The 57,032-nt window shown below is 65.3% G+C and carries 48 protein-coding genes (1 of these 48 only partly in view); 20 read left to right on the top strand and 28 right to left on the bottom strand.

All coding sequences use genetic code 11. The features are described 5' to 3' along the window. From HSDC_RS02420 to acnB, 3 genes are all read right to left on the bottom strand, one after another. Positions 1-803: the start of a glycerophosphodiester phosphodiesterase family protein gene (locus tag HSDC_RS02420; protein WP_064698319.1), read on the bottom strand. The gene continues 1,072 nt to the left of window position 1, outside the view; only the first 803 of its 1,875 coding nucleotides appear in the window; the start codon lies at positions 801-803; its stop codon lies off the left edge, out of view. A gap of 54 nt (positions 804-857) precedes the next feature. Beyond that, positions 858-1,343 (bottom strand): ribonuclease E activity regulator RraA, encoded by a 486-nt coding sequence (gene rraA, locus HSDC_RS02425; protein WP_064698320.1) that lies wholly within the window; start codon positions 1,341-1,343, stop codon positions 858-860. 317 nt (positions 1,344-1,660) lie between these two features. Next, a complete protein-coding gene (acnB, locus tag HSDC_RS02430) occupies positions 1,661-4,264 on the bottom strand; it encodes a bifunctional aconitate hydratase 2/2-methylisocitrate dehydratase (RefSeq protein WP_064698321.1) in 2,604 nt (867 codons plus the stop codon). A gap of 253 nt (positions 4,265-4,517) precedes the next feature. Here acnB and HSDC_RS02435 point away from each other — a divergent pair, with 253 nt between their 5' ends. From HSDC_RS02435 to HSDC_RS02445, 3 genes are read left to right on the top strand one after another with little or no spacing between them, the layout of a single operon-like run. After that, positions 4,518-4,958 (top strand): DUF1289 domain-containing protein, encoded by a 441-nt coding sequence (locus tag HSDC_RS02435; protein ID WP_064698322.1) that lies wholly within the window; start codon positions 4,518-4,520, stop codon positions 4,956-4,958. A 22-nt stretch (positions 4,959-4,980) separates the two neighbouring features. After that, the gene (locus HSDC_RS02440) at positions 4,981-5,607 is read left to right on the top strand and encodes a MiaE family protein (protein WP_064698323.1); all 627 of its coding nucleotides are present in this window, start codon (positions 4,981-4,983) and stop codon (positions 5,605-5,607) included. 34 nt (positions 5,608-5,641) lie between these two features. Further along, on the top strand, positions 5,642-9,547 hold the full coding sequence (locus HSDC_RS02445) for an ATP-binding protein (protein ID WP_064698324.1): 3,906 nt from the start codon (positions 5,642-5,644) through the stop codon (positions 9,545-9,547). A gap of 49 nt (positions 9,548-9,596) precedes the next feature. On the opposite strand, the gene HSDC_RS02450 is transcribed toward HSDC_RS02445, so the two are convergent. From HSDC_RS02450 to queC, 4 genes are read right to left on the bottom strand one after another with little or no spacing between them, the layout of a single operon-like run. Beyond that, complete coding sequence (locus HSDC_RS02450; RefSeq protein WP_073292047.1) at positions 9,597-9,869, bottom strand: YkgJ family cysteine cluster protein; 273 nt, start codon at positions 9,867-9,869, stop codon at positions 9,597-9,599. Further along, complete coding sequence (locus HSDC_RS02455) at positions 9,866-10,711, bottom strand: 6-carboxytetrahydropterin synthase (RefSeq protein ID WP_064698325.1); 846 nt, start codon at positions 10,709-10,711, stop codon at positions 9,866-9,868. The genes HSDC_RS02450 and HSDC_RS02455 overlap by 4 nt, the downstream gene beginning before the upstream one ends. Continuing rightward, on the bottom strand, positions 10,711-11,355 hold the full coding sequence (gene queE, locus HSDC_RS02460) for a 7-carboxy-7-deazaguanine synthase (protein WP_064698326.1): 645 nt from the start codon (positions 11,353-11,355) through the stop codon (positions 10,711-10,713). The genes HSDC_RS02455 and queE overlap by 1 nt, the downstream gene beginning before the upstream one ends. Continuing rightward, entirely contained in the window at positions 11,348-12,073 is a 726-nt protein-coding gene (queC, locus tag HSDC_RS02465; protein WP_064698327.1) for a 7-cyano-7-deazaguanine synthase QueC, read from the bottom strand. The genes queE and queC overlap by 8 nt, the downstream gene beginning before the upstream one ends. A 172-nt stretch (positions 12,074-12,245) precedes the next feature. Between queC and trhP the strand changes: the two genes are divergently transcribed. Beyond that, positions 12,246-13,658 carry a prephenate-dependent tRNA uridine(34) hydroxylase TrhP gene (trhP, locus tag HSDC_RS02470; RefSeq protein ID WP_064698632.1) on the top strand — a complete coding sequence of 471 codons (1,413 nt, stop codon included), beginning with the start codon at positions 12,246-12,248 and terminating at the stop codon, positions 13,656-13,658. A gap of 41 nt (positions 13,659-13,699) precedes the next feature. Then, positions 13,700-14,122 (top strand): SRPBCC family protein, encoded by a 423-nt coding sequence (locus HSDC_RS02475; RefSeq protein WP_064698328.1) that lies wholly within the window; start codon positions 13,700-13,702, stop codon positions 14,120-14,122. A 21-nt stretch (positions 14,123-14,143) separates the two neighbouring features. Here the strand turns inward: HSDC_RS02475 and HSDC_RS02480 are convergent, their stop codons facing one another. From HSDC_RS02480 to HSDC_RS02515, 8 genes are all read right to left on the bottom strand, one after another. Further along, positions 14,144-14,383: a DUF2789 domain-containing protein gene (locus HSDC_RS02480; protein WP_064698329.1), complete on the bottom strand. Its 240-nt coding sequence runs from the start codon at positions 14,381-14,383 to the stop codon at positions 14,144-14,146. Between the two features lie 71 nt (positions 14,384-14,454). Beyond that, positions 14,455-15,519 (bottom strand): asparaginase, encoded by a 1,065-nt coding sequence (locus HSDC_RS02485; protein ID WP_064698330.1) that lies wholly within the window; start codon positions 15,517-15,519, stop codon positions 14,455-14,457. Between the two features lie 38 nt (positions 15,520-15,557). After that, entirely contained in the window at positions 15,558-16,727 is a 1,170-nt protein-coding gene (locus HSDC_RS02490) for an MFS transporter (RefSeq protein WP_064698633.1), read from the bottom strand. A gap of 70 nt (positions 16,728-16,797) precedes the next feature. After that, positions 16,798-17,298: a hypothetical protein gene (locus HSDC_RS02495; protein ID WP_064698331.1), complete on the bottom strand. Its 501-nt coding sequence runs from the start codon at positions 17,296-17,298 to the stop codon at positions 16,798-16,800. Between the two features lie 84 nt (positions 17,299-17,382). Further along, positions 17,383-18,669 carry a DEAD/DEAH box helicase gene (locus HSDC_RS02500; protein ID WP_064698332.1) on the bottom strand — a complete coding sequence of 429 codons (1,287 nt, stop codon included), beginning with the start codon at positions 18,667-18,669 and terminating at the stop codon, positions 17,383-17,385. A 143-nt stretch (positions 18,670-18,812) separates the two neighbouring features. Beyond that, entirely contained in the window at positions 18,813-19,412 is a 600-nt protein-coding gene (locus HSDC_RS02505; protein ID WP_244534400.1) for a PqiC family protein, read from the bottom strand. Further along, the gene (gene pqiB / locus HSDC_RS02510) at positions 19,409-21,091 is read right to left on the bottom strand and encodes an intermembrane transport protein PqiB (protein WP_064698333.1); all 1,683 of its coding nucleotides are present in this window, start codon (positions 21,089-21,091) and stop codon (positions 19,409-19,411) included. Before pqiB ends, HSDC_RS02505 begins: the two co-directional genes overlap by 4 nt. Before the next feature lie 16 nt (positions 21,092-21,107). Next, entirely contained in the window at positions 21,108-22,421 is a 1,314-nt protein-coding gene (locus tag HSDC_RS02515; protein WP_064698334.1) for a paraquat-inducible protein A, read from the bottom strand. Positions 22,422-22,555: 134 nt separating this feature from the next. Here HSDC_RS02515 and HSDC_RS02520 point away from each other — a divergent pair, with 134 nt between their 5' ends. From HSDC_RS02520 to HSDC_RS02545, 6 genes are all read left to right on the top strand, one after another. After that, the gene (locus HSDC_RS02520; RefSeq protein ID WP_064698335.1) at positions 22,556-23,539 is read left to right on the top strand and encodes a calcium/sodium antiporter; all 984 of its coding nucleotides are present in this window, start codon (positions 22,556-22,558) and stop codon (positions 23,537-23,539) included. Positions 23,540-23,733: 194 nt separating this feature from the next. Continuing rightward, positions 23,734-25,143 carry a cytochrome ubiquinol oxidase subunit I gene (locus HSDC_RS02525; RefSeq protein WP_064698336.1) on the top strand — a complete coding sequence of 470 codons (1,410 nt, stop codon included), beginning with the start codon at positions 23,734-23,736 and terminating at the stop codon, positions 25,141-25,143. Positions 25,144-25,146: 3 nt separating this feature from the next. Continuing rightward, a complete protein-coding gene (gene cydB, locus HSDC_RS02530; protein ID WP_064698337.1) occupies positions 25,147-26,148 on the top strand; it encodes a cytochrome d ubiquinol oxidase subunit II in 1,002 nt (333 codons plus the stop codon). A gap of 13 nt (positions 26,149-26,161) precedes the next feature. Further along, positions 26,162-27,841, top strand: a complete 1,680-nt coding sequence (gene cydD, locus HSDC_RS02535) for a thiol reductant ABC exporter subunit CydD (protein WP_064698338.1) — start codon at positions 26,162-26,164, stop codon at positions 27,839-27,841. Further along, on the top strand, positions 27,834-29,579 hold the full coding sequence (cydC, locus tag HSDC_RS02540) for a thiol reductant ABC exporter subunit CydC (RefSeq protein WP_064698339.1): 1,746 nt from the start codon (positions 27,834-27,836) through the stop codon (positions 29,577-29,579). Before cydD ends, cydC begins: the two co-directional genes overlap by 8 nt. 25 nt (positions 29,580-29,604) lie before the next feature. Next, positions 29,605-30,600: an adenosine deaminase gene (locus HSDC_RS02545; RefSeq protein ID WP_064698340.1), complete on the top strand. Its 996-nt coding sequence runs from the start codon at positions 29,605-29,607 to the stop codon at positions 30,598-30,600. 56 nt (positions 30,601-30,656) lie between these two features. Here the strand turns inward: HSDC_RS02545 and HSDC_RS02550 are convergent, their stop codons facing one another. The 5 genes from HSDC_RS02550 to xdhA all read right to left on the bottom strand — a co-directional run bounded on the left by HSDC_RS02550 (position 30,657) and on the right by xdhA (position 37,982). Then, complete coding sequence (locus HSDC_RS02550) at positions 30,657-31,499, bottom strand: EamA family transporter (protein ID WP_064698341.1); 843 nt, start codon at positions 31,497-31,499, stop codon at positions 30,657-30,659. Between the two features lie 202 nt (positions 31,500-31,701). Beyond that, the gene (gene guaD, locus HSDC_RS02555) at positions 31,702-33,054 is read right to left on the bottom strand and encodes a guanine deaminase (RefSeq protein ID WP_064698342.1); all 1,353 of its coding nucleotides are present in this window, start codon (positions 33,052-33,054) and stop codon (positions 31,702-31,704) included. Between the two features lie 156 nt (positions 33,055-33,210). Next, the gene (xdhC, locus tag HSDC_RS02560; protein WP_064698343.1) at positions 33,211-34,092 is read right to left on the bottom strand and encodes a xanthine dehydrogenase accessory protein XdhC; all 882 of its coding nucleotides are present in this window, start codon (positions 34,090-34,092) and stop codon (positions 33,211-33,213) included. Beyond that, positions 34,079-36,505 (bottom strand): xanthine dehydrogenase molybdopterin binding subunit, encoded by a 2,427-nt coding sequence (gene xdhB / locus HSDC_RS02565; protein ID WP_064698344.1) that lies wholly within the window; start codon positions 36,503-36,505, stop codon positions 34,079-34,081. Before xdhB ends, xdhC begins: the two co-directional genes overlap by 14 nt. Beyond that, entirely contained in the window at positions 36,489-37,982 is a 1,494-nt protein-coding gene (gene xdhA, locus HSDC_RS02570) for a xanthine dehydrogenase small subunit (RefSeq protein WP_064698345.1), read from the bottom strand. The genes xdhB and xdhA overlap by 17 nt, the downstream gene beginning before the upstream one ends. 197 nt (positions 37,983-38,179) lie before the next feature. Between xdhA and HSDC_RS02575 the strand changes: the two genes are divergently transcribed. Further along, positions 38,180-38,839 carry a TetR/AcrR family transcriptional regulator gene (locus HSDC_RS02575; protein WP_064698346.1) on the top strand — a complete coding sequence of 220 codons (660 nt, stop codon included), beginning with the start codon at positions 38,180-38,182 and terminating at the stop codon, positions 38,837-38,839. A gap of 18 nt (positions 38,840-38,857) precedes the next feature. Here HSDC_RS02575 and HSDC_RS02580 read toward each other — a convergent pair whose 3' ends face one another. Next, complete coding sequence (locus HSDC_RS02580) at positions 38,858-40,231, bottom strand: NCS2 family permease (RefSeq protein ID WP_064698347.1); 1,374 nt, start codon at positions 40,229-40,231, stop codon at positions 38,858-38,860. A gap of 164 nt (positions 40,232-40,395) precedes the next feature. Between HSDC_RS02580 and hrpB the strand changes: the two genes are divergently transcribed. After that, positions 40,396-42,852 carry an ATP-dependent helicase HrpB gene (gene hrpB, locus HSDC_RS02585; protein WP_064698348.1) on the top strand — a complete coding sequence of 819 codons (2,457 nt, stop codon included), beginning with the start codon at positions 40,396-40,398 and terminating at the stop codon, positions 42,850-42,852. Positions 42,853-43,102: 250 nt separating this feature from the next. Here the strand turns inward: hrpB and HSDC_RS02590 are convergent, their stop codons facing one another. Continuing rightward, positions 43,103-43,468 carry a MerR family transcriptional regulator gene (locus HSDC_RS02590; protein ID WP_064698349.1) on the bottom strand — a complete coding sequence of 122 codons (366 nt, stop codon included), beginning with the start codon at positions 43,466-43,468 and terminating at the stop codon, positions 43,103-43,105. Positions 43,469-43,568: 100 nt separating this feature from the next. On the opposite strand from HSDC_RS02590, the gene HSDC_RS02595 reads away from it, so the two are divergent. The 5 genes from HSDC_RS02595 to HSDC_RS02615 all read left to right on the top strand — a co-directional run bounded on the left by HSDC_RS02595 (position 43,569) and on the right by HSDC_RS02615 (position 46,692). Next, complete coding sequence (locus HSDC_RS02595) at positions 43,569-44,342, top strand: SDR family NAD(P)-dependent oxidoreductase (protein ID WP_064698350.1); 774 nt, start codon at positions 43,569-43,571, stop codon at positions 44,340-44,342. Between the two features lie 204 nt (positions 44,343-44,546). Continuing rightward, a complete protein-coding gene (locus tag HSDC_RS02600) occupies positions 44,547-44,999 on the top strand; it encodes a YchJ family protein (protein ID WP_064698351.1) in 453 nt (150 codons plus the stop codon). A 13-nt stretch (positions 45,000-45,012) separates the two neighbouring features. Beyond that, entirely contained in the window at positions 45,013-45,405 is a 393-nt protein-coding gene (locus tag HSDC_RS02605; RefSeq protein ID WP_244534402.1) for a hypothetical protein, read from the top strand. Between the two features lie 213 nt (positions 45,406-45,618). Beyond that, positions 45,619-46,086 (top strand): copper chaperone PCu(A)C, encoded by a 468-nt coding sequence (locus HSDC_RS02610; protein ID WP_064698352.1) that lies wholly within the window; start codon positions 45,619-45,621, stop codon positions 46,084-46,086. A gap of 27 nt (positions 46,087-46,113) precedes the next feature. Continuing rightward, positions 46,114-46,692, top strand: a complete 579-nt coding sequence (locus HSDC_RS02615; protein ID WP_064698353.1) for an SCO family protein — start codon at positions 46,114-46,116, stop codon at positions 46,690-46,692. A 119-nt stretch (positions 46,693-46,811) separates the two neighbouring features. Here the strand turns inward: HSDC_RS02615 and HSDC_RS02620 are convergent, their stop codons facing one another. The 5 genes from HSDC_RS02620 to hutI form a co-directional block, all read right to left on the bottom strand. After that, positions 46,812-48,146 carry a Na+/H+ antiporter family protein gene (locus HSDC_RS02620; RefSeq protein ID WP_064698354.1) on the bottom strand — a complete coding sequence of 445 codons (1,335 nt, stop codon included), beginning with the start codon at positions 48,144-48,146 and terminating at the stop codon, positions 46,812-46,814. An 88-nt stretch (positions 48,147-48,234) separates the two neighbouring features. Beyond that, positions 48,235-49,773: a histidine ammonia-lyase gene (gene hutH, locus HSDC_RS02625; protein WP_064698355.1), complete on the bottom strand. Its 1,539-nt coding sequence runs from the start codon at positions 49,771-49,773 to the stop codon at positions 48,235-48,237. A 174-nt stretch (positions 49,774-49,947) separates the two neighbouring features. Beyond that, positions 49,948-51,627 carry a urocanate hydratase gene (hutU, locus tag HSDC_RS02630; RefSeq protein WP_064698356.1) on the bottom strand — a complete coding sequence of 560 codons (1,680 nt, stop codon included), beginning with the start codon at positions 51,625-51,627 and terminating at the stop codon, positions 49,948-49,950. A 53-nt stretch (positions 51,628-51,680) separates the two neighbouring features. Next, positions 51,681-52,622: a formimidoylglutamase gene (gene hutG, locus HSDC_RS02635; protein WP_064698357.1), complete on the bottom strand. Its 942-nt coding sequence runs from the start codon at positions 52,620-52,622 to the stop codon at positions 51,681-51,683. Next, positions 52,612-53,838 carry an imidazolonepropionase gene (gene hutI, locus HSDC_RS02640; protein WP_064698358.1) on the bottom strand — a complete coding sequence of 409 codons (1,227 nt, stop codon included), beginning with the start codon at positions 53,836-53,838 and terminating at the stop codon, positions 52,612-52,614. Before hutI ends, hutG begins: the two co-directional genes overlap by 11 nt. A gap of 343 nt (positions 53,839-54,181) precedes the next feature. On the opposite strand from hutI, the gene HSDC_RS02645 reads away from it, so the two are divergent. Further along, on the top strand, positions 54,182-55,510 hold the full coding sequence (locus HSDC_RS02645) for a YjiH family protein (protein ID WP_064698359.1): 1,329 nt from the start codon (positions 54,182-54,184) through the stop codon (positions 55,508-55,510). Between the two features lie 15 nt (positions 55,511-55,525). Here the strand turns inward: HSDC_RS02645 and hutC are convergent, their stop codons facing one another. After that, the gene (gene hutC / locus HSDC_RS02650) at positions 55,526-56,236 is read right to left on the bottom strand and encodes a histidine utilization transcriptional repressor HutC (RefSeq protein ID WP_064698360.1); all 711 of its coding nucleotides are present in this window, start codon (positions 56,234-56,236) and stop codon (positions 55,526-55,528) included. 102 nt (positions 56,237-56,338) lie between these two features. On the opposite strand from hutC, the gene HSDC_RS02655 reads away from it, so the two are divergent. After that, positions 56,339-56,965: a DUF938 domain-containing protein gene (locus tag HSDC_RS02655; protein ID WP_064698361.1), complete on the top strand. Its 627-nt coding sequence runs from the start codon at positions 56,339-56,341 to the stop codon at positions 56,963-56,965. The last annotated feature ends 67 nt before the right edge of the window (positions 56,966-57,032 follow it).

Here is a 57,032-nt window from a genome sequence, read left to right on the forward strand (position 1 = left end):
GCCGGCAAGAGAATGGCCTGGCGTTCCGGCAACTGACCTAGCAGCGGCGTGAAGAGGGCATCGAAGAGCGCCGTGGCGGCGAAGGGAGAGACCAGGATCGCCAGCAAGAGCAGCAGGATGGCACCGACGATGTGTCGTCCCTGGCCCCGGGTGAGGCGAGCGCTGCGGCCCAGAGCGCGATGCGGTGCGACATTCTCGAGCACCAGAACCGGCAGAGCCAGGTGCCAGCGGGCATAGAGAGCGGCAGCAATGACCAGCCAGAGCAGCACGATGGGCAGGGCGCAGGCCAGGAACCACCACAGCACGGATGGCTTGGCCTGTAGCACATAGTAAGGGTCCAGCCCGCCGAGGAAATGCCCGTAAAGGCCTGCCAACACGAGGATGAATGGCAGGATCAGCAACAGGTGAGCGCCGATCTGCAGCACGACGAGTCCGGCCAGGGCGGGCAGGTGTCTGAGGCAGGCCATCAGGGTCTCGAAGGCCTGCCGGTAGTGGTTGGTTCGAGGGCGGACGGCTACCAGGGTCATGCCGGCCTGTTGCAGGTAGAGCACCAGGAAGGTCAGGCCGATCGCGGCCAGTAGCCAGCTCAGACCTTCGGGGGCAAGCAGTGCTGCCAGCAGGCCGGTATTGGAGATCAAGGGATGGCCGAGGTGGCCGAGCAGCCAGGCCAGTGTCCAGCCGGCCGCCGGCAGCAGCAGGCTGGAAGCGAGCAGGGTGAAGAAGAGATGGTAGGCGATGAGCGGGCGCAGGTGATCGCGAAGCGTACGTAGCACATCGCCGCTAAGCGGTATCAAGGATCGCATGGCAGGCCTCTCCGTCGGCTTGTTCCCGGCATCCTCGCCTGGTTAAACAGTGATTCAACTGAGCGGCAGTTGGCGCTCGGCGATCAACACGCCGTTGTTATCGGCGTAGAGCCATTGCCCGGGCGAGATGGTGACGCCACCGAAGGTCACCGGAATGTCCCGTTGTCCCTCGCCGCGCTTTTCGCTCTTGCGAGGGTGGGCGGCCAGGGCCTGGATACCCAGCTCGGTCTCGGCCAGTTCATCGACATCCCGCACGCAGCCGTACATGATCACGCCGACCCAGCCGTTGCCCGCTGCCTTCTCGGCCAGCATGTCGCCGAGCATCGCGCAGCGCGTCGAGCCACCAGCATCGACCACCAGCACGGCGCCGTCGCCAGGCTCGTCGATCGCTTGCTTGACCAGCGAATTGTCCTCGAAGCATTTCACGGTGCGCACTGGGCCATGGAAGGCCTCCAGGCCTCCGAAGTTGACCAGCAATGGCTCGAGGATGTCGACGTCCGGGTACTCGTCGCAGATGTCGGGTGTGGCGATGGTCGTCATGGAGGGAGGCCTCTTCACGATGAATGAAGCCTTGATGATGCCATAGTCGGCGGCGAGGAAAATGCCTCCTTGGTGGAGCGGTATCGCTGTTACCGTGCGCATCCCTTGAGCAGGTGTTGGCGACAGAACGGGAAAAGTACTTGAGCAGGGGCTCGAGCAGGTATTTGGGCAGATACCCGAAAAGCACATTCGCAAGCGCTTTTGCCCAGGCATAAAAAAGCGCCCCGCAGGGCGCTTCGGTCATCGGCTCCGGCCACGCCGCCGTGGCGGCGGGCCTTCGATGTTGCGAGCATCGGAGTCGAAAGAGGTGATCCGGATCAGGCTTCCTGAGCCACCGGGATCACGTTCGAGGCGGCGTTCTGAAACTCCTCGATCTCATGGAAGTTCATGTAACGATAGATCTCGCCGGCCATGGCGTCGAACTCGCTCATGTAGCGACGATATTCGTCGACGCTGGGCAGGCGACCTTCCACCGCTGCCACCGCCGCCAGTTCGGCGGAGGCCAGGAAGACGTCGGCGCCGTCGCCCAGGCGGTTGGGGAAGTTGCGCGTGGAGGTGGACACCACGGTGCTCTTGGCCGCCACACGAGCCTGGTTGCCCATGCACAGCGAGCAGCCGGGCATCTCCATGCGTGCGCCGGCGCGTCCATAGATGCCGTAATAGCCTTCCTCTGTCAACTGGTGCTGGTCCATCTTGGTCGGCGGTGCCAGCCACAGCTTGGTCTTCAGGCTACCGGCGGGCTGCTTTTCGAGCAGCTTGCCGGCGGCGCGGAAGTGGCCGATGTTGGTCATGCACGAGCCGATGAAGACCTCGTCGATGGAGCGGCCGGCCACGTCGGAAAGCAAGCGGGCGTCGTCGGGGTCGTTGGGTGCGCAGAGCACCGGCTGGTCGAGCTCGTCGAGATCGATCTCGATGACCTCGGCGTACTCGGCGTCCTTGTCGGCGCGCATCAGACTCGGATTCTCCAGCCATTCTTCCATGGCCAGAATGCGGCGCTCGATGGTGCGCTTGTCGCCGTAGCCGTTGGCGATCATCCACTTGAGCAGGGTGATGTTGGACTTCAGGTACTCGCTGACGCTGTCCTCGGAGAGCGTGATGGTGCAACCGGCGGCGCTACGTTCGGCGGAGGCATCGGAGAGCTCGAAGGCCTGCTCGACGGTAAGGTCCTCGAGACCCTCGATCTCCAGGATGCGGCCGGAGAAGGCGTTCTTCTTGCCGGACTTCTCGACGGTCAGCAGCCCCTTCTGGATGGCATAGTAGGGAATGGCGTGGACCAGGTCGCGCAGGGTGACGCCCGGTTGACGCTTGCCCTTGAAGCGCACCAGCACCGATTCCGGCATGTCCAGCGGCATCACGCCGGTAGCGGCGGCGAAGGCCACCAGGCCGGAGCCCGCCGGGAAGGAGATGCCCATCGGGAAGCGGGTGTGAGAGTCGCCGCCGGTGCCCACGGTGTCGGGCAGCAGCATGCGGTTCAGCCAGGAGTGGATGATACCGTCGCCGGGGCGCAGGGAGACGCCGCCACGATTCATGATGAAGTCGGGCAGGGTGTGGTGCGTCTCGACATCGACCGGCTTGGGATAGGCGCTGGTGTGGCAGAACGACTGCATCACCAGGTCGGCCTGGAAGCCCAGGCAGGCCAGATCCTTGAGCTCGTCGCGGGTCATCGGGCCGGTGGTGTCCTGAGAGCCGACGGTGGTCATCTTGGGCTCGCAGTACATGCCTGGGCGCACGCCCTCCATGCCGCAGGCCTTGCCGACCATCTTCTGGGCCAGGGTATAGCCGCTGTTACTGGCGGCCGGCTGTTCCGGCTTGCGGAAGACGTCGGACGGCTCGAGCCCCAGGGATTCGCGGGCCTTGGCCGTCAGGCCGCGACCGATGATCAGCGGGATGCGACCGCCGGCGCGCACCTCGTCGAGCAGCAACTGGGTCTTGAGCTCGAAGGTGGTCAGCACCTCGTCGGTGCCGTGGCGACAGACCTTGCCCTCATAGGGATAGACGTCGATGACATCACCCATCTCGAGCTTCTCGACGTCCATTTCGATGGGCAGGGCGCCGGAGTCTTCCATGGTGTTGAAGAAGATCGGGGCGATCTTGCCGCCGAAGCAGAAGCCGCCGGCGCGCTTGTTCGGCACGTTGGGGATGTCGTCGCCGAAGAACCACAGCACGGAGTTGGTGGCGGACTTGCGTGAGGAGCCGGTACCGACCACATCGCCCACGTAAGCGACCGGGTGCCCCTTGGCGCGGACTTCCTCGATCTGCTTGAGCGGGCCGGTGGTGCCGGGCACGACCGGCTCGATGCCATCGCGCTCGTTCTTGAGCATGGCATTGGCGTGCAGCGGAATGTCGGGGCGCGACCAGGCATCCGGCGCCGGGGAAAGGTCGTCGGTGTTGGTTTCACCGGGGACCTTGAAGACGGTCAGAGTGATCTTGTCTTCCAGTGCCGGCTTGGACAGGAACCACTCGGCCTCGGCCCAGGAGCGGATGATGTCCTTGGCCACCTCGTTGCCGGCCTTGGCGCGCTCTTCCACGTCATGGAAGGCATCGAACATCAGCAGGGTGTGCTTGAGCTGCTCGCCGACCTCGGCGGCCAGAGTCTCGTCGTCGAGCAGTTCGACCAGCGAGACGATGTTGTAGCCGCCCTGCATGGTGCCCAGCAGCTTGACCGCGTGAGTCTTGTCGACCAGCGGAGACTCGGCCTCGCCCTTGGCGATGGCGGTGAGGAAGGCCGCCTTGACGTAGGCCGCCTCGTCGACACCGGGAGGGATGCGGTTGGTCAGCAGGTCGAGGATGAACTCTTCCTCGCCGGCCGGCGGCGATTTCAGCAGTTCGACCAGGGCGGCTGTCTGCTCGGCATTCAGCGGCTTCGGCGGTACGCCGTCCTGGGCCCGCTCCTCGACATGTTGGCGATAGGCTTCAAGCACGTGGTGGCCCTCATTGGTTGTGGTGTCCGAGTCTCGACCCTGGCGTCGCATGGCGAGGCGGGGGAGGTCGGCACGTGAAACAACGCTGTCATCGGTGGCGCAATTCTAAAAGAAACTGTCGACAATGTTAAGAAGCCCCGTGGTGACGGGCTTTGAACTTTGGTCTTCGGCCGGGTGATGCGAGGTTTTCCGGGGTGCCAGAATGGCGGCGCCGCGTTACCATGTCGCCGAATCGACGGAGAGGGAGCCTTCGATGGCGGGACGCGTGATATCCCCCTGTGTGGGATTGTGCTCGACGACGGTGGGCGACCGGGTCTGCCGGGGTTGTCAGCGCATCGATGACGAGATCCGCGACTGGCCCGGTTTCGAGGCCGAGGAACGCCAGCGCCGGATGGATGCGCTGGATGCCCTGCGGGTGAGCGTCGCTGGTCGTCATCTGACCGTGGTGGATGCCGAGGCGCTCCAGGCGCAGCTCGAGCGCCACCGCATACGCTTCCGCCAGGATCAGCCGGCGCTGTCGCGGGCGGTGGAGTTGCTGAGGGTCGGGCGCGGGCGTATCCGCGACCTGTCGCGTTACGGCCTGAAGCCCCGTGAACCGCTGGATGCCGCGACGCTGCATGAGCGAATTGCCGGCGAGCTCTTGGCTGCCGCCGAGGCGCGGCGACGGTCCATCGATGCGGCCTCTCTCCCATAGTCCAGCCACCACCGGAATACCCATGTCTGCCACCGTCACACACGATCCCCGGCTGCCTGACGCCATTCTCGATTTTCTTGCCTGCCCCACGCCCGCCAGCTGGGTCGACTGGGCGCTGGAGAACCCCGAGACGCTGCTCATCGATCATGCCCAGTGCGAGAAGAAAGCGGCGTCCACGGCCATGAGCCTGCTGTATCGCTATGTCGATGATGCCGAGCTGCTGACCAAGATGGCCCGCCTGGCGCGGGAGGAACTTCTGCACTTCGAGCAGGTGGTCAAGCTGATGGAAGGACGCGGCATTGCCTATCGGCCCATCGGAGCTGCCCGCTATGCCGAGGGGTTGCGTCGCCATGTGCGTGGTGGTGAGCCGCATCGGCTGGTCGACGTGCTGATCGTCGGGGCCATCATCGAGGCACGCAGTTGCGAGCGATTCGCTCGATTGATCCCTTTCCTGGACGAGGAGCTTGCCAAGTTCTATCGCGGTCTGGTTAAGTCGGAAGGGCGTCACTATGAGGATTACCTGATGCTGGCGCAGAGGATCTCTCCGGAACCGCTCGAGGCGCGCATCGCCTTTTTCATCGAGCGCGAGGCCGAGTTGATCACCATGCCGGACACGGCATTTCGTTTTCACAGCGGTGTGCCGGCCTGAGGCCGTTGTCGCCGCCCAGCAGGACAGGTCCAACATGCGGGATGCTTCCGACGTCGCGACACATGACGAGCAGGATCACCTGGCCCTTTTCGGTCATTTCTCGCTGACCCTGGGCGACGATGCCTTGACCCACTTCAGCTATGACAAGGTCAAGGCGTTGCTGGTCTATCTGTTGCTGCACGACCAGCCCGTCAATCGGGCGACTCTGGCCGAGCTGCTCTGGCCCGACCAGGGGTTGTCGTCGGGGCGTACCAACCTGCGCCATGCCTTGCATTGTCTGCGCCAGTCGTTGGGCGAGAGTGCCGAACGCGTGCTGATCGTCTCGCGCCAGACCATCGCCTTTCGCCTGCCGGATACCTGGTGCTTCGATCTTCACGAATTACAGTCGCTGCTCGATGGGCCGGCCAATGTCGAGACCCTCGAAGAGGCGTTGACGCATTATCAGGGGGACCTCGTCGAGGAGCTGCAACTGGCCAGTTGCTCGGAATTCCAGCGTTGGCTGGTGCAGGTGCGCAACGAATGGCGCCAGCGGGTGATCCGCTTCGCCGAGGCCGTGCTGGAGCAGCATGATCCCTTGCCCGACGAGTTGCTGCAGTCCCTGGTCAGCCGCTTCTCCGGCTATGGTCCCTTCCACGAGCGGCTCGTTCGTCAACTGGCCGAGCATGGGCACCTGGCCGCTGCCCACGAGCAATACAATGCCTATCTGCAGTTGCTGGCCCTGACCGGCCAGCAGCCCGATCCCAGTTTCCTGCAACTGGCTCGCTACTGGTCCGATGGCACGCCGGAGCCGGGTGCCGGCCCGAGTGGCGCCTTTTCACGCACCCTGGCCGCGGACAGCATGCCGCTGCGCGAGGAGGAGATCGAGCAGCGGCAATTGTCGGTCATGGCCATTCGGCTGCGGCTCGATGCGGATCTCTCATCCCGGAGCGAGGCGCGGGCCTGTCTGGCGCTGCAGATCGAGTTGATGCGCTGGCTCGAGCAGCAGTGCCACCACCTCGGCGGGTTCTGGCTGCCGGGTGCCACCGGCGGTCTGGGGCTGGCGTGTTTCGGCACTCACGGGCCGGCTCATCAACTGGCCGAGCTGGTGGCGCTGTATGAACATTGCCGTCGTGTGCTCCCCGAGGAATGCCGACGCCATTGGGAGGGCGAGAGCGAGCCGCCCAAGTTCGAATTCGCCGCTGGCTTGAACAGCGGTCGAGTCGTCTATCTGCCCGAACGCCACCTGGTGGATCCCTTGGGCCAGGTCACTCAGGGCTCGCTGGCCTTGATGGATGCCGCCGAGGGCAGCGAACTGGTCATTTCCCTGGAAGCCAGCCAGCACATGCCGCCGGCTCTCGATCTGCAGCCGCGCTTGTCGTCGCGGCTGGTGGCCAGCGATGGCCGCGTGCGGCTGCGAGCCTTGGTGCTGGGTACCAACGAAGGCGGCCGCGAGGCCCTGCCACCGAGCCTGGTCGGTCGAGAAGGGGCGCTGCGCACCCTGCGCGATGCGCTGGCCCGGGCGGGCATCGGGCTGCGCCAGAGCGTACTGGTGCGAGGCCCTTCGGGACTCGGCAAGTCGGCCCTGCTGGTCGGGTTTCGCCAACTCGAGCAGAGCCGCGAAGCCGCGATCTGCTGGCAACCCACCACGCGCCTGTCGGTGCAGGAGCCTTATGGCGTGGCCCGCCAGTTGCTGCGCTGGCATCTCGAGGGCGACATCGACGACGAGACGTTCGACGGCCAGCTTGGCGGGCTGGTGGACGAAGAGCTCAGCGATGATCATCGGCTCCTGCTCAAGGAAGCTCTCGGCGTCTGCGAGCCACGCGAGTTGGCGGCGCTGGCCCAGAGCGGCGAGGCCGTGGAGCTGGTGGTGACCCTGTTGCACCGGCTGATCGCCGAGATGACCGCGTCTCGTACCCTGGTCCTGATGATCGATGACCTGCAATGGCTGGACGAGCCGTCCTTCAAGGTCCTGGCCGCACTCCAGGCGCGTCTGCCGATCAACTGTCCCTTCCTGCTGGTGGCCAGCCATCATGGTCGCGAAGCGCTGCCGGCGCGTCTGGACTGGGATCAGCAGATCACCCTCGGACGCCTCGATGCGATGCAATCCTCGCGCCTGCTGTCGCAGTTGGCGCGTCGTTATCGCCTGCATCTCAGTCCCCGGTTGCGCGGGCAGATCATCGAGCGGTGCGATGGCGTGCCGCTCTATCTCCAGGAGATCTGTCGCCGGGTCGACATGGATCGCCGTGAAGGGCGCAGCATACAGCTCGATGAATTGCCCCGCGGGCTGCTCGGGCTGCTCGCCAGCCGTATCGACCAGCTGGATGCCGACCGTGAGGTGGCGCATGTGGCCGCCGTGCTGGGGCGACGCTTCCGTCTCGATTTCCTGGCCGAGTGCAGTGGCTGGGAAATGCCGCGCCTGATGTCGGCGCTGGAGCAGATGACCCGGCTGGAGATCATCGAGCCCGCCGAAGGGGAGACCGAGGGGCGCGAATACCAGTTCACTCACCAATTGCTGCAGGAAGCGGCCTACCTGTCATGCCCTCGCGACATTCGGGTCAACCTGCATCGACAGGTGGTGGCTTTGATCGAGGAGCATTTCCCGGTCTGGATCAGCCGGCACCCCGGGGATTTCGCCACACACCTGCGCCGTAGCGGCCAGTATGCCCGCGGTGCCCGCTACTTCGAGCTGGCGGCCCGAGAAGCGCTCAAGGTCAGCGCCAATCGCACGGCAATGAAGATGGCCGACTTCGGCCTGGCCAGCCTGCGTCACGTGGAGGACCAGGTGGAGCGTGAGATCAGCCTGCACACCGTCCGTGGCCAGGCCGCCTTTGCCCTGGAGGGGCATGGCTCGCCTTCCGCGCACGACAGCTTCGTTCGGGCCCGGGAGTTGCTGATCGGCATCGACGATTCACCCGAGGACATCGAGGACCTGGAACAGGCCTTCCTGGTCAAGTGGGGGCTCTGGGTCGGGTGCAGCCAGCGCAACGCGCATGCCGATGCCTTCATGCTCGCTTCGCGGCTGGCCGATCTGGCGGATCGGCTGGAAGACCCGCGTTATCGCCGCCTGGCCGACTTCGCCCGGGCTTGTTGCGAATACTGGGCCGGGCGTGTCCAGCAGGCCTACGAGCACCTCGAGGAGATCGACCCGCTCAACTCTCCCATGATGATCGAGTGGCTGCCGTTCTCCGACCATCCCCAGGTGGCCGCGGCCTGCTTCCAGGGCTGGGCGTTGTGCCTGAGGGGCGATTACCGTCGCGCCGAGCGCCAGGTGGAGTCGGCCATTCGACTGGCCGAACGCTTCAATCACCCCGGCAGCCTCGCCATGGCCTTGATGTATGCGGCGGCCCTGTACCGTCAGGTCGGTCATGTGCATCTGGCGGCCAGCCGCGCCGAGCGTGCCTACGAGATCACGGGCTCGTCGGACCTGCATCTCTGGCAGGTGGCCGCGCGAAGCGTGCTGGGATGGCAACGGGCCCTGGCCGGTGACCGCGAGGGGCTGACGATCATCGAGGGCGCCCTGGAAGAGCTGGCCGAGGTTACCGGGCGCGATCCTCACCAACGCCCTGCGCTATGGTTCGTGGATGCCTGCATATCGATGAACGAGCTGGCCCGGGCCGAGGAGTATCTCGACCAGTCGCTGATGATTGCCCGGGAACGAACGACCCTGTTCGTGCCGGAACTGGCGATTCAGTTGGCGCGGGTGCGCCAGCGACTCGGGCATCCTGCCGGTGAGGTGCGCACCTTGGCCGAGCTGGCGCTGACCCAGGCCCGGGACGACGGCAACCTGCACCAGGAACTGTGTGCCCTCGAGCTCTGGCTGACCCTGGTCGACCCGGAGGACACGGGCGCTCGCGAGGATTTCCGACGGCTGCTCGGCGAGGTCAGCCACAGCGATGCCCCGGTGCTGGTGAGATGGCGGACCCTGCTGGACAAGCGGCTGACGCACCTGGCCGATGCTTGAGAGGGTATCGCCCCGGCTCGTGCGCGAGACCTTGGCTTTCCTGGGTGCTTCAGGTGCTGCTGGCCGTCTCCAGAGAGGCGATCAATGTCAGCGCCTGCTCGCGATGGTCACCGCATAGTTCGCGGTCATAGTCGAAGCGTTCGCAGACCGCGGGGCGCGCGGGATCACCGAACAGCCGGCAGAGGTTGTCGTCGGTGAGTTGCACGCAACGTACCCCCGCCGGCTTGCCGTCGGGCATGCCGGGAATGGGGGAGCTGATCGAGGGAGCGATGCAGCAGGCGCCGCACCCCGGACGACACCCTTGTTTCGCCACGCCCGTCACGGTTTGGCCTCCGCAAAGGCCCCCTTGTCGATGCCCTCGAACGCCTGGACACGAGTGGCTTGGCCGGTCTCCCGGGTGATCTCTCCGGCCAGCCAGGCGGCGATGTGCTCCACGGTGGTGGAGGTCGGCATGACCACACAGCGCTCGCGCGGCAGGCTCATCGTGAAGTATCCCTGCGCGGCGCGATAGCTGGTGACCAGCCGGCCGAGCCAGGAGGCTTCCATGCCCTCGTCGACATCGGCCTCGTCCACCAGATAGCGAGCATCGAGGCGCGCCGCCCAGTCGGCTTCCAGCGCGGGGCAGCGCTGCCCGTTCTGCCAGACATGCAGGCGCGAGCGGTGGCCGTGGGCAATGCGCTGGCAGTTGCCGGCGTGTCGTTTCAGGCCGTGACTGTAGCGATAACCGGCACCTTCGATGGGCTCGTCGCTGAGCGTGAGGCGTATGGCCTCGACACGCTCGGGTGGCTGACGCATCAGTCCCTGGTCGAGGTGTTCGGCCAGCCGCTGCGGGGTGACGGCCGGCCAGGGCAGCAGGCTGAAAGCCTGGCGCGGGCCGCGCACTTCCAGGGCGTAGGGGGTCTCGGTACGGACACGTAGCCCCTCGTAGCATTCCTGGACGTTCACTCCCGGAGCTTCGGTGGGCACCAGCAGGGTGTGGTCGACGCCACGGTCGAGGCGCGACTTGATCCAGGGCTTGACCTCGCCGAAGTCGAACAGCATGCCGTCAGCGCCGAGTTCGCCGTCGAGCTCGGCGTCGACACGCCAGCTGGCGCCGATCAGTCCGTGCTCCGGGCACCACAGCGACGCATCCAGGTGGGTCAGGCGGTTGACGAAAAGCGTCATCAGTCGATCCCCGCGATCTTGTGGGCCTGAATCGACAGGCGCCAGCGTGGATGGGCCAGGCAGTAGGCCACGGTGGCGGCCATGGTATCGCGTGCCTCGCCGAGCGGCGAGGTATCCATGGGCTGCAGGAAGAAGTGGCGGAAATCCAGCTCGGTGAACCGCTCCGGTGGCGCGTCGGGCTGGGGATGCACCAGCTTGAGCTCGTCACCTCGGGTCTGGACCAGCGGCGTATCGCCCTTGGGGCTGACACACAGCCAGTCAATGCCAGCCGGGGCGGCCAGCGTACCGTTGGTTTCCACGGCGATGTCGAATTCCCGTTCGTGCATTGCCTCGATCAGCGCCTCATCGAGCTGCAGCAGGGGCTCGCCTCCGGTGAAGATGACCTGCGGGCGCGCGCCATCCGATGTGCCCTGCCAGAGGGCGACGAGGTGGTCGGCGAGCGCCGGGGCATCGGCGAAACGCCCACCGTTCTGCCCGTCGGTACCCCGGAAGTCGGTGTCGCAGAATCGGCAGGCGGCAGCGGCGCGGTCGGCCTCGCGGCCGGACCACAGGTTACAGCCGGCGAAGCGGCAGAAGACGCTGGCGCGACCGGCCTGTCCGCCTTCGCCCTGGAGCGAGTAGAAGGCTTCCTTGACGCTATACATCGTGCTCCCCCTCGGAAGGTGCGTCGGCGACGGGTTCGGGACGATATGAATAGCCGAGAGGGTCGTCGATGCCGTTGGCGGCGAAGGCCGCCAGGCGCTCCCGACAGCTGCCACAGCGACCGCAGGCGAGAGATTCGCCCAGGTAGCAGGTCCAGGTGTCGGCGTAGTCCAGGCCCATGGCGAGCCCGCCGGCCAGGATCTCGGCCTTGGTGCGGCGCAGATAGGGCGTGTGGATCTCGACCGGCTCGAAATTGGCGATGCCGGCGACGGCGTTCATGGCCTCGACGAACTCGGGACGACAGTCCGGGTACAGTACGTGGTCGCCACCGTGAGCGCCGTAGTCGACGCGGCCGGCACCGATGTTCACGGCCTTGGCGATGGCCATCGACAGCAGCATCATGTTGCGATTGGGCACGACGGTGTCGGCGAGGTTGTCGGCGTCATAGTCGCCATCGGGCATGCGGCGATCGGCATCGGTGAGCGCCGAGTTGTCGATCAGGCCATGAATGACGCGGATATCGACCACCTGATGGGGCACGGTCAGCTCGCGGCAGACGCGCCTGGCCACCTCGAGTTCGCGAGCATGGCGCTGGCCATAGTCGAAGGAGAGGGCATGCACGTCGCGGCCTTCGCGCAGGGCCCGATGCAGTACCGTGAAGGAATCCATGCCACCGGAGTAGATCACCACGGTGGCCGAAGAAGCGGAAGCTTGGGACATGGTTGGCCTGTATGTCGGAGAATTTGATGGCCGGGATCCGGTCCGGCGCGGCAACCTTACCGAAAGTGGCGCTTTCTGGCCAGATCATCGCCCAGTTGCTAGAATGCTGCGCCCTCATTTCAGCGCCGCCATGGACTTCTGGCGGTGCCATCGTCCTGACAACGGTGACTCCATGAAAGCCCCAGAACTGCTGTCGCCCGCCGGCACCTTCAAGAACATGCGCTACGCCTTCGCCTATGGAGCGGATGCCGTCTACGCTGGTCAGCCGCGCTATTCGCTGCGCGTGCGCAACAACGACTTCAAGATCGACAACCTGCACAAGGGCATCGCCTATGCCCACGAGCGGGGCAAGCAGTTCTATGTCGCCTCGAACATCGCGCCGCACAACAGCAAGCTGAAGACCTACCTGCGTGACATGGAGCCGGTGATCGAGGCTGGCCCCGACGCGCTGATCATGTCCGATCCCGGACTTATCATGATGATCCGCGAGCGCTGGCCCGAGCAGGAGATTCACCTCTCGGTGCAGTCCAACGTGGTCAACCACGCGGCGGCGAAGTTCTGGCAGCGCCAGGGCATCAGCCGGATCATCCTGTCCCGCGAACTGTCACTGGAGGAGATCGCCGAGATACGCGCCGAGTGTCCGGATCTCGAGATCGAGACCTTCGTGCATGGCGCCCTGTGCATCGCCTATTCGGGCCGTTGCCTGCTGTCGGGGTATTTCAATCACCGCGACCCCAACCAGGGGACCTGCACCAATGCCTGCCGCTGGAAGTACAATACCGTGGCGGCATCCGAGGACGAGACCGGCGACCTGGTTCCGGCCAACTCGGCCCGGGCCCACGATGCCAGTGGTATCTGGACCCCGGAGCAGGGCGCCGGGCTGATCGCCAGCGGTGGCGGCAGCGCCGAGAGCACGGCCACGGCGGGCGGCGTGGAAGGCCAGGACGAGCTTTCGGCGCTGATCGAGGATCGCAGCCGCCCGGGCGAGTTGATGCCGGTGCACGAGGATGAGCACGGCACCTACATCATGAATTCCAAGGATCTGCGAGCGGTGCAGCATGTGCCGCGCCTCGCCGAGATGGGCGTGACCTCGCTGAAGATCGAGGGGCGTACCAAGTCGCATTACTATGTGGCGCGCACCGCTCAGGTCTATCGCCGGGCCATCGACGATGCCGTGGCCGGCCGTCCTTTCGACATGCGCCTGATGGACGAACTCGACAACCTGGCCAACCGTGGCTATACGGAAGGTTTCTATCGTCGCCACGTCCATGACGAGTATCAGAACTATGAACGTGGCCACTCGATCGGTGTCCACCAGCAGTTCGTCGGCGAGATACGGGATTACGACCCCGAGCGGGGCGTGCTCGAGATCGACGTCAAGAACCGCTTCGAAGTCGGTGATGGCGTGGAGCTGATGTTGCCCGGCGGCAACCGGCGGTTCACGCTGTCGCATATCGAGAACCGTCGTGGTGAATCGGTGAGCGCCGCGCCAGGGTCGGGGCATGTGGTGCGCATTCCGGTGCCGGGTGAGGCGATTCCCGAAGAACGCATCGCCTACGCGCTGCTGATGCGGGACCTGCCCTGAAAGGGCCGGCACGATACGGCGTCGCAACACGGGAAAACAGCATGTCCACCATCGAACACAGCGCCATTCTCGAAGCGCCTCCTGAACGGGTCTTCGCCCTGCTCGAGCGGGTCGAGGACTTCGTCGACTATTCCGACCTCATCAAGGCCATCGAGCCGCTGGGGGAAGATCGCTATCGGTGGCACGTCAAGGCGGTGGGCATGGACTGGACCTTCGATGTGGTGATCACCGAGTCGGTGGCTCCGGAGGTGCTGGCCTGGGAGTCGGTGGATGGCGTGAGCAATCGCGGCCGCTACCACCTGACGCCGGTGCCCGAGGGGACCGAAGTCTCGCTGAGTCTCGAATACGAGATCAGGAATCGCCTGGTCGAGAAGGCCGTGCGTCGCGCGGCCAGCCCGCTGGTGAGCCGGGTGAGCCAGCAGATACTCGATCGGGTCGCTGCCCGCTTGGGAAGTACTGCGTAAGTGAATGCAGGGGGTAGGTAACTAGCTCTTCTTGCGCAGTGAGGCATCCAGGTGATCCACTACCTCGGCCCAGTCGGCGTCTGCCTCCAGCGCTTCGCGCAGCAGCTCGGCCTGGCCCTCGTTCCAGCAGGGGGCATCGGGCAGGGCCATGTCGTCAGGCAAGGGGCCGTTGCGTTCGATGAAACGCTTGATGGCGTCCGGATCGGAGGCGAGGCCGAGCTGTGCGAACAGCTCGCTGAAGGGATGATCGGGGGCTTCCATGGCGGGTTCCTCTGTCCTGATACGATCGACTCTGATGTCACTCTAGACGTAGTCGGGCGAGTGCGCCCGGCTCAATCGTCGAGGGCCGGTGTGGAGCGTTCGCCGACCAGGGGCGTGAGGAAGCGTCGGCGGCGTTCGTCGTCATCCAGTGGCTGGGCCAGGAGGTGGACCAGCTTGGTGACGGTGGCCTCCGGGGTCATATCGTCGCCCGACAGCACGCCGGCGTCGACCAGTCCTCGGCCGGCGGCGTAGGCGCCGATGCTGATGCCGCCATGGGGGCACTGGCTGATGGCGGCCAGCAACTTGCCTTCTCCGCTGGCTCGCGCGAGCACCCCCAGGATGGCCGGGTCCTCCGGCAGATTGCCGCCTCCCCAGACCTCGAGCAGAGCGCCCCGGACACGATCATCCAGCAACCAGGTCTCGAGCTGCCAGGCCGCGATACCGGGCCAGAGAACCAGGCGTGGTACGCCACCCTCGGCCAGGCCGGTGACATCGGGCAGTTCGAAGCGTGGCGCGCCGCGTTGATGTCGCTCCAGGCCGCGGCCAGGGAAGATCACGGCGTCATTGCCGACGAACTCGCCGAGCAGAGGGTAATTGGGGCTGATGAAGGCATCGGTGTGTCGAGTCTGCCACTTGCGACTGCGCACGCCGCGCAGAAGGCGTCCGGCAAAGCACAGGGCGACCTCCTGGAGACGCGCATCGGTGGCAAAGCGCATGGCCGCTTCGATGTTGGTCAGCGCATCGCTGCCCGAATGCTCGAGCGGTGCCATGGCGCCGGTCAGGATCACCGGACGGTCGATGCCCTGAAGCTGGTAGGCCAGGCTCGAGGCCGTCCAGGCCAGGGTGTCGGTGCCGTGCAGGATCACCACGCCATCGTGGGCCTGATAGTGGTCGGCGACGAGTGTCGCCAGGTCGCGCCAGTCGGCGGGCGTGGCAGCACTGGAGTCGATGGGGCGGGAGGTTTCCCGCATCTGGAAGTCGGGCAGTGCCGCGCGCCGTTCTGGTGACAGGGTGGCCAGGGCACGCCGCAATCGGTCCTCGAAATCGCGACCAGGGACCAGCCCCTGGGGGCTGTCCACCATGCCGAGGGTGCCGCCGGTGTAGATCACCAGCAGAGAGGCGCGAGAGGATGACATGCGGGCTCCTTTCTGATTGAACGCGGCTCGGTGTGCGATCAGCGGTAGTCGCGAATGAGCAGTCGGCCTTCGTCATCGGTCTCCAGGCGGCGATTGCGCCCGGCGAGCAAGGCGAAGACGACGGCCACCATGACGATGCTCAGAAGCACCAGGTTGATGGCAAGCAGACCAAGATCGAATTCCAGCATCATGCCCACGGCCAGCGGCCCTAGGGCCGCCAGGGTGTAGCCGCCGCCCTGGGCAAGGCCGGAAAGCTTGCCGGCCAGGCGCGAGTCGGCAGTACGCAGTACGATCAGCGTCAGCGCCAGGCTGAAGCTGCCGCCCTGACCGAGGCCCAGCAGGGCGATGCCAACCCAACGCCATGGCTCGGGGCCGATCAGCAGCAGGGTGAGGCCGGAAGCCACCATCAGCAACAGCAGCAGCAGGGCCGGTCGCTGGTCGCGACCCAGGCGAGCCAGCCAGGGGGCGACTAGCGCCGAGATCAGCTGCACCATCACCGAGGCCGCCATCATCCAGCCGGCTTCGGCGTCATCATAGCCCCGCTCGATCAGCAGAGTGGGCAACCAGCCGAAGACGATATAGGCCAGCGAGGACTGCGAGCCCATCAGTATCATGACCTGCCAGGCCAAGGGTTGACGCAACAGGGCTCGGGTATTGCCGGTGGGCGCTGGGCGGACCGCGGGACTTCCCGGCTGCGGCATCAGTACCAGCCAGGCGATCAGCGCGGCCAGGGCGAGCCCGGCCCAGGCCACCAGGGCAAATGGCCAGCCTCCGAAGGCATCGGCCATCGGAATGCTCAGGCCAGCGCCCAGGGCGCCGCCGAGACACAGGGCCATGGTGTAGACGCCGGTCATCAGGTCGGCGCCCCGGGGCAGTTCACGCTTGACCAGAGCCGGCAGCAGGCTACCGGCCACGCCGATGCCTGCGCCGACCAGCAGGGTTCCGGCGAACAGCCAGGCCGGCGTGGCCAGGCCACGCAGTCCCAGCCCCAGGGCCAGGACCAGCAGGGCAAGTGACAGGGTGCGTTCCGGGCCGAGACGACGCGATAGCCAGGGCGCGAGAGGGGCGAACAGGCCAAGGCAGAGCACGGGCAGGGTGGTCAAGGCGCCGATGCCGGCCACGGTCAGGTCGGTCTGGGCTTCGACGCGTGGCAGCAGGGGAGCCAGGGACGAGAGGGCCGGTCTCAGATTGAGGCCGACCAGAATCATCAGAAAGAAGAAGGCTGCGGGATGCAGCCGTCTCTCGGATGCGGTGCTGGCGTGGAGGCTCGACATAGGCTTACTTGAGGTGTGGACGCAGGTCACCCCGGGCGCTGTCGAGCAGCGTGATGAACTGGGTGTCGCCGCTACTGTCGACACGGTCGACCCTGGCCATGCTGGCCATTCCCTTGTCGACCTTCAATTGCTCGAAGATTTCCAGGGTCAGCTTCTCGGCGGGGAGATCGCCGGGGTTCAGCAGGCCATCTTCCAGGGTGAAGGTGGGCAACAGGGTGGCGCGTACCCGAGTCATGCCACCTTCGGCCAACACTCGGCGGACGAACAGCCAGCCTTCGCAGGTCAGGGCCTGGCCCTCGCGCTCGCGCAGGAAAAGGGTCCGGTAGCAGGCTCCTTCGCTGGCCGCCTTTTCGGCCATGCTGCGGTAGGCTTCGGTCATGCGCGTTGCTGAGACCCGTGCCTTTTCCAGCTCCCGCAGGGCGGCATTGTGCTCGCGCTCCAGCTTGGCCTGGCGCTGGAAGGTGAGCCAGCGGTGGTAATCGCGGATCAGCTCTTGAGTGTCCATGGCGTTCCTTGCAAATCCAGAATGGGATGAGGGCTATGGCGGATCACCGTCGCACAAGTCGCGGTGCTCCGCCACACTGGATGGCTATGCCTGCTGGCGCTTCTGTCCGCCGCGGCGCCGACGCTTCCTCCCGGCGGGGGCATCACGCTTGGCGGAGTCGTTGGCACCGGCGTTGCCGCCGCGCGCGCCGCGACCACGCCCGCCACGGCCATTCTCGATCGGCTCCGGCTTGGCATTGGGGTCCGGCTCGAAGCCCGGCTCGATGTGCTTGACCAGGTCGCGCTTGATCAGCCGCTCGATGTTCTTCAGCAGGCCGTGTTCGTCGACGCAGACCAGCGATACGGCCTGGCCTTCGTTGCCGGCGCGACCGGTGCGGCCGATGCGGTGGACATAGTCCTCGGCGACGTTGGGCAGCTCGAAGTTGACCACATGGGGCAGCTCGTCGATATCGAGGCCGCGGGCGGCGATGTCGGTGGCCACCAGAACCTGCAGGTCGCCGGACTTGAAGGCCGACAATGCCTTGGTGCGCGCCGACTGGCTCTTGTTGCCGTGGATGGCCATGGCCGGAATGTCGCGCTTGCCGAGATGCTCGGCCAGCCGGTTGGCGCCATGCTTGGTACGGGTGAAGACCAGCACCTGGAACCAGCGCTGGGACTGGATCAAATGCGCCAGCAGGTCGCGCTTCTTCTCGCGATCGACCCGGTAGACGGCCTGCTCGACAGTTTCGGCGGTCGTGTTGCGACGTGCCACCTCGATCAGGGTCGGCCGGTCGAGCAACTGGTTGGCCAGCGTCTGGATCTCGTTGGAGAAGGTCGCCGAGAACAGCAGGTTCTGGCGCTTGGCCGGCAGTAGCTTCAGCACCTTGCGGATATCGTGGATGAAGCCCATGTCGAGCATGCGATCGGCTTCGTCCAGTACCAGGGTCTCGACGCCGGAAAGGTCGACGTGGCCCTGCTGATGAAGGTCGAGCAGGCGGCCGGGCGTGGCCACCAGGATATCCAGTCCCGGGCGGATGGCATCCACCTGGGGCTGTTGGCCGACGCCACCGAAGATCACATGAGAGGTCAGGGACAGATGCTGGCCATAGTCCCGTACGCTTTCACCGACCTGGGCGGCGAGTTCGCGCGTGGGGGTCAGCACGAGGGCGCGCACACCGCGCTTGGCGGGACGCTTGCCATCCGCCAGCCGCTGTAGCATCGGCAGGGTGAAACCGGCGGTCTTGCCGGTGCCGGTCTGGGCGCTGGCCAGCAGATCACCGCCTTCGAGCACGGCAGGAATGGCCTTGCGCTGGATCGGGGTCGGCTCGGTATAACCCTGAGCTTCGATGGCGCTCAGGAGTTCGGCCCGCAGGCCTAGGTCGGAAAAACTCATGCAGTCTCCGCAGCAACGTCTCGATCCGTGCCGGCCGCCGCTGGCGGCCAGCCAGTCCCGGATCGGGACGTGGGAATAGGGTCAGACGCGGCAGGAGGGACCAGCGATGCCGCGAGTGGCGCCATTATGCCATAGTCGTACGGTCAGCGCAGCCGTTTGATCGCCGAGGCCAGCCGGTCGGCGAGGCGGTCCAGATCCTGCCCCAGCGCCTGGACCAGCGCCGGATAACCATCGGTCTCGAGCGGTGTGGTCAGGCTGAAGGGCGTCAGGGACAGCAGTTCGCCGTCGGCATTGCGCAGTTGCCAGCGCCCTTCGGCCACGGCCATGCCGTCATGTCGGCCCTGGAAGCGGTCCACCTCGAGCCGCAGGGCCAAGGGGGTATCGCTCCGGGTGGTGTCGCCGTCGAGCATGACCCGGGTGCCGGGCAGGCGAGCGGCCAGGCGATCGCGCAGGCCACGCTCGAGCTGGCGGCCCAGTGGCTCGGCCCACTGATGCCCCTGGGCCTGCTGGATGGTGATGTCGTCGAGTTGGAAGACGATGCCCTCCACATCGAGGTAGCGGGCCAGCCGAATGGGGCGTATCACCAGCAGCCGGTCGGCCGAGACATCGGGAGTGGCGTCCGCTATCGGCGCGTCGGGCAGGGTGTAGTGGGTCGGCGGTGTGCCGCTGGTGGCACAGCCGCTCAGCCAGAGGGCCGCCAGGGAGGCGGCGAGCAAGGCGGTGAGTCCTCTCGAAGGCATCATGGCTGACTCCTTGTGTCGGGGGCGCGGGGCATCGGGTCCTCGGTGTCGATGCTGTCGAACAGCAGGGCCCTGGGGTCTTCGCTGATCTTGCGGGCCGCGGGTTGCAGGTCGCGCATCAGGCGCTCGACCTGGTCCAGGGTGTCGGTCAGCTCGCGATAGGCCGGCGAGTCGGCGGAGAGCCCTTCCAGCGTCGTCTGCAGTTCTTGCAGTGTCGCGTTGAGGTTGCCCGGCAGTTCTCGGGTGCCGGGGTCGTCGAGCAGGGACTGCATGCTGGTGGTCAGGTCGCGCACTTCCTCGAGCATGGCTTGCGATGTCGTCAGGTTGTTTTCCAGGCCGGTCAAAACCGGCGCGACCTCGAGTGCATTGAGCTTGTCGAGCAGGGCCGTGACCTGGGATTGGATCTGCGCCAGTCCCGAGGACGTGGTGGGGAAGACGGTGCGTTCGACGAAGGTTTCCGGTTCATACTCGCCGGCACGTTGATCATCGAAGGTCAGGTCAACGAACAAGGCGCCCGTCAGCAGGCTGCCGTTCTTGAGGGAAGCGCGCAGGCCGAGGTCAAACAGACGATCGAAGCGCTCGCGCCATTCGTCGAGGTCCAGGTCCTGATCGTCGATGCCCAGGCGTTGCGGCTCGATACGGATCAGCACCGGAATGGCCAGGCGGTCACGATTGTCCGGCTGCGGTGCGGTGAAGTTCCAGGGGACGCTGGTGACCGTACCGATACGCACGCCGCGGAATTCCACCGGCGCGCCCTTCGAGAGGCCGCGGATGGTGTCCTCGATCAGCAGCACGTACTCGAGGTAGCGGTCGAAGGTGCCCTGGCGAGCGCTTTCCTCGTCGGCGAAAAGCTTGAAGGTAGTGTCGGGTTCCACGGTCTCGCCCCGCGGGAGATCCTCGGGCACCCCGAAAGTGACGCCGCCACCCAGCAGCGCTTCGATGGATTCGACCTGGACGCGGACGCCCTGGGAGTCGAGCCGAAGGTCGATGCCGCTGCTGCTCCAGAAGCGGGTGTTGGACGTGATCAGGCGGTGATAGGGGCTCTCGATGAAGATGCGGTGGTGCATTTGTCGCGTCTCGACGTCGAAGTCGGCCTGTTCGACGCGGCCCACGGTGAAGCCCTGGAAGGTGATGGGGTCGCCGACACTGAGGGCGTTGCCGACTTGACTGACCAGGTTGATGCGCAATCCCTCGGCGCCGGGCGGAGCCACCGGCGGTTGATCCCTGACCTCGAAGGTACGTGCTTCCTCGTGGCTCTGTCCGGGTTCGAGCTGCAGGTAAGCGCCGGACAACACGGTGTTGAGACCGCTGATGCCTTCGCGACCGATTCGGGGCTTGACCACCCAGAAATTGCTGTCCTCGACCAGCATGGAGGTGGCCTGGGTCTTCATGCGGGCCTTGATGACGACGTTCGACTGATCTTCCGAGAGGGAGACGGATTCGACCTGGCCGACTTCGACATTGCGCGTCTTGATGAGGGTCTTGCCGGCCTCGATGCCATCGGCACTATCCATGGTGAGGGTGATCACGGGGCCGCGGCTGGCATAGTTGTCGTATACCAGCCAGGCGCCGATCAGCAGCGCCACGATGGGGACGATCCATATCGGCGACAGCCTGGCTTGCCGTGTGGCGCGGGCACGGTGTTCGTCGTCCCGTTCAGTGTCGCGGGAAGTATCGTTCATGAAGCGCTTCCTTGTTTCATGTGAGGCGTTTCCCGGTAGGCTCGTCCGGATCGTCCCAGATTAGCCTGGGGTCGAAGCTCATGGCAGCCAGCATGGTGATCACCACTACGCCGCCGAAGGCCAGGGCGGCGGGGCCGGGAGTGACCGACATCAGGTTGCCGGCGCGAATCAGGGCTACCAGGATCGCCACCACGAAGATATCGACCATCGACCAGCGACCGATGAATTCGGTGAGGCGATACAGCCGAGTACGGGTCAGGGCTTTCATGCGATGGGCGCGTGGCGCGACCAGGCAAAGCCAGGAGAGGGCGATCAGCTTGCCCAGAGGCACGAGCACGCTGGCGACCAGGATGACCATGGCCACCGGCCAGGAGCCCATTTCGATCAGTTGGACGACCCCGCCGATGATGGTGGAGGGGTTAGGGCGGCCGAGGCTGGTGGTAGTCATGATCGGGTAGACATTGGCCGGGATGTAGAGCACGGCGCTGGTGGCGATGAGCGCCCAGGTGCGTTGCAGGCTGTAGGGATGACGTACGTGCAGGCGTTCTCCGCAACGCTGGCATCGGCCCTTGCCGCTTGTGTCCAGTCGATTGACGAGCCCGCAGGTGGCGCAGCCGGTGAGCCCCTGGCCGGCTGCGGTTTCGCCGGTGCGGCTGCCTTCCGGTGCACTGGGCTCGCCGGCCAGGGCGAACCACAGCCAGTCTCGGTCGATGGACTGGGTGGTGGCGAGCAGCAGGACCACGAAGGTCCCGAACGCCCAGAAGCCGGCACCGAGTTCCACGTCGGCGAGCCCGGCGATCTTGATCAGGCTGACCAGGGTGCCGATGAGAAAGACATCGGCCATCATCCAGGGGTGCAGGTGCGCCAGGGAGCGGGCAACGCTACGGCTGGCCGGCAACGGCGTGCCGCGCAGCAGCCCCGTCTGCAGCCAGATCACGCCGATGAGATAGAGCGCGGGCAGCACCAGGATGGTCAGTAGCACGGCAATGGCCACGATCGGTTCGTGGTAACCGATCAGCTCGGTTGCCGACTGGGGCAGCTCGATTCGGTTTCCCACCCCTCGGACACTGAAGCCGAGGAAGGGATAGCTCACTGCCAGGGCGAGCGTCACCAGCGAAGCCAGTGCCAGCGCCATGCTGCGCTGGGCGGGATAGCGGTGTCGACGTACCTCGGCATGGCCGCAGCGAGGACAGCTCGCCTGCTCGCCGGAGCGCAACGGGGGAAGGGCCATCATCCAGTCGCACTCGTGACAGGCACGCAGGCGTCGCCGCGAGATTCGAGTCTCGGGCGGAGCCTGGTCGACGAGTGGTGCCCTTCCGGGCATGGTCATGGGTCTAGAGGCCAGCCTTGGCACTGGGCGCTCATCCTCCTGGCACCAGGGTGAAGACAAACTCAAGTGTGTCACGTTGACGCCGAGGGGGCCATAGTCAAACATACGAACCCGAATGTTCCGATGGAGATACCATGATGCTTCCCGTTCTGGCGGTGGTGGCAGGCCTGATCCTGCTCATGTGGAGCGCCGAGCGCTTCGTCGATGGGGCGGCGTCGACCTCATCCCACCTCGGGCTGTCGCCCCTGCTGATCGGGATGCTGGTGATCGGTTTTGGCACCTCGGCGCCCGAGCTTGTGGTCTCGGTCATCGCGGCGGCGCAGGGCAATCCCGGGCTGGCGCTGGGCAATGCCTATGGCTCGAACATCGTCAACATCGGGCTGATCCTCGGGCTGGTGGCGTTGATCTCGCCGCTTGCCGTGCACTCGAGCATGATTCGCCGCGAATTGCCGGTCCTGGGGGGCGTGACCCTGCTGTCGGCCTTGCTGCTGCTGGGCGGCGTGCTGGGCAGGTTCGAAGGAGGACTGCTGCTGCTGGTCCTCGTGGCCTTCATCGGGTTCAGCATATGGCAGGCCTTGAAAGCACCCGAGGATGCGATGACTGCGGATACCGAACAGGATATCGCCTCCCATCCGATGTCGCTGCGTGCTGGACTGCTCTGGACGGCCTTCGGCCTGTTGCTGCTGGTGGTCAGCTCGCGCCTGCTGGTGTGGGGGGCGGTGTCCATTGCCCAGAGCTTTGGGGTCAGCGATCTGATCATCGGGTTGACGGTGGTGGCCGTGGGAACTTCCTTGCCCGAGCTTGCCTCTTCGATCAGCGCCCTGCGGCGTGGCGAACACGATCTGGTGCTGGGCAACGTGGTCGGTTCCAACCTGTTCAATACGCTGGGCGTGGTGGGGCTGGCTGCGCTGATCACACCGATCGAGGTGGCACGCGAGGTGCTGCTGCGTGACTGGACGCTGATGATGGCCATGACCGTCCTGATGACGGTCTTTGCCCTGGGCTGGCGGAACCGTGCCGGACGGATCAATCGACTCGAAGGCGGAGCGCTGCTGGCCATGTATCTGGCCTATACCGGTTTCATGATCAGCCTGGTCATGCAGGGAGGTACGGTTTAGTCACCTGCGACAACACGACACTCTAGGTCTGATCCGTCACCGGAGTAGCATGGTGGCATGACGACTTCCGCCGCGTGATGGCGGGGCTCGAGACATGACGCAATACAAGGGTCGTGTCTATCGTCTAGGCTGTTGCATGAGCGGAGGCTCAACTGTCTCCGTTTCATTCCGAGTGAAGGAACCTGGAGTCTGCCATGGAACTAGATCCACTGTTGCTGTCGCGGTTGCAGTTCGCTTTCGTGGTGTCTTTCCACGCCATCTTTCCCGTCTTCTCCATTGGGCTTGCGTCCTACCTCGCGGTGCTCAATGGGCTGTTCTACCGCACCGGCAACCCGGCCTGGGAACGCCTGGCCGTGTTCTGGGCCAAGGTCTTCGCGGTGGTGTTCGCGATGGGAGTGGTATCGGGCATCGTCATGTCCTTCCAGTTCGGCACCAACTGGAGCAACTTCTCCTTTGCTGCCTCGAACTTCCTTGGGCCCTTGCTCAGCTACGAGGTGGTCACGGCCTTCTTCCTCGAGGCGACCTTCCTCGGTGTACTGCTGTTCGGGCGCAAGAGAGTGCCTCAGGGGGTTCACCTGTTCGCTTCCATCATGGTGGCGCTGGGAACTTTCATCTCGGCATTCTGGATCCTGGCGGCCAATAGCTGGATGCAGACGCCGGTGGGAACGGAACTCATCGACGGACGTTTCCATGTGACCTCCTGGTCGGAGGCGATCTTCAATCCCTCCTTCCCGTATCGCTTCGCGCATATGGTGCTGGCGTCCTTCCTCACCGGAGGCTTCGTGGTGGCCGGGGTCAGTGCCTGGTACCTGTTGATCGGGCGCGACGTCGAGGCCAACCGGAAGGCCTTTTCGATGTGCCTGTGGCTGCTGCTGGTTCTGGCGCCCACCCAGGCCGTAGTGGGGGACTTCCATGGTCTCAACACCCTGGAACACCAGCCAACCAAGGTAGCGGCGATGGAAGGCAACTGGGAGACACAGACGCACACGCCGCTTCTGCTGTTCGCCTGGCCGGACAAGGAGGCCCAGGAAAATCTCGTCGAGTTCGGCATTCCGGGACTGGCGAGCCTGATCCTGACGCACGACATCGCCGGCGAGGTGCCCGGGCTCAGCGAGGTGCCGCCGTCGGAGCAGCCGCCCGTATGGCTGGTCTTCTGGTCGTTCCGTCTGATGGTGGCCCTGGGGGGGGCGATGATCGCCGTGGCCCTGGCCGGGCTCTGGTTGCGCGTCAAGGGTCGCCTGTACGACCAGCGTGGCTTCCTGCAATTGATGCGGCTGATGAGCGTGTCGCCCTTCCTGGCGGTGCTGGCTGGCTGGTTCGTGACGGAAGTCGGTCGCGCGCCCTGGTTGGTCTATGGAGTGATGGATCAGACCGAGGCCCTCACGCCTTCGCTGAGTGGCTGGATGGCGTTGACGACCCTGGTGGGATACATCGCCGTTTACGCTATCGTGTTCTGGGCCGGTTTCTACTACCTCACCCGCGTGGTGCGCCAGGGGATGCTGCCTGATCTCGAGCCACACGACGAGGTGGAGCGTCCCGCACGTCCGTTGTCTGCCGCTCATGCGTCCTTCGAGGACGCCGCCAATCAACCGGGCAGGAGCTGAGCCATGGAAATGTTCGATCTGTCATTGATCTGGGCCCTGATCATTGGTTTCGGGGTCATCATGTACGTGCTCATGGATGGTTTCGACCTAGGCGTGGGGATTCTCTTTCCCTTCGCGCCGGACGAAGCCGGGCGTGATGTGATGATGAACTCGGTGGCGCCGATCTGGGACGGTAACGAAACCTGGCTGGTTCTGGGCGGCGCCGGTTTGCTGGCGGCCTTTCCGCTGGTCTACTCGGTGTTCCTGCCAGCGCTGTACCTCGGGGTATTCCTGCTGCTGGCCGGGTTGATCTTCCGGGGCATCGCCTTCGAGTTCCGCTTCAAGTCGCATCGCAATCGCCACTGGTGGAATCGAGCCTTCTGCTGGGGGTCGGCGGTAGCCTCCTTCGCCCAGGGGGTAGTGGTCGGCGCTTATATCCAGGGGTTCGCCGTCGAGGATTTCGTCTATGTGGGTGGTCCACTGGACTGGCTGACACCTTTCACGGTGCTGACCGGCCTGGGCCTGATGGCGGGCTATGCGCTGCTCGGGGCTGCCTGGTTGATCATGAAGACCGAAGGGCGCCTCCAGGAGTGGGCCTATGGCCTGGCACCGAAGCTGCTGGTGGCGGTCCTGGCCGTCTTCGCGATCATCAGTTTCTGGACGCCCTTCGTCGACGAGGCGGTGCGCGAGCGCTGGTTCGGGCATCTGCACTGGATCTGGATCTTCCCCTTGCTGGCGCTGGCCTGCGCGGCACTGGTCTGGCGCGCCGTGCGCCAGCGTCGCGAAGGCCAGCCCTTCATCGCCACACTCGGCCTGTTCGTCTTCACCTATCTGGGCCTGGTGGTCAGCAAGTGGCCGGTGATCGTACCCCCGGACTACACCATCTGGGACGCCTCCTCGGCGCCCGAGTCGCAGCTCTTCCTGTTGCTTGGCGTGCTGTTCGTGATTCCGCTCGTGCTGACCTACACCGCCTGGACCTACTGGGTGTTCCGCGGCAAGGTCCGGGAGGGCGAAGGCTATCACTGAGCCTGGGCGCGACATGCAAGGACAACTGACACCTCGCGCCTGGCTGGCCAGGCTGGCCAGGAGCGAGCGTCGCCACTTGGCACTGGCGGTGCTCGCAGGCATCGCGGCGGGACTGCTGACCATCGCTCAGATGGCGACGCTGGCCTGGTTGGTGAGCTCGATGCTGATCGAAGGTGCCGCACCTGCATCGCTGATGACAGGGTTCGTGGCTCTGGTGGTCATGGTCATGCTGCGCGCCTTGGCCCAGTGGGGACAGGAAAGTGCGGGCCTGACCGCCAGCCTGGGCGTGCGAGCCAGGGCACGCCGTGAATTGCTCGATCACCTCGAGCGTCTCGGCCCGGTCGGACTGGCCGACCATCATAGCGCCAGCCTGGCCAATCGTGTGGTCGACCAGGTCGAAGCGCTGGACGGCTACATCGCGCGGTTTCTCCCGCAAATGCGCCTGGCGGTGGCGATCCCTCTGGTCATCCTGGGCGTCGTGGTCTGGCTGGATTGGCTGGCAGCCCTGTTCCTGTTGCTGGCTGCCCCCTTGATTCCCCTGTTCATGGCATTGGTGGGCATGGGGGCCGAGCGGCTCAACCGGGAACAGTTCGATACGGTGTCGCGACTTTCTCGCCATTTCATCGATCGGGTGCGGGGCATCACCACCTTGCAGCTCTTCGGTGCCAGTGCCCAGGCGACTCGAGACGTGCATGCCGCCGCCGAGGACTACCGAATACGCAGCATGCGCACCCTGCGCCTGGCGTTTCTTTCCTCGGCGGTGCTGGAGTTCTTCGCCGCCGTGGCCATTGCCGTGGTGGCCATCTATGTTGGCTTTGGGTTGCTCGGCTATATCCGCTTCGGACCGGCCGATGAGCTGACTCTGTTCAGCGGCCTACTGGTGTTGCTGCTGGCGCCGGAGTTCTTCCAGCCGCTGCGCACCTTGTCCCAGCATTATCATGACCGTGCCGCTGCCCTGGGAGCGGCCGAGGGGATGGTGGCGCTGCTCGATGAAGTTCCGCCGCGCAGCGACGAAGCGCCACTGCCATGCCGGAGCGATGCCCTGGTGGAACTGGAAGCCGTGACGGTGTCGTATCCGGAACGGGGTCGGGTGCTTGGTCCCCTGGATCTGACGGTGCGTGCCGGTGAGATACTGGGCGTGAGCGGTCCTTCCGGCGTTGGCAAGTCGAGCCTGTTGCAACTGATGGCCGGTTTCATCGCGCCGGCCTCGGGACGGCACCGTGCTGCCCCCGACCTGCGGGTGGCCTGGATGGATCAGCGTCCTCTGCTGATCCATGGCACCCTGGCCGACAATCTTCGCCTGGCGGCTCCCGAGGCGGACGAGGCCGCCTTGCGTGATGCCTTGCGGTGCGTCGGTCTGGGCGAGTTGCTCGAAGCCTTGCCCGAGGGGTTGGGCACGCCGCTCGGCGAGCGTGGGGTCGGGCTTTCCGGCGGCCAGGCCCATCGCCTGGCTCTGGCGCGCATCTTCCTTTCTCCGGCACCTCTGGTGTTGCTGGACGAACCCACGGCGAGTCTGGACGACGGCAGTGAGGCCCGAGTGCTCGAGGCACTCTCGGTGCTGGTCGAGCAGGGCCGAACTCTGGTGATCGCCAGTCACCGGCCGGCGCCCCTGGCCCTGGCGACACGCCGGTTGTCCCTGTCCCGGGAGGGCGCCGGCGAGAGGCGCGAAAGCGAGGAGGTGGTACATGGCTGATCGGGCACCGGGCCTTGTGGCCACGCTGAGCCCCTGGTTCGTCCATCTCGGCCGGCGTCGCGGTCGCCTGTTGACGGGGGCGGCTCTGATGCTGCTGGCCCTGGTGGCGGCGCTGGGGCTGCTGGCGCTCTCGGGCTGGTTCATCACCGCCACCGCCCTGACGGGGCTGGTGCTGGCGTCGGGTGGCGCGGCGATGCTGGACGTTTACGTGCCCGGTGGCGGCATTCGTGCCTTCGCGCTCACTCGCACCGTGGCACGCTACCTGGAGCGACTGTACAACCATGACACGGTGCTGCGGCTATTGGCCGATCTGCGCGGCCATATGTTCGCGGTCCTGGCCGATCTCGATGCCGCCCGGCTGAGCCGGCGCCGTGCCAGCGATTGGCTGAATCGGCTGACTGCTGACATCGACACCCTGGACAGCCTCTTCCTGCGCTTGCTGGCACCGGCCCTGGTGGCCTTGCTGGCAATTCTTGGCCTGAGCGCCTTTCTGGCCCTCTGGGCGCCGTCGGTGGGACTGGCGACGGGAGTCATGCTAGGGCTGATTTGGTGCTGGTTGACGCTTGGCCAGGCGCGTCTTGGACTGGCGGCCAGCCGGCGACGCGTGACGGAGCTTGAACGCCTGCGCGGACGGGTGATCGAGCATCTGTCGGGAATGGCGGAGCTGGAAAGTCACGGGGCGCTGCCCGAGCAGCGTCGGCGACTGGATACCATTGAGGCGAGGTTGCGCGATGATCAGCGTCGGCTGGGAAGACTGTCGGCCCTGGGCACGGCGCTGGCGGGCCTGACAGTCGGCCTGACCTGGGTGCTCGCCTTGTGGCTGGGCGCGCAGCTGTGGGCGAGCGAGGCCCTGTCCGGCCCGCTGATGGTCATGATGCCACTGGCCGTGCTGGCAATGAGCGAAGCGCTGATGGCGCTGCCCATGGCCTTTACCCAGTTCGGTGCCACCCAGGCGGCTGCCGAGCGGCTCAATGCTCTGGAAGCCTCGCGACGACCGACGAAAACCTTGCCGGACGGCCACTTGCCGTCGGCAGGGCCGCTCTCCGTGGACCTGGAGCGTATCGGCCTGCGCTATCCTGGTGCCCTGACTGCCACTCTCGACGATTTCTCGCTGCATCTTGCGCCCGGGGAACGACTTGCCCTGTGTGGCCCTTCCGGGGTCGGCAAGTCCAGCGTGGCGGCCCTGATCGCCGGTCAGCTCGTTCCCGACAGCGGTTGTGTGCGCCTGGGTGGTGTCGACATCGAACACGCCGAGGGGCAGGCTCTGCGTCGCCGCCTGGCCATGCTGACCCAGGGCAGCGAGCTGTTTGACGACAGCCTGGCGGCGAATCTGCGGCTGGGCGACCCCGCGGCTTCCGACGAGTATTTGTGGCGTCTTCTCGACGACGTCGAACTGGGAGAGTGGGCACGAACGTTGCCACGTGGCCTCGAAACTCGGGTGGGAGAAGGGGGACGACGTCTCTCCGGCGGACAGGCGAGGCGGCTGGCGCTGGCGCGCCTGATGTTGCGCGACCCGGGCCTGGTGATCCTCGACGAACCCTTCACCGGGCTCGATGCGGGCACCGCACGGCGACTGGCCGAGCGGCTCGATGCCTGGTTGACGGATAGAACCGTGATCTATCTCTCGCATCGTCGTGACGATGAGGCCATGCCCCTGCCTGGCGTGACGCAAACGCTCGAGCTGCAGGCCCGGACTGGGCGACCGCTTTGCGCAAAGGCTCGGAATCTTTCAGGATAGGGCAAAGCATCGAACGAGGTGACTCATGCGGGACTTCCTCAAGCGTCTGCCCAAGGCCGAACTCCATCTGCATATCGAGGGCACCCTGGAGCCCGAACTGATGATGGCGCTCGCCGAACGAAACGGCGTGAGCCTGCCCTACGCCTCGGAGGACGAGGTGCGTACCGCCTACGACTTCGCGGACCTGCAGTCGTTCCTGAACCTGTACTATCAGGGCATGAGCGTACTGCGCACCGAGCGCGACTTCCACGACCTGGCCATGGACTACTTCCAACGCGCCCATGACGAAGGGGTGGTGCATGTCGAGATGCACGTCGACCCCCAGGCCCACATGGCAAGGGGCGTGTCCCTGCAAACGGTGATGGAAGGGCTTGGCCAGGCCCGCCGGCGAGCCGAGCGCGAGCTCGACATGTCCTCGGCGATGATCATGGCCTTTCTGCGCGACAGGCCCGCCGAGGAGGCGATGCAATTGCTGGAGCGTGCCGAACCCTACTGGGAGATCCTGGATGCCGTTGGCCTCGACAGTGCGGAGCTTGGCCATCCGCCGGCCAAGTTCGCCGAGGTCTTCCAACGTGCACGAGCCCTCGGGTTGCCCCGAGTGGCCCATGCCGGCGAGGAGGGGCCGCCCGAGTACATCCATGAGGCGCTGGACGTGCTGGATGTCTGTCGGGTGGATCATGGCGTGCGCTGCCTGGAGGATCCGGCGCTGGTCGCTCGCCTGCGCGAGCAGGGTACGGTACTGACGGTCTGCCCGCTCTCCAACCTGCGCCTCAAGGTCGTCGAACGGCTTGATGACCATCCTTTGCCGCGGCTGCTGGAAGCCGGCCTGACCCTGACCCTGAACTCTGACGACCCGTCATACTTCGGCGGCGGCATGCTGGACAACTTCGAGGCCTGTCATCGGGCCTTCGGCTGGTCACGCGATGTCTTCGTCGATCTGGCGCGCAACGCCATCGATGCGGCCTTCATGAGCGAGGCACGTCGCGACGAGCTGCTCGAACGACTGGCGAGTTGCGACTAGCCGCCCGATTGCCAAGCCCGCCGATGCAATACAGCCGGGTGGCGGAGCGGATGCCATCATCCCCAGTGGCTCAGCGTCACACCGGCCAGGATCAGCCCGCCGGCCAGCAGGCGCTCCCGGCGCAGCGGTTCCTCGAGCCAGACCACCCCGATGGCGATGGCAAACAGAACGCTGGTCTCGCGCAGCGCCGCCACAAGGGGGATTGGCGCCTGGGTCATGGCCCAGATGGTAACGCCATAGGCACCGAGGGAAAGGGCGCCTCCCATCAGCCCGACCCGCCAGTGGCGACCCAGTTGCGGCAAGGTTCGGGGGCCGTGCAGGACGACCAGGACCAGGAGCATGGCGAAACCGTTGAGCAGAAACAGCCAGATGACATAGCCAACGGCGTCGCCGTTGGCGCGTGCGCCACTGCCATCGGCGAGGGTATAGCCGGCGATAAAGGCGGATGTGATCAGTGCATTGACCAGCGAGGTGCGTTCGAGACGGTAGCGACGTCCTCCAGGGAATGCCATGCACAGGATACCGAGGACCAGCAGGGCGATGCCGGCATAGCCCAGTGATGAGGGCTGATCGCTGAGCAGGCCGATGCCGATCAGCGTGACCAGCAGGGGCGCACAGCCTCGCGCGATGGGATATACCTGGCCCAGATCGCCACCCCGATAGGAACGGGCGAGGAAGATGTTGTAGCCGAGATGCAGGACCACGGAGGCCATCAGCCAGGGCCAGGCGGTGGTGTTGGGCAATGGCACGAAGGCCATGCCGAACAGCGCGATGACGCCGCAGCCGACCTGGATCAATGAGATGCTCAGCAGGCGGTCAAGGCCGACCTTGACCAGTGCATTCCAGCTGGCGTGCATCAAGGCGCTGGCCAGCACGGCGAGAAAGACGGGCGTCGTCACAGCATGTCCCTTGCGTCAATGAAGCGATCGTCCCGGATACCGGGAAGAGGCCTTCTTCCATGGCGTTGTCCTACCATGTCACAGAGTCGACACAGAGGTCGATGCCACGCCATGGAGCATCGTCATGGCGAAACCCCATGGGTGTGGTGGTGTCGGTGTGCCCTGTAAAGACCACCGATGTGTCGGGGTGGTGGCGAGTGGGTCAACTGGCCATCGCGGCGGCCGGGTGTTCGGCATCACGTTGATGGACGCATTCGCCGTTGGCCCAGGTAGCGTGCACGGCACGGTCGTCGCCCAGCATCATCAAGGCGAAGAGTCGCTCGGCGAGCGTCCGGCAGCGGGCGGTGCGCCTGGCGAGCAGCGGGGTGGCCTCGGGATCGAGCACCACGATATCGGCTTCGCCGCCTTCGCGCAGCCGTCCGATGTGTTCATCCAGATGCAGGGCGCGGGCGTTGCCGAGGGTCAGTCGATAGAACCCCTGCCAGGCGGTCAGCGGCTGATCGAGCAACTGGCCGACCTGATAGGCGGCCTTGAGGGTGCCGAGTCCCGAGAGGTCGGTGCCGCCGCCCACGTCGCTGGCCAGGCTGGTGGCCAGGCCGGCCTCCTGGCAGGCCTGGCGATCGAAGAGGCCGCTGCCGAGAAAGAGGTTGGAGGTGGGGCAGAAGGCGATGTTGGCCCCGGCATCGGCCAGTCGGCGTCGCATCGGCTGGGTGAGGTGGATGCCGTGGGCGAAGGTGCTGCGTGGCCCGACCAGGCCGAAGCGTTCGTAGACGCCCAGGTAATCCTCGCACTCGGGGAAGAGCTCGGCGACCCAGTCGATCTCGCCGAGATTCTCCGAGAGATGGGTCTGCAGGTGCAGGTCGGGCGCATTTCTCAGCACCGCGCCGGTGGCATCGAGCTGTTCGCGGGTGGAGGTCGGGGCGAAGCGCGGCGTCAGGGTATAGCCCAGACGGTCTCGGCCGTGCCAGTCGGCGATCAGGCGCTCGCTGTCGGCGAGGCCGCCGAGGGTGTCGTCGAGCAGGCCATCCGGAGCGTGGCGGTCCATCAACACCTTGCCGGCCAGCATGCGCAGGCCGCGTCGACGGGCGGCATGGAAGAAGGCATCGACGGAGCCGGGATGCGAGGTGCAGAAGACCTGGGCGGTGGTGGTGCCGACCCGCAAGGATTCGTCGAGAAAGGCCTCGGCGACGCTCTCGGCGTGGGCGCGTTCGGCGAAGCGGCATTCCTCCGGGAAGGTGTATTCGTTGAGCCAGTCGAGCAGTTGCCGGCCGTAGGAGGCCATGATGTCGAGCTGGACGTAATGCACATGGGTGTCGATGAAGCCCGGCATCATCAGCTTGCCGCTGTAGTCGACCACTTCGATGCCGGCGGGCAGGCGAGAGGCCAGCTCGGTGTAGTCGGCGACGGCACGAATGCGGCCCTCGTCGAGCCAGAGGGCGCCGTCCTCGTGATAGCGCACGCTGCCGGAGGTGGGGCTGTCGCCGTCGCCGGGATCGGCGTCGAAGCTCAGCAGGGAGCCGCGCAGGACGCGCATGGCGGGTCGGGGGTTAGTCATAGCATTCTCCAGTCATTTTGGCATCCGGCAAACGGGGCCTGGCCGCCGTCGACGAGCTTTCGTGAGGGCGCTACATCCACCGTTCATGGCGGATGAACTTCGCTTCACCTTGTCGTCGGGAAAGCGCCTCGTCGCGGATCCGTCAGAGCAACCTGTCTAGTCGCGTGGTGGCGTAAAGGCATCACGCAGTACCTCGGGGGCCACGCCGAGCCGGTCCGGGCGCTGGACATCCGGCTTGAGCGTGAGCAGTTCGGCGGCAGTCGCCAGGGCGATCTCGTAGGGACGCTTGCCCTTGGCGCCGGGGATGCCGATGGGACAGCGCACGCCGTCCAGGGCAGCGGTATCGTGACCGGCGTCGGCCAGCCGTCGGCGAAAGCTCGCCCACTTGGAGGCCGAGCCGATCAGGCCGAGCGAGGCACAGTCGCCGCGCCGCAGCAGAGCGTCGACCAGGGCACGATCCTCGGCGTGATCATGGGTCATCACCAAGGCATGGCAGCCAGAGGGTAGCGAGTCCACGGCGCTGGCGACGTCGATGCCCTCGGGACCGGTGGCGATGCGCCGACAGCTCAGTCGTTCGTGATGATCGAGCTCGTTCGGGAAGGCATCGTCCCGGCTGTCGAACCACAGCAAACGCCAGGGCAGTGGAGCGAGTATCTCGACCAGTGCCCGGCCCACGTGTCCGGCACCGAACAGTGCCACCGTCATCTCGGCGCCGGTGAAGACCTCGATCAGCACGTGGACGTAGCCGCCGCAGCACTGGCCGGAGCGACCGCCCAGCGGGAAGGCCTCGAGGTGACTGCCGCCCTCGCCGCCGGCCAGGGCGGCACGGGCGACATCGATCACCTGAAACTCGAAGCTGCCGCCGCCGAGGGTGTCGTGGACGCTGTCCGGGGTGATCACCATCTTGGCGCCGGGCTCCCGTGGCGTGGACCCCGCCGTGCCCACTACGCTGGCCAGGGCATGGGGACGGGCCTGTCGCTGCAGCCGGTCGAGGGCCGCATGCCATGCCCCGGCGGCCGCGCTGTCATGCCGGGGCATGGTCGGATCTCCTGGGGCTGGTGGCGTCCTCGGCGCGTCGCCGTAATGTCTCGGCAGCCATCAGCACGCGCTCCGGGGTGGCCGGGGTGTCCAGCGCCGGGCTTTCGCGATAGTCGACCAGGCTGGCCAGGGCGTCGCGCAGTGCCGACCAGACCGAGATGCCGAGCATGAAGGGCGGCTCGCCCACAGCCTTGGAGCGGTAGATGCTGGCCTGGGAATTGGGGTGCCCCTCCAGCAGCTCGACATTGAAGGTCGGTGGCAGGTCGCCGAAGGCCGGAATCTTGTAGGTGGAGGGACCGTCGGAGACCAGTCGTCCGGCGTCGTTCCACTTGAGTTCCTCGCTGGTCAGCCAGCCCATCCCCTGGATGAAGGCACCCTCTATCTGGCCGATATCGATGGCTGGATTCAGCGAGTCGCCGACGTCGTGGAGGATGTCGGCGCGGCTCAGCCGATATTCGCCGGACAGGGTGTCGACCTCGACCTCGGCCACGGCGGCACCATGGGCGAAGTAGTAGAAAGGACGGCCACGGCCGCTGGCACGGTCATAGTGAATCAGCGGCGTGGCGTAGAAGCCTTTCTCGGAGAGCGAGACGCGGCCCATGTAGGCGGCCTGGGTCAATTCGCCCCAGGGGATGCGCCGTTCGCTCTCGCCGATGCCGGCCACCAGGTGGCCGTCTTCCAGGCGCATGGCCTCCCGGTCGAGTCCACCGTTTTCCCGGTCGAAATGTGCGGCGGCAAAATCGAAGAGTCGCTCGCGCAGCTTGCTCGCTGCATCGCGGGCGGCCTGACCATTGAGATCGGCACCGCTGGAAGCGGCGGTGGGCGAGGTATTGGGCACCTTGTCGGTGCGCGTGGCGCTGATACGCACGCGTTCCAGGTCGAGTCCAAGCTCCCGAGCGACCACCTGGCAGACCTTGGTGTGCAGGCCCTGACCCATTTCGGTGCCGCCGTGATTGATCATCACGCTGCCGTCGGTGTAGACGAGCAGCAGGGCGCCGGCCTGGTTGAGGTGCTGCACGGTGAAGGAAATGCCGAATTTCACCGGCGTCAGCGCCAGGCCCTTTTTGATGATCGGACTGGTCGCATTGAAGGCGGTGATTTCCCGACGTCGCTGCCAGTAGTCGCTGCTCGTCTCGAGTTGGGCGACGATGTCATGCAGCAGGCTCAACTGCTCGACGCGTTGTCCATAATGGGTCACATCGCGGGCCGCTCCGCTGTCGTCCGCGGCGCGATAGAGATTGCGCTTGCGGATGGTCAGCGGGTCCTCGCCGAGATGACGGGCGATGTCATCCATGGCCCGCTCGATGATCATCATGCCCTGGGGGCCGCCGAAGCCACGGAAGGCGGTATTGGAGGCGGTGTTGGTGCGCGCGCGATGGCCGGTGACCCGGGCGTCGCCGAGCGAGTAGGCATTGTCGGCATGGAACATGGCACGGTCGACCACGGCATCCGAGAGATCCGGTGAATAGCCACAGTCGCCGATGACGGTGATCTCACCGCCGGCGAGTACGCCGCGCTCGTCGAAGCCGAGACGGTAGCGGTTGTGAAAGGGATGGCGCTTGCCGGTGGCGCGGGTGTCCTCGGCGCGCGGCAGGCGCAGCTTGGCGGCGCGACCGGTGCGCCGGGCGATGATGGCGGCGATGCAGGCCCAGGGCGAGGCCTGGGTTTCCTTGCCGCCGAAGCCGCCGCCCATGCGGCGCATCTCCATGGTCACGGCGTGGAAGGGAATGTCGAGTACCTCGGCGACCAGCTTCTGCGTCTCGCTGGGATGCTGGTTGGAGGTGTAGACCATCACGCCTTCATCCTCGGTGGGCACCACCAGGCAGGCCTGCCCCTCGAGATAGAAGTGCTCCTGGCCGCCGACGAACTGCTCGCCCTCGAGACGATGAGGCGCGCCATCAAGGGCACGCTGCCAGTCGCCGCGCTCCTGGACATGGGTGGGCCGCACGAATTCCTCACGCTCGGTGGCCGCCACCGGATCGAGGCAGGCGGGTCGCTCGTCGATCTCGACCACGGCTTCCTTGACGGCCAGCCGCGCGGCCTTGTGGCTCTCGGCGGCGACCGCGAACAGGCACTGGCCGACATAGCTGATCTCGTCGCCGGCGAAGATCGGATCCCCCGGGAAGACCGGGCCGATGTCGGTATGGCCGGGAACATCCGCCAGGGTGATGACATCGACCACGCCGGGCGCGGACCTGACCTTCTCCAGATCCAGGCGATTGAGCCAGCCATGGGCCACCGGGGACAGGCCGAGCGCGACGTGCAGCGTATCGGCCGGGGCCGGCAGATCGTCGATATAGGCGGCGCGGCCGGTCACGTGCTTGACGGCGCTCTCATGGGCGCGGGGCGCGCCGGCCGATCCCTGGCGCTCTGTCGTGTCGGGTGAAGGGGAGAGCCTAGTGAGCGTACGCATCGAGAGTCACCTTGGTCGCAGCGTCGTTGTTGTTGGGTGTCGCCTCGGCGGGGGGCATGTCAGCCTCGATCATCAGGCGCAGGCGTTCGAGCATGTTGCCAGCGGCGGTGCGGCGGTACTCGGCGCTGCCGCGAACATCGCTCATCGGTGTCAATTCCTCGCCCAGCACCGCGCGGGCGGCAGCGAAGATAGCGGGGTCGGGCGCGCACCCTTCCAAGGCGGCCTCGGTCTTGGTGGCGCGTCGCGGGATGGCGGCCATGCCGCCGAAGCCCAGGCGGACGTCACGCATCACGCCGTTATCGAGCCGCCAGGCGAAGGCGGCGAGCACCGCCGAGATGTCGTCCTCTCGGCGTTTGGACAACTTCCATACCTTGAGATTCTGCGCCGGTGTCGGCCGCGGGAGGAAGATGGCGGCGATGAACTCGTTCTCGCCCAGGGCCGTCTTGCGGTAATCGAGGAAGAAATCCGACAGCGGCAGCTCGCGAGCGCCATCCGGGCCGTCCAGGCGCAGCCGGGCATCCAGGGCCAGCAACACCGGCGGGGTGTCGCCGATGGGGGAGGCATTGGCGATGTTGCCGCCCAGTGTGCCGCGGTTGCGGATCTGCGACGAGGCGAAGCGGTGCATCAGGTGCTCGAAGGCCGGGTAGTGCTCGGCGAGCAGTGGGGTCATGTCGGCCAGTGTCACTGCCGCACCGATCCACCAGCCGTCAGGTGTCTCGTCGATGCTGGTGAGTTCTGCGACCTGGCGCACGTCGATGATGTCGTCGAGCGGCTTGAGCTGCTGCGTGGTTTCCAGCCACAGGTCGGTACCGCCGGCTACCAGGCGCGCCTTGGGGCGCCGGCGCTTCAGGTCGCGCAGGGCGGCGATATCCTGGGGAGCGACATAATGACCGGCAGCGGGCGACTCGCCGCCCTCGGGACGGCGCAGCCAGGCGACATGGCTGCTCAGGTGGGGATCGTCGGCCCAGGCAGGCTGGACGTCGGGGTAGTCGGCCATGCTGAGGGCGGCATCGCGAATCGGTCGATAGCCGGTGCAGCGGCACAGGTTACCGCCCAGCGCCGCCTCGAGGCGCTCCTGGGTCAAGGGGGCGGGGGCGCGACGCTGCTCTTCATGGAGGGTGAACAGCGACATCACGATGCCCGGTGTGCAGAATCCGCACTGGCTGCCATGGTGGTCGACCATGGCGGCCTGGGCCGGATGCAGTGCGTCGCCCCGCGCCAGGCCTTCCACGGTGACCAGGTGGCAGCCGTCGATCTGATGGGCGGGCAGGATGCAGGCGTTGGCGTTGCGGTAGACCAGCTCGCCCAGGGCATCCGGCTCGCCGATGGCCACGGTGCAGGCGCCACAGTCGCCGGAGGCACAGCCCTCCTTGGTCCCGGTGCGCCCGAGATGCACGCGCAGCAATTCGAGCAGGCTGGTGTCGGCGGTGACGTCGCTGCAGCGACGTCGTTCGCCATTCAGGTAGAAGTCGATCATGGCCGGCTCCGTTTGTCGTTGTATCGGATAAAGCACGTGATACTTCAATTCTTGACCATGTGGTCAGTTTTGGCAAGTCTCGGTTCGCCTTTTTTCGGGTTACCCGTTGCGTTTTCCACCCTGAGCGAATTGCCTGCACTCCGACTGTCAGGCAAGCTCATGATCCCAAACACCTGTCGTCGAGCTGATGAGACTTCATGGCCAAGGCAATGCAGTACAGCGAACAAGAGGGCGGCGCCATCCGCCAACGCAACGAGAAAGCGATCCTGGCGGCGGCGGAGCGTGTCTTTGCGCGGCACGGTTATCGCGGCGCCAGCTTGCAGGAAATCGCCGAGCAGGCCGAGTTGCCCAAGTCCAATGTCCTCTATTACATGGGCAGCAAGCGCAAGCTATACGTGCGCCTGCTGGAACGCATGATGGGGCGCTGGAATGCCATGCTCGATGACATCTCGGCCGAGGACGATCCCGCCGAGGTGCTCTCCGCCTTCATTCGCTCCAAGATGCAGATGTCGCGACGTCACCCGGAAGGTTCGCGGCTGTTCGCCAGCGAGATTCTCGGCGGCGCGCCTTTCCTTCAGGAATACCTGCGCGGCGAGCTGCGCGAATGGGTGCAGAGCCGCGCGGCAGTGTTCCGGGAGTGGGCCGATCGGGGCCTGATGGACCCGGTCGATCCGGTCTGGCTGATCTTTCTGATCTGGTCGTCCACCCAGCACTACGCGGACTTCGAGGCCCAGGTGCTGGGCATCACCGGGCGCGAGTCACTGGGCGACGACGATCTCGAGGAGATCACGCGCTTTCTGACCCGGGTGGTGCTCAAGGGGTGCGGGGTGCGCCACCCCGAACCGGCTGTCGAATAGAACCTTGTTGGCCCTCGCTCACTGTGTGGTCAGCAGCATCAGCACGGCCAGGGCCGCCGTGACCCACATGGCCGGCTTGATCTCGCGTACCTTGCCGGTCAGTGCCTTGATCAGCACGAAGCTCATGAAGCCGAAGGCGATGCCCAGGGTGATCGAGTAGGTCAACGGCATCAGGATGATCGCCAGAAAGGCCGGGAAGGCCTGATCGAAGTGGTTCCAGTCGATCTTGCTGATCGGGGTCATCATGAACAGTCCGACCAGTACCAGTGCCGGAGCGGTGGCGATACCGGGCACCAGAGACAGCAGTGGCGAAAGGAACAGAAAGGGCAGGAAGAGGATGGCGATCACCACCGCCACCAGGCCGGTACGCCCACCCTGGGCGACCCCGGCCCCGGATTCGATGAAGGTCTGGGCGGCACTGGTGCCGAGTGGTGCTGCGATCATCGAGGCGAAGGCGTCCACGGTCATCGAGCGCTTGAGGTTGCGCGGGTTGCCTTCTTCATCCTTGAGGTCGGCAGACTCGGAGAGTGCCATGAAGCAGGACAAGGCATCGAAGAAGTTGGTGAACAACATCACGAAGATGAACGGCAGATAAGCGACCTTCAGCGCGCCGATAATGTCGACCTTCAGTACCGCGCCGAAATCGGGCCAGGCAGCCAGGCCGTTCCAGGCCACCATCACCTCGTCGCCCCAGACGCGACCCATGGGCGCGGCCAGCAGCGTGGTCAGGGCAATGCCCATGATCAAGGCGCCGTTGAAGCGCAGAATCACGAAAATGGCCGTGGCCACCAGGCCGAGGAAGAAGGTGACCAGGCTGGCATCGATGGTGCCCAGCGAGACCAGGGTGGCGTCGCTGCCGACGATGAAGCCGGCGTTCTTCAGGCCGATGAAGGTAATGAACAGACCGATGCCGCAGGTGATGGCGTAACGCAGCGACAGCGGGATGGCCTCGATGACCGCCCGGCGCACGTTGAACAGGGCCAGGGTGGCGAACAGCACCCCGGACCAGAACACGCAGCCCAGCGCCACTTCCCAGGACAGGCCGGCGCCCATCACCAGCGTATAGGTGAACAGTGCGTTCATGCCCATGCCGGGCGCCACCAGGATCGGATTGCGCGCATAGAGGCCCATGGCCAGGCTGCTCATGAAGCTGATCAGCACCGTCGCCGAGAGGGCAGACGCAAAGGGGATACCGGCATCGGAGAGGATGGCCGGGTTGACCACGATGATGTACATGCCGGCCAGGAAGGTGGCGATGCCGGCGAGGATTTCGGTCTTCAGGCTGGAGCCTCGGCGACTGACGCCGAACCAGCGATCGAGAAGCGGCAGGTCTCCCTGGTGGGACACGGTCGAGCGCGGGCCCCCGACGGGGCGGGTGGTGGTCTGTTGCATACCATTGAACCCTGTTTGTTGTTGTGGGCTGAACGTCAAATTGTCATTTCCTGACCTTTTGGTCAAGGTGCCGACAGGCAAGCCTAGAACCGTTGGCGCGCCTTGGCAAGTCGGAAGGCGATGGTGGCGACGGCACACGGAAGCGAGTGACCAAGGACACGAGGATGGCAAAAACCACGAGCACCGACGCCGACACGACGACGCTGCCCATCGAGGCGCGGCTGGAGGAAATCCGTGAGGCGCTGGACGAACGCTCTCGCGCCATGCTGGTGGCCGAGCCCGGTGCCGGCAAGACCACGCGAGTGCCGCTGGCGCTACTCGATGCCGAATGGTGCCGCGGACAACGCCTGCTGCTGCTCGAACCGCGTCGTGTGGCGGCGCGTCTGGCTGCCGCGCGTATGGCCGACACCTTGTCCGAGCCGGTGGGGCAGACGGTGGGCGTGCGTATGCGCGGCGAGTCGCGAGTGAGCGACCGGACGCGACTCGAAGTGATCACCCAGGGCGTGCTGACGCGCATGCTACAAGACGATCCGCTCCTCGAGGGCATCGCTGGCATTATCTTCGACGAATTTCATGAGCGCAGTCTCGAGGCCGACCTGGGGCTGGCCCTGGCGCTGGATGCCCAGACGGTGCGCGATGATCTGCGCCTGCTGGTGATGTCGGCGACTCTTGACGTCGAGACACTGGCTGCCGCCCTGGGCAGCGAGACGCCGGTGATCGATTGCCCCGGGCGACAGCATCCGGTGGCGACGCGTTATCGGCCGCCCGGGTCGCGGGTCGAGGCTGAACGTCATCAGGCGGCGGTCGTCGAGGAGGCGCTGGCCAGCGATGGCGGCGATATCCTGGTGATTCTGCCGGGCGTCGGCGAGATTCGGCGGCTGGGACGACGGCTTGCCGAGTGCCTGCCGTCGTCGGTCGTCCTCCACGAACTGCATGGCCGAATGCCGCTGGCCGCACAGCGACAGGCGCTGGTGCCGGATGCCGAAGGGCGCCGTCGGGTGGTGCTGGCCACCGCCATCGCCGAGTCCAGCGTGACCGTCGATGGCGTGCGCCAGGTCATCGATGCCGGTTGCGAACGCCTGCCGGTCCACCAGGTGCGTACTGGCCTCACGCGGCTCGAGACGCGTCGGGTCAATCGGGCCAGTGCCGACCAGCGTCGCGGTCGCGCCGGGCGTCAGGCACCGGGCGTCTGCTATCGCCTGTGGTCGGAAGAGCAGCCCCTGATGCCGAATCGCGAGCCGGAGATCCGCCAGAGCGACCTGACTCCGCTGGCCTTCGAGCTGGCAAGGTGGGGGATCACCGCTCCGCACGATCTGACCTGGGTGACGCCGCCGGCGCCCGCGGCACTGGCAGCGGGGCGCGATGCCCTGTTGCGGCTCGGCGTGCTGGACAGCGAGCATCGTCTGACCCGATTCGGCAACGCCTGCACCCGCTGGCCAGTGCACCCGCGCATGGCAGTGATGCTGGAAAGAGCTGGGCAATGCCAGGCCCGAGCCCTGGCCTGTGGGCTGGTCGCCCTGCTCGAGGGAGGCGATACCGACGATGAACGCGATCTCGCCGAGGCCCTGCAACGCCGCTTCGCCTCGCCGAAAGAGCATCGCCGTTGGCTGCGTGATGCCGAGCGACTGGCCACCATCGCCGGGGTACGCCTGGAGATGCCGGATACGGCACCGCTCGGTGAACTGCTGGCCCTGGCCTGGCCGGAGCGCATCGCCCAGCGTGTCGCGGTAGGGCGTTTCCGGCTGGCGTCGGGTGGCCAGGGGCGATTGCCCGAAACACATCCGCTTGCCCACGCCGCCCTGCTGGTGGCGGTGGAGCTCGATGGCGAGCAGGGCGGTGGCCGCATCTATCGCGCGGCCGAGCTTTCGGTGGCGGGATTCGAGGCGCTATACCCGGAGACGCGGCAATGGCGGGATCATCTGGAATGGTCCGATGCACGGGGCGAACTCGTCGGCGAACGTCGCCGTGGCCTGGGGGCCGTGGTGCTCGAGCGTGCTCCGTTGCATGACAAGCCGCCAGAAGCGGTACGTCGCGCCTTGCTCGAGGCCCTGGCACGGCGCGGCAAGCTGCCGTTCGGCGACGAGGTCGAACAATTGCGCGGCCGAGTGGCGCTGCTGCGTCGTCATCTCGGCGATGCCTGGCCGGATTGGTCTGACGGGGCCCTGCTGGCGACCCTGGACATCTGGCTCGGCCCCTACCTGGATGACATCAAGCGGCTCGATGAGCTGGAGCGCCTGCCGTTCGAGCGGATTCTGCTGGATCGGCTCGACTGGTCGTTGCGGACCCGACTGGACGAGCTGGCTCCCGGCCGTCTCGAGGTGCCCAGCGGCTCGCGGATTCGGTTGGACTATCGGGGCGAGACGCCGGTGCTGGCAGTGAAGTTGCAGGAAGTGTTCGGCTGGCAGCAGGCACCGCGGCTGGTGGAAGGTCGGGTGGCCCCGCGCCTGCATCTGCTGTCGCCGGCACGGCGTCCCCTGCAGGTGACCGAGGACCTGGCCAGTTTCTGGGTCAATGCTTATCCCGAGGTACGCAAGGAAATGCGCGGGCGTTATCCCAAGCATCCCTGGCCAGAGGACCCGCTGACATCACCCGCCACGGCGCGGACCAAGCGGCGTGGTTGACGCCGAGAAAGGTCGTCGAGGCGGTTCGCCAGAAAGGAGCCGCCCGATAGCACCCGATACCCCCGTGCAGCGGCGATATCGCGAACCTCTGGGCCTATCTCGTCACCCGTCCATCAGATCGGGGCTGGCGTTGGTGAGCGGACCCTGTGCGTGGCGGCAATGCTGGACTCTCCCCACGAGACGAGGATCTCTCGTTGACTGCCTGCGAGGTAACGTCATTCACGTCGTCGTTGACGCACGGTGATGCGACTCAAGCTACCGGAGGACGCTGATCTAGGCTTTTCAGGTATCCCGATATGATGTCTCGACATTCCTGCAGATCACGCAGCTTCCGATCCAGGTTTGCCGCTTCCTTGTACAGGGTTTCCCTAACCTCTAGGCAAGGATCGAAGACAGGCTGGTCATCCAATATGCATGGCAATAGCTCACGAATGGACTCCAGCTTCAGCCCAGCTGCGCGGAGCATGCCAATGCGCTTGGCCACCAGTGCGGTATCAGCATCGTAGTCGCGATACCCCGACTCCGTTCTCGCGGGGGCAAGGAGACCTTCTTGCTCATAGTAGCGCAGCATGCGCTCGCTGATCCCCAGTTGGCGTGAGAGCTCCCCAATCCTCATGGCTTTCCATCCGACATTGGCATATTGACCTTAACAGACTGTCAAGGTCTAGCATCCTCGCGTGCATTGAGCAACCAACCCATCGAGCGAGGAAGAGAGCATGTCAATTGAGGCATTCAACCTGGACGGCAAGACCGCCATTGTCACTGGCGCAGGTCGAGGGCTCGGCAAAGCCATTGCAATTGGGCTGGCTTCTGCTGGCGCCAACGTCCTTTTGGCTTCCAGAAACCCTGAGCACCTATCCGGCACCGCAGCGGAAATTGAACATTCAGGGGGCCAAGCCATACGGACGTCTGTTGATATCTCGGATCCTGCATCATGCGCTGCACTGGTATCGAGAGCAGAGGACGAGTTCGGAAAGCTGGACATTCTGGTATGCAATGCAGCCACCAATATCCAAGGGCCTGCAGCCGATATGCCGCCATCGGCCTGGTCGCAGGTCATCAATACCGAGATGTCGGGGTGTTTTTATTTGAGCCAGGCGGCTTATAAGGTCATGGCCAAGCAAAGGAGCGGTTCCATCATCATGATCTCCGCTAATTCCAGTACCGTCGGCTATGCTGATTTGGTTGGTGTGGCTACCGCAAAGGGTGGGGTCGATATGATGGCGCGTAATCTTGCCATCGAATGGGGGCAGGATGGTATCAGAGTGAATACCATCAATCCTGGCTTCACTGAGCATGTCCCCGAGGACGGAGCTGACGTTGCCGCAGGAGACGGGGATCTAGAAGAGGATATTCGGGCCGCCACTCCATTGGAGCGCCGAGGTCGTGTCGAGGAATTCGCCAATCCGGCCATATTCCTGGCCAGTGATGCTGCAAGCTATGTCACCGGACACAACTTGGTGGTCGACGGAGGCTATTCAGTGAAATGAAGGTCAGAGATTCATTATAAATGCATCTTCTGTTTCATCCCAGGCCACCTTTGGGTGGCCATTCTGGTGAGAGATTTCCATGTGTCTCACCACGTCACAAGCGCACCTGCTTCAGTCGGGCCCATTGAGTGATTGAGGTGGCTTCTGGGAAAGGGAGCATGACAGGTATGATGTCGCCCTCGACACGAACCGGGAGTCTCGACGATGAACGATCAGCGCTGTCCCTGTGGTACCGGCCGTGCGCTTGCCGAATGCTGCGGGCGCTATCATGCAGGTTCCCCGGCGCCGACGCCCGAGGCCTTGATGCGCTCGCGCTTCAGTGCCTTCGCACTTGGCCGCAATGACTATCTGCTGGCGACCTGGCATCCGGATTTTCGTCCGTCGAGCCTGCCGGATGAGGATCCGACCGAGTGGGTGCGCCTGGAGATTGTCGACACCTGGACTCAGGGCGACCAGGGGCATGTGCAGTTTCGTGCCACCTTCCGCGAGGGGCGTCGTTGGGGCGTGCTGGAGGAGGCCTCCGAATTCCGTCGACACGAAGGGCTGTGGTGCTATGTCGATGGTGAGCCACGCGTCATGCGGCTCAAGCCCGGCCGCAACGATGCCTGTCCTTGTGGCAGCGGGAAAAAAGCCAAGCACTGCTGCATACGGGGATGACTCCACCCGGCCTATGCGTCTTGAGCAGCACGCGGTGGCGGTTTACTATTCGCGCATGCCTTATCATCGTGGTTTGATCATCTGTCTCGGGATTCCGTTGGTCTTTCTCCTGCTCATTGGTGGGCTGATCTTCGGAGGACAGGCCGTTTCCGCCGTCAAGCTCGACGGCGAGATTCAGCGTGCGCTGGCGACGAAATTGGTGAACGCGTCGAGCCGCGCGGATGATATCGAGCTGAAGAACCTGCAACGGGTCAACAACGGCTATGGCTATTGTGGCCTGTACAAGACCGCTTCGTCCGAGAATGGCTACGCCTCGTTCTTCTACAACAAGATCGATGGGCGTGTGACGCTGGACATCAAGTCGGAACGCTACGAGTCGAACTGCGGGCTGTCGTCTTTCTGCTGATCCTGGCCCGTCTCCCTGCCTGATCCTCCATGGTGGCCTTGGTCCCGCGCCTTGCGTCGTTGTTGTCCCCTGAGCGATTCTGCTTCTCCCGCTGTGTTGCGGGAGGACAAATTGTCGCAGTGGCTGGGTCCGGTGGCGGCTCCACGCTAGTCTGCAACACTGAAGTTGCCTGGATCGTCCTGGCTTACTGGGAATGGAACATGAGGCTGACATATGGCGAATGGAAAGCGGAAACTCAAGCGTTGGATCTCGGCCGCATCGCTGGGGGGGCTGGCAGCCTGTCTGCTGGCATTTCCTCTCGCCGCGAGCGCTGATGGGCTGGATGTCACGGATGCCCGGATGCGCGTGCTGCCGGGTGACATGCCGGCGGCAGGATATTTTCGACTCGACAATACCAGTGACAAAAGGGTGGTGCTCGTCGGCGCCAAGAGCGACGCCTTCGAGAAGGTCGAGTTGCATCGCAGCATGAACAAGGACGGCATGGCCAGCATGGAGTCGGTGTCACGGCTTGAAGTGGCGCCGGACGAGCATATCGAGTTTGCGCCTCAGGGATATCACCTGATGCTGATGAAGCCGACCGGTGCGTTGTCTGCCGGGGATGAGGTCGAGATCACCCTGGAGTTCGAGCGCCATGATCCTCTCACCGTAGATTTCGAGGCCGTGCCGCCGACATCCATGTAGGTGGCGATGATGTTGCAGGAGAATGGCATGTTGCGATGGATGTTCCCGCTGGCCCTGGCATTGATGCTGGCGGGCTGTTTCGACCATAACTGGCAGACCAACGACATCACCGATGTCATGCCGGCGCTGGAATTCGATCTCGTCGATGAGGATGGCGAAGATGTGCAGGCCGATGCCTTCATCGGCAAGCCGACCCTGCTGTTCTTCGGCTTTACGCACTGCCCGGATGTCTGTCCGACGACGCTGGCCAAGCTGTCGGCTGCCATCAAGCAGCTCGATGAGTCTCGGCAGGATGACGTACAGGTGCTGTTCGTCTCGGTCGATCCCGCACGTGATACCCCGGACGTGCTGAAGCAGTACACCGAGGCATTCGGGCCGCAGTTCATCGGCCTGACCGGCGAGCGCTCCAAGATCGATGCGCTGACTAACCGCTATCGCGTTACCTATGAGTACGGGGAGAAGGACGCGCGCGGCAACTATGACGTCACGCATTCGAGCAGTGTTTTCGCCTTCGATCGCCAGGGCGAGGCCCGTTTCATGTTCAGTGACATCAATTCTCTGGAATCGCTCGTGGGCGATCTGTCGTATCTCGTGGAAAAGGGCTAATTGCCTGGCAACTCCTGTCCATGTGCAGAAGCTGAGGCAGACGTCCTGATGCAAAAGCCCCGCTCGACTCATGTCGGCGGGGCTTTTGTCTTTCATGGCGCGGTCGGCCGCCGGGCGGCTTAGAGCGTCATGGCGGCAATCCAGCCGAAGGCTACCAGCGGAATGTTGTAGTGCAGGAAGGTCGGCACCACGCTGTCCCAGATGTGGTCGTGCTGACCGTCGGCATTGAGGCCGGCGGTTGGCCCGAGGGTCGAGTCGGAGGCGGGTGAGCCGGCATCCCCGAGGGCGGCGGCGGCTCCGACCAGAGCGATGGTGGCCATGGGCGAGAAGCCGAAGTTCAGCGCCAGGGGCACGTAGAGCGAGGCGATGATCGGAATGGTCGAGAACGACGAGCCGATCCCCATGGTGATGAACAGCCCCACCAGCAGCATGATCAAAGCGGCCAGACCCTTGTTGTCGCCGATCATCTCGGTGGAGCTGGCAACCAGCGCTTCGACTTGCCCGCTGGCCTGCATCACGCTGGCGAACCCTGCCGCCGAGATCATGATGAAGCCGACCAGCGCCATCATGCGCATGCCTTCGGTGAAGATGTCGTCCTGTTCATGCCAGCGGAACACACCGCTCACCGAGAGCAGGGCGAAGCCGAACAGACCGCCGATCACCATCGAGCCGGTGAACAGCTGGACCGTGACGGTCCCCACCAGCGCCACTGCCAGTACCAGCATCTGCCAGGGCTTGAGGTGCTGGGCGGCTTGGCTGGGCGTCTCGTCGCCATGGGCCAGATCGATGTCCTGATAGTCGCGCTTGCGACGGTAGCTGAACAGCAGGGCGACCACGAGGCCCAGGGCCATGCCGCCGATGGGCACGATCATGGCCATTGGTACCATGCCGGCGGTCACGTCCAGGCCGTTCTCGTTGAGGTTGGTCAACAGGATGTCGTGAAGAAAGATCGAACCGAAGCCGACCGGCAGCAACATGTAAGGGGCGGTGATGCCGAAGGTGATCACGCAGGCCACGGCCCGGCGATCGAGCTGCAAGTGATTCATCAGCTTGAGTAGCGGCGGCACCAGTACCGGGATGAAGGCGATGTGTACCGGGATCAGGTTCTGGGAGCTCACCGCCGCGGCCAGCAGCACGCCGAGCAGGGTGAAGACGATCAACTGGCGGTTGGGGATCCCGTCGTCCAGTCCCAGCTTGGCGATGGCCTTGTTGGAGAGCAACTGGGTGATGCCCGAGCGCGACAGGGCCACGGCAAAGGCCCCCAGCACGGCGTAGGAGATGGCGACCTTGGCACCGTTGCCCAGGCCGTCATTGAAGGCGGTGAGGATTTCGCCCAGCGGCATGCCCGCATAGAGACCGCCGACCAGGGCGGCGGCGATCAGCGCGAACACGACGGATACGCGCATCAGGCTGAGGGTGACCATGACCAGGATGGCCAGGACGACTGCGTTCATGTCTTGCCCCTTGTGAGAAGGTCGATTGTTGTTGGTGTCGCCCCTTGCCGGCTCGGGGCGGGAGGGGCGACGAGGTTGCGTTGCCTGGTCAGTTCACCTGGCTGGGCAACAGATCGGCGGGCGCCAGACGACTGAGGTGGCGTTTCGCGAGGAGTTCGCTGGCGGCGTCGATGTCCGGCGCGAAGAAACGGTCCTTGTCGTAGTAGGCGACACGCTCGCGCAGTACCCGGCGAGCTTCTTCCAGTGTGTCGGTGGTCCTGAGACCGTCGCGGAAATCCAGGCCCTGGCAGGCGGCCAGCCATTCGATGGCGAGGATGCCACGCACGTTGTCGGCCATTTCCCATAGCCGCTTGCCGGCGGCCGGCGCCATGGAGACGTGGTCTTCCTGGTTGGCCGAGGTCGGCAGGCTGTCGACGCTGTGCGGATGCGCGAGTGCCTTGTTCTCGCTGGCGAGTCCGGCCGCCGTCACCTGCGCGATCATGAAGCCCGAGTTGACGCCGCCATGCTCCACCAGGAAGGGCGGAAGCTGGGACATGTGCTTGTCCATCATCAGCGAGACGCGACGCTCGGTGAGCGAGCCTATCTCGGCGATGGCCAACGCCAGGTTGTCGGCCGCCATGGCCACCGGCTCGGCATGGAAATTGCCGCCGGAGATGATATCACCCTGTTCGGCGAACACCAGGGGATTGTCCGAGACAGCATTGATCTCGATGCCCAGAACCTCGGCGGCCTGGCGCAGCTGGGTGAGGACGGCGCCCATCACTTGAGGCTGACACCGCAGGGAATAGGGGTCCTGAACCTTGCCGCAATCGACGTGGGAATCGCTGATCTCGCTGCGCTCGCCGAGCAGGTGGCGATAGGCGGCAGCGGCATCGATCTGGCCGCGCTGGCCGCGCACCTCGTGAATGCGAGGATCGAAGGGCGAGCGCGAGCTCAGGGTGGCCTCCACAGTGAGCGAGCCGCACACGGTGGCGGCGGCGAACAGATCTTCGGCCTCGAACAGACCCTTGAGGGCATAGGCAGTGGAGACCTGGGTGCCATTGAGCAGGGCCAGACCTTCCTTGGGCGCCAGCGAGAGCGGTTCGAGACCGGCGATCTCGAGGGCCTTGGTGGCCGGCAGCCACTCGCCCCGATGGCGGGCCTGGCCTTCGCCGAGCAACACCACGCTCATGTGCGCCAGCGGCGCCAGGTCGCCAGAGGCACCCACCGAGCCCTTGAGCGGGATCTGCGGATAGACCTCGGCGTTGATCAGCGCCACCAGGGCATCCAGCACCTCGCGGCGAATGCCGGAGTAGCCGCGAGCTAGGCTGTTGACCTTGAGCACCATGATCAGGCGTACCAGGGCATCTTCCATGGCACCGCCGACGCCGGTGGCGTGGGACAGCACCAGGGAGCGTTGCAGGTCCTCGAGCTGGTCCTTCTCGATGCGGGTCTGGGCCAGCAGGCCGAAGCCGGTGTTGACGCCATAGACGGTACGGTCTTCCTCGACCACGCGATTGACGCAGTCGACGCCGGCGGCGATATCGGCATCGGCACTGGTCGGCAGGGAGACCTGGAGAGGGGCTTCGAAGACCCGGCGCGCCTGGGCCAGGGTCATCTTGCCGGGTTGTATCTCGAGATGGTTCATAGGGAGTTCCTCATCTCGCCGAGCCGGAGCTTGCCGGTGGCAGGCACTACGCGAAGGCGCTGTGAACCCATCCCTGGGCGCTACCGATGCCATCCTTGGCATCGGACCTTCGCTTCGACCTGCCACCGGCGCTCCCTGTACCAGCGAGAAGCATGGCTGTGGATGTAGAAGGTTTTACTTGTCGATCATCGGCAGGTCGAGGCCATTCTCTCGCGCACACTCCTTGGCGATGTCGTAGCCGGCATCGGCGTGGCGCATGACGCCGGTGCCCGGGTCGTTGCGCAGCACGCGGCCCAGGCGGACACGGGCATCCTCGCTGCCGTCGCAGACGATCACCACGCCGGCGTGCTGGGAATAGCCCATGCCCACGCCGCCACCATGGTGCAGCGAGACCCAGGTGGCGCCGCCGGCGGTGTTGAGCAGGGCATTGAGCAGCGGCCAGTCGGAGACAGCATCGGAGCCATCCATCATCGACTCGGTCTCGCGATTGGGGCTGGCCACCGAGCCGGAATCCAGGTGATCGCGACCGATGACCACCGGCGCCTTGAGCTCGCCGTTTCTGACCATCTCGTTGAAGGCCTGGCCGAGGCGGGCGCGATCCTTGAGGCCGACCCAGCAGATGCGTGCCGGCAGGCCCTGGAAGGCGATGCGCTCGCGAGCCATGTCCAGCCAGTTGTGCAGGTGCGGGTCGTCCGGGATCAGCTCCTTGACCTTCTGGTCGGTCTTGTAGATGTCCTCGGGGTCGCCGGACAGCGCGGCCCAGCGGAAGGGGCCGATGCCCTGGCAGAACAGCGGACGGATATAGGCCGGCACGAAGCCGGGGAAGTCGAAGGCATTGTCGACGCCTTCTTCCTGAGCCATCTGGCGGATGTTGTTGCCGTAGTCGAAGGTCGGGATGCCTTGCTGCTGGAAGTCGAGCATGGCGCGCACGTGCACCGCCATGGACTGCTTGGCCGCCTTGACGACTGCCTCGGGCTCGGTCTTGCCACGCTCGACATACTCATCCCAGCTCCAGCCGGCCGGCAGGTAGCCGTGCAGCGGGTCGTGGGCACTGGTCTGGTCGGTGACCATATCCGGCTTCACGCCGCGCTTGACCAGCTCAGGCAGCACGTCAGCGGCATTGGCACACAGCCCGATGGAGATCGCCTTGCCCTCGGCGGTGTAGCGCTCGAGGCGAGCCAGGGCGTCGTCCAGATCCTCGGCCTGTTCGTCGAGGTAGCGGGTGCGCAGGCGGAAGTCGAGACGCGACTGCTGGCACTCGATGTTCAACGAGCAGGCGCCGGCGAGAGTCGCGGCCAGTGGCTGAGCGCCGCCCATGCCGCCGAGGCCGGCGGTCAGGATCCAGCGTCCCTTGAGGTCACCGTCGTAGTGCTGGCGGCCGGCCTCGACGAAGGTTTCGTAGGTGCCCTGGACGATGCCCTGAGAGCCGATGTAGATCCAGGACCCGGCGGTCATCTGGCCGTACATCATGAGCCCCTTCTTGTCGAGCTCGTTGAAGTGTTCCCAGTTGGCCCAGGCCGGCACCAGGTTGGAATTGGCGATCAGCACGCGGGGTGCGTCCTTGTGGGTCTCGAATACGCCCACCGGCTTGCCGGACTGGATCAGCAGCGTCTGGGTGTCCTCCAGGCGCTGCAGGGTCTCGACGATCTTGTCGAAGCATTCCCAGTCACGGGCGGCGCGGCCGATGCCGCCGTAGACCACCAGGTCCTCGGGGCGCTCGGCGACATCCGGATGCAGGTTGTTCATCAGCATGCGCAGCGGCGCTTCGGTGAGCCAGCTCTTGCAGGTGCGCTCGGTACCGGTGGGGGCGCCGATCTTGCGGCTCGGGTCGTGACGCTTGTCGATATGGGACATGCTTGGATTCCTCGCAGGGTCTCTCGGTAAGAGGGCTGACGGTCGGCGCCGGTTCAGCCGTTCAGGGTCAGCAGATGGATGAGGCGTGCCGCGACTCTGGCGGTGCGGTCATCGATGTCATGGTCGGGGTTCAGCTCGGCGATATCGGCTAGACAGAGCTTGCCGCTGTCGCGGACCGTCTCGATCAGGGGTTCGAGCAGCGCCAGGGGGACGCCGCGTGCTGCCGGTGCGCTGACGCCGGGTGCCTCACAGGCCGGCAGCACGTCGAGATCGATGGTCAGATAGAGCCGGTCGCAATGGGCGATGAAACGCTCGAGATCACGCTGGATGGTGTCGAGCCGGGTCGGAGTGACGTCGCGGTCTTCGCGCACCAGTACATCGAGCGCTCTGGCCCGCTGGAACAGCGCACGAGTATTGGCGGCGCGGCTGATGCCAAGGCAGGCGTAGCGGAAGGGCCAACCCCTGGCGTGGCAATCCTCGGCGATCTGCGAGAAGGGCGTGCCGGAGGAGCGTACGTGGCCAGGATCGCGCAGATCGAAATGGGCATCGAGGTTGATGATGCCGACGCGCGGTGGCGTCTCGCGAGGAGCGAGGTGACGGGCGAGGCCTTGCCAGCTGGCATAGGCGATCTCGTGGCCGCCGCCCAGCACGATGGGCAGGTGCCCGGCATCGAGCAGTGGCGCCAGGCGTTCAGCCAGGGCTGCCTGGGCGGCTTCCAGAGCGTCGTCTTCGCAGGTCACGTCGCCGGCGTCGAAGGCCGGTGCTTCACGGTGCCAGGCAAGCGGAGCTAGGGCGCGACGGATCGCCGACGGTCCGGCGGCGGCACCGACCCGGCCCTGGTTGCGGGCCACGCCGGCATCGCTGGCGAAGCCGAGAAGGGCACATCCCGCTGGGGCGTTCTCCGAAAGGGGCGCGATGCGCTGGTGCCAGCGGTCACTGTCGGGCTCGGGGTCGCGGCGACCCTGCCAGAGGCTCATGTCGATCTCATTGGCCATGAGCGAGCTCCTCCACGGGTTGGCCGGCGACGACGCGCTGACGGAGTCGACCGGGCTGGACGGCATAGGCGAGCTCCGCCGGAGAGTCGATGTTCCAGAGACACAGGTCGGCAGGCGCTCCCTCGCGCAACCTGCCGAGTTCGGCAAACCCCAGAGCGCGGGCGCCGTGCGCGGTCATGCCGGCCAGTGCCTCTCGCGGCGTGAGGCGGAACAGGGTACAGGCCAGATTGAGCATCAAGGTCGGCATGAACAGCGGCGAGCTACCGGGATTGGCATCGGTGGCGACGGCCATCGGCACGCCAGCCTCGCGAAGCCCGGTGATGGGAGGCTGCTGGGTTTCGCGCAGCGTGTGAAAGGCACCCGGCAGGATCACCGCCACGCTGCCGGCATCCCGCATGGCGGCGATGCCGGCGTCATCGAGGTACTCGATATGGTCGGCCGACAAGGCGCCGTGGCGAGCGGCCATGGCGGAGCCGCCCAGATTGGAGAGTTGCTCGGCATGGGCCTTGATGGGCAGGCCGTGAGCCTGGGCCGCCTCGAAGACGCGCTCGCACTGGGCCACCGAGAAGGCGATCTTCTCGCAGAAGACATCGACCGCATCGGCCAGTCCCTCGTCCGCGGCAGCGGGGATCATCGCCTGACAGACCAGGTCGATGTAGCCGTCGCTGTCGTCTGCGTATTCCGGCGGCAAGGCGTGGGCGCCGAGCAGGCTGGTGACGACGCGCACGGGCCGCGCCTCGCCGAGACGGCGGGCGACGCGCAGCATCTTGAGCTCGTTCTCGACGTCGAGGCCATAGCCCGACTTGATCTCCACGGTGGTCACGCCGTCGGCGAGCAGGGCATCGAGGCGTGGCAGGGCGGCGGCGAACAGCTCGTCCTCGCTGGCCTCGCGCGTGTCGCGCACGGTGCTGATGATGCCGCCGCCGCGTCGGGCGATTTCCTCGTAGCTCACGCCTTCCAGGCGTGCCTCGAACTCGTCGGCACGGCTGCCCCCGAACACCAGATGCGTGTGGCAGTCGATCAGGCCAGGGGTCATCACGCCACCGCTGCCCATGAGCCGGCATGTCTCGGCAAGGGAAGCCGAGAGTTCCCGCATCGGAATCAGGGACTGGATGCGGTCTTCCTCGACGATTACCGCCATGGCCTCGGGCAGGGTCTCCTGTCCGTCGAAGACGGTGACGTCCTGCCAGAGTCGGCGTGTCCGGGGATGAGTCATGCTGACGTCTCCAGGCTGTTTTGTATATACAAATACATTAGCGCATTCCCACGCCATCGTCACCCCGTGAGTCTGGCGTCTGACGGGGTTCTCAGGTCTGGGCATTTCCATGCAGAAAGGCAGATAAATTTTATTAAAATCAATAAAATATAATTTTTCATGGAAATATTTTGATCAGGTCTATCGAATGTTTTCGACCAAAGTATTAAGGACCTCGGCGAGGTGCTCATGGCATCGGTATTCTGTGTGATGTATATACAAAGTAGGTTGCCTCAGTCCTTCATGCAGTGAAGCGCAACTCGCATCGATGATCCCGCTCACAACGACAATCCAGGAGCCTCCCATGGCGAACTCCCCATCCGACGCGTCCCGACGTCGGGGGCCCTCGGCGAGCACCGTGTTCAAGCTGTTCGTACCCAGCTGCATCGGGGTGCTGATCTTCTTCGTGCCGATGACGTTCGACGGCAAGACGACCATACCGCTGGACCATATGGTGACCGGTGCTCGCAACCTTTTGGGCGAGGGTAGCGGCCTTTATGCCCTGGCGCTGATCGTCGCCGGGGCGCTCTATCCTCTGGTCAGAGGAACCTGGCGGCGCAGCCTGACCGAGCGAGTCTTCACGGGGCTCAAGCTGGCCGGTGTGGCGGCAGCAGTGATGGCACTGACCGGCTGGGGGCCTGCCTTTTTGCATGAGCCGGACATGCTGCCCTTTCTGTTCGACAAGCTGGTGATTCCGGTGGGGCTGATCGTGCCGATCGGGGCCATCTTCCTGGCGCTGCTGATCAGCTTCGGCCTGCTCGAGCTTATCGGCGTGCTGGTCCAGCCGGTGATGCGGCCGGTGTGGCGCACGCCGGGGAGAAGCGCGATCGATGCCGTGGCGTCTTTCGTCGGTAGCTATTCCATCGGCTTGCTGATCACCAGCCGGGTCTACCAGGCAGGGCAGTATTCGGCTCGGGAGGCGGCGATCATCGCCACCGGCTTCTCCACCGTGTCGGCAACCTTCATGATCATCGTGGCCAAGACCCTGGAGCTGATGGCGTTCTGGAATCTCTATTTCTGGCTGACGCTGGTCATTACCTTCGTGGTGACGGCGATCACGGTGCGGATGCCGCCTCTGTCGCGCATGGATGACAGCAAGACGGACGGTGAACCGGACGCCACCCCAGGGTGCCGCCTGGCCACGGCCTGGCGTACCGGGCTGAAGGTGGCCGAGCGGGCACCGAGCCTGCTGTCCAGCGTGGCGCTGAATTTTCGCGAGGGACTGCTGATGGCGATCAGCATCCTGCCGTCGATCATGTCGGTGGGGCTGGCCGGATTGCTGCTGGCCAAGTACACGCCGCTGTTCGAATGGCTCGGCTGGGCCTTCTACCCCTTCGTGGCAATCTGGGGGCTGGACGAAGCCGCTGCTCTGGCCCAGGCAGCGGCGGCGGGGCTTGCCGAGATGTTCCTGCCGGCCCTGTTGATGGGCGATGCTGGCCTGGTGGCACGTTTCGCCGCCGGGGTGGTGTCGGTCTCCTCGGTGCTGTTCTTCTCGGCCTCGATTCCCTGCATCCTGTCCACCAGCATCCCGTTGTCGGTAGGGCGCATCGTGATCGTGTGGTTCCTGCGGGTGGCGTTGAGCCTGCTGCTGGCGGTGCCGGCGGGTTACCTGGTGCAAGCTCTGGCAGGTTGATCGGCTCAGGCCGCGTCAGTTGGTATGCAACGAGGAGCGTAGCTTGTAGCGGTCGCCGGGATGGATCAGGCGCGCATAGCTGATCAGGTGATCTCCCGACCAGGTGCGCCGGATCATTCGCAGACAGGGTTCGTGGGGGGCGATGTCGAGGCGCCGTGCGGTGTCGGCGTCGACCAGCACGGCCTCGACCACGTGTTCCACATCGTTGATCGGGCAGGCTGCCACCAGCACCTCATTGGGCGTGTGCTGCGTGAAGTCCGTCTCCAGATAGTGGGGAACCCGGCTGGGATTGACGTAGCGATCCTCGAGCTGGATGGGCACGCCGTTCTCGCGATGCACGATCAGGGTGTGAAAGACCCGGGCGCCGTTGCGCACGCCCAGATACACCGAGATCTCGTCGTCGGCCTCCAGCGCTTCGGCACGCAGGACTTCGCTGGTGTAGACATGTTCGCGGCTGCGGACCTCTTCGGCGATGTTGTGCACCTCGATCAGCGAGGACTCGGCCTTGCGGTCGGTAACGAAGGTGCCGACCCCGGGTTGTCGCGTCAGGTATCCTTTCTGGACCAGGTCACGGATCGCCTTGTTGGCAGTCATGCGGCTGACGCCGAATTCCTCGGCCAGGCGTTCCTCGGGTGGAATCCGGTGCTGCACTGGCCAGTCGCCACCATGAATCTTTTCCAGCAGGTGCCGTTGTATCTTGAGGTAGAGAGGCAGGGAACCGGCCATGCGTTATCCTGTGTGTCCATTCCGGTGGAAACGGGAAAAGCAAGGGAGCGGCGACACTCGCCGCCCCGTATCCAGGCACTCTCGGACAATGCCCAGGAGACCATGATGTCACGAACCGATCATCGGGGCACATCCCCGGCGCGCCTCAAGAGCCTTGCTGCCGCGCGCAATCGCGAGCCGATCCTCGCGGTGCTCGAGGAGGTATTGCCGGCGCGAGCCAGGGTGCTCGAACTGGCCAGCGGCAGTGGGGAGCACGGGCTTCATTTCGCCTCGGCGATGCCAGGCTGGCAATGGCAGCCAAGCGATGTCGACTCGCACTCCCTGGCGTCCATCGAGGCCTGGCGGGCGACGTCCGGGCCGGACAACCTGCGGGCGTCGATCCGTCTCGATGCTACCGGCGACTGGCCTGACGAAACCTTCGATGCCATCGTGGCCATCAACCTGATACACATTTCGCCCTGGGAGGTGACCGAAGCGCTGATGGCCCGTGCCGGCGAGCACTTGGCCGCCGGGGGGACGCTCTATCTGTATGGCCCCTATCGGCGCGAGGGCAGGCACACGGCACCGAGCAATGCGGCCTTCGACGAGGACTTGAGACGCCGCGATGCACGTTGGGGCGTGCGCGATCTCGAAGCGGTGGTGGAGGCGGCGATGCCTCACGGACTGACGCTCGAGACGGTCGTCGAGATGCCGGCGAACAACCTCAGCGTGGTGCTGCGTCGCCAGTGAGCGGACATTGTGCAACCCCGGCAGCCTTGCGATGATGCCGCATATCGATCAGCCAGTGAGTCGTGAG

It is taken from the genome of Halomonas caseinilytica, assembly GCF_001662285.1.
GTDB lineage: Bacteria > Pseudomonadota > Gammaproteobacteria > Pseudomonadales > Halomonadaceae > Halomonas > Halomonas caseinilytica.

Excerpts from the sequence above, each read along its gene's own strand:
- HSDC_RS02520 (WP_064698335.1), top strand. The coding sequence starts at position 22,556 with ATGATGCTTCCCGTTCTGGCGGTGGTGGCAGGCCTGATCCTGCTCATG.
- HSDC_RS02645 (WP_064698359.1), top strand. The coding sequence starts at position 54,182 with ATGGCGAACTCCCCATCCGACGCGTCCCGACGTCGGGGGCCCTCGGCG.
- hutC (WP_064698360.1), bottom strand. The coding sequence starts at position 56,236 with ATGGCCGGTTCCCTGCCTCTCTACCTCAAGATACAACGGCACCTGCTG.
- hutG (WP_064698357.1), bottom strand. The coding sequence starts at position 52,622 with ATGGCCAATGAGATCGACATGAGCCTCTGGCAGGGTCGCCGCGACCCC.
- HSDC_RS02605 (WP_244534402.1), top strand. The coding sequence starts at position 45,013 with ATGCGTCTTGAGCAGCACGCGGTGGCGGTTTACTATTCGCGCATGCCT.
- guaD (WP_064698342.1), bottom strand. The coding sequence starts at position 33,054 with ATGACTAACCCCCGACCCGCCATGCGCGTCCTGCGCGGCTCCCTGCTG.
- pqiB (WP_064698333.1), bottom strand. The coding sequence starts at position 21,091 with ATGAACGATACTTCCCGCGACACTGAACGGGACGACGAACACCGTGCC.
- HSDC_RS02575 (WP_064698346.1), top strand. The coding sequence starts at position 38,180 with ATGGCCAAGGCAATGCAGTACAGCGAACAAGAGGGCGGCGCCATCCGC.
- trhP (WP_064698632.1), top strand. The coding sequence starts at position 12,246 with ATGAAAGCCCCAGAACTGCTGTCGCCCGCCGGCACCTTCAAGAACATG.
- rraA (WP_064698320.1), bottom strand. The coding sequence starts at position 1,343 with ATGACGACCATCGCCACACCCGACATCTGCGACGAGTACCCGGACGTC.
- HSDC_RS02455 (WP_064698325.1), bottom strand. The coding sequence starts at position 10,711 with ATGACGCTTTTCGTCAACCGCCTGACCCACCTGGATGCGTCGCTGTGG.
- HSDC_RS02600 (WP_064698351.1), top strand. The coding sequence starts at position 44,547 with ATGAACGATCAGCGCTGTCCCTGTGGTACCGGCCGTGCGCTTGCCGAA.
- HSDC_RS02490 (WP_064698633.1), bottom strand. The coding sequence starts at position 16,727 with ATGATTCTGGTCGGCCTCAATCTGAGACCGGCCCTCTCGTCCCTGGCT.
- HSDC_RS02495 (WP_064698331.1), bottom strand. The coding sequence starts at position 17,298 with ATGGACACTCAAGAGCTGATCCGCGATTACCACCGCTGGCTCACCTTC.
- HSDC_RS02505 (WP_244534400.1), bottom strand. The coding sequence starts at position 19,412 with ATGATGCCTTCGAGAGGACTCACCGCCTTGCTCGCCGCCTCCCTGGCG.
- cydD (WP_064698338.1), top strand. The coding sequence starts at position 26,162 with ATGCAAGGACAACTGACACCTCGCGCCTGGCTGGCCAGGCTGGCCAGG.
- cydC (WP_064698339.1), top strand. The coding sequence starts at position 27,834 with ATGGCTGATCGGGCACCGGGCCTTGTGGCCACGCTGAGCCCCTGGTTC.
- HSDC_RS02435 (WP_064698322.1), top strand. The coding sequence starts at position 4,518 with ATGGCGGGACGCGTGATATCCCCCTGTGTGGGATTGTGCTCGACGACG.
- HSDC_RS02445 (WP_064698324.1), top strand. The coding sequence starts at position 5,642 with ATGCGGGATGCTTCCGACGTCGCGACACATGACGAGCAGGATCACCTG.
- HSDC_RS02545 (WP_064698340.1), top strand. The coding sequence starts at position 29,605 with ATGCGGGACTTCCTCAAGCGTCTGCCCAAGGCCGAACTCCATCTGCAT.
- HSDC_RS02440 (WP_064698323.1), top strand. The coding sequence starts at position 4,981 with ATGTCTGCCACCGTCACACACGATCCCCGGCTGCCTGACGCCATTCTC.
- xdhA (WP_064698345.1), bottom strand. The coding sequence starts at position 37,982 with ATGATCGACTTCTACCTGAATGGCGAACGACGTCGCTGCAGCGACGTC.
- HSDC_RS02655 (WP_064698361.1), top strand. The coding sequence starts at position 56,339 with ATGATGTCACGAACCGATCATCGGGGCACATCCCCGGCGCGCCTCAAG.
- HSDC_RS02515 (WP_064698334.1), bottom strand. The coding sequence starts at position 22,421 with ATGACCATGCCCGGAAGGGCACCACTCGTCGACCAGGCTCCGCCCGAG.
- hutI (WP_064698358.1), bottom strand. The coding sequence starts at position 53,838 with ATGACTCATCCCCGGACACGCCGACTCTGGCAGGACGTCACCGTCTTC.
- HSDC_RS02525 (WP_064698336.1), top strand. The coding sequence starts at position 23,734 with ATGGAACTAGATCCACTGTTGCTGTCGCGGTTGCAGTTCGCTTTCGTG.
- xdhB (WP_064698344.1), bottom strand. The coding sequence starts at position 36,505 with ATGCGTACGCTCACTAGGCTCTCCCCTTCACCCGACACGACAGAGCGC.
- HSDC_RS02500 (WP_064698332.1), bottom strand. The coding sequence starts at position 18,669 with ATGAGTTTTTCCGACCTAGGCCTGCGGGCCGAACTCCTGAGCGCCATC.
- queC (WP_064698327.1), bottom strand. The coding sequence starts at position 12,073 with ATGTCCCAAGCTTCCGCTTCTTCGGCCACCGTGGTGATCTACTCCGGT.
- HSDC_RS02590 (WP_064698349.1), bottom strand. The coding sequence starts at position 43,468 with ATGAGGATTGGGGAGCTCTCACGCCAACTGGGGATCAGCGAGCGCATG.
- HSDC_RS02480 (WP_064698329.1), bottom strand. The coding sequence starts at position 14,383 with ATGGAAGCCCCCGATCATCCCTTCAGCGAGCTGTTCGCACAGCTCGGC.
- HSDC_RS02615 (WP_064698353.1), top strand. The coding sequence starts at position 46,114 with ATGTTGCGATGGATGTTCCCGCTGGCCCTGGCATTGATGCTGGCGGGC.
- hutH (WP_064698355.1), bottom strand. The coding sequence starts at position 49,773 with ATGAACCATCTCGAGATACAACCCGGCAAGATGACCCTGGCCCAGGCG.
- xdhC (WP_064698343.1), bottom strand. The coding sequence starts at position 34,092 with ATGCCCCGGCATGACAGCGCGGCCGCCGGGGCATGGCATGCGGCCCTC.
- cydB (WP_064698337.1), top strand. The coding sequence starts at position 25,147 with ATGGAAATGTTCGATCTGTCATTGATCTGGGCCCTGATCATTGGTTTC.
- hutU (WP_064698356.1), bottom strand. The coding sequence starts at position 51,627 with ATGTCCCATATCGACAAGCGTCACGACCCGAGCCGCAAGATCGGCGCC.
- HSDC_RS02595 (WP_064698350.1), top strand. The coding sequence starts at position 43,569 with ATGTCAATTGAGGCATTCAACCTGGACGGCAAGACCGCCATTGTCACT.
- hrpB (WP_064698348.1), top strand. The coding sequence starts at position 40,396 with ATGGCAAAAACCACGAGCACCGACGCCGACACGACGACGCTGCCCATC.
- HSDC_RS02475 (WP_064698328.1), top strand. The coding sequence starts at position 13,700 with ATGTCCACCATCGAACACAGCGCCATTCTCGAAGCGCCTCCTGAACGG.
- HSDC_RS02610 (WP_064698352.1), top strand. The coding sequence starts at position 45,619 with ATGGCGAATGGAAAGCGGAAACTCAAGCGTTGGATCTCGGCCGCATCG.
- HSDC_RS02620 (WP_064698354.1), bottom strand. The coding sequence starts at position 48,146 with ATGAACGCAGTCGTCCTGGCCATCCTGGTCATGGTCACCCTCAGCCTG.
- queE (WP_064698326.1), bottom strand. The coding sequence starts at position 11,355 with ATGTATAGCGTCAAGGAAGCCTTCTACTCGCTCCAGGGCGAAGGCGGA.
- HSDC_RS02580 (WP_064698347.1), bottom strand. The coding sequence starts at position 40,231 with ATGCAACAGACCACCACCCGCCCCGTCGGGGGCCCGCGCTCGACCGTG.
- HSDC_RS02485 (WP_064698330.1), bottom strand. The coding sequence starts at position 15,519 with ATGTCATCCTCTCGCGCCTCTCTGCTGGTGATCTACACCGGCGGCACC.